At 43.4% G+C, this 57671-nt stretch carries 50 protein-coding genes (2 of these 50 running past the window's edge); 34 read left to right on the forward strand and 16 right to left on the reverse strand.

What is annotated here, in order from left to right:
- The 3 genes from KJS57_RS03070 to KJS57_RS03080 form a co-directional block, all read left to right on the forward strand.
- Positions 1-23: the 3' portion of an alpha/beta-type small acid-soluble spore protein gene (locus KJS57_RS03070; protein ID WP_213653714.1), read on the forward strand. 250 nt of this gene lie to the left of the window's left edge; only the last 23 of its 273 coding nucleotides appear in the window; its start codon lies off the left edge, out of view; the stop codon is at positions 21-23.
- Positions 24-206: 183 nt separating this feature from the next.
- Positions 207-1409, forward strand: a complete 1203-nt coding sequence (metK, locus tag KJS57_RS03075) for a methionine adenosyltransferase (protein ID WP_211022646.1) — start codon at positions 207-209, stop codon at positions 1407-1409.
- 196 nt (positions 1410-1605) lie between these two features.
- Entirely contained in the window at positions 1606-4905 is a 3300-nt protein-coding gene (locus KJS57_RS03080; protein ID WP_213653715.1) for a SwmB domain-containing protein, read from the forward strand.
- On the opposite strand, the gene KJS57_RS03085 is transcribed toward KJS57_RS03080, so the two are convergent.
- Positions 4902-5663 (reverse strand): hypothetical protein, encoded by a 762-nt coding sequence (locus KJS57_RS03085; RefSeq protein ID WP_213653716.1) that lies wholly within the window; start codon positions 5661-5663, stop codon positions 4902-4904. The genes KJS57_RS03080 and KJS57_RS03085 overlap by 4 nt on opposite strands.
- 266 nt (positions 5664-5929) lie before the next feature.
- Between KJS57_RS03085 and KJS57_RS03090 the strand changes: the two genes are divergently transcribed.
- The 3 genes from KJS57_RS03090 to KJS57_RS03100 are packed head-to-tail and all read left to right on the forward strand — an operon-like array spanning position 5930 to position 10598.
- Positions 5930-8653 (forward strand): stalk domain-containing protein, encoded by a 2724-nt coding sequence (locus KJS57_RS03090; RefSeq protein ID WP_213653717.1) that lies wholly within the window; start codon positions 5930-5932, stop codon positions 8651-8653.
- Between the two features lie 48 nt (positions 8654-8701).
- Entirely contained in the window at positions 8702-9877 is a 1176-nt protein-coding gene (locus KJS57_RS03095; RefSeq protein WP_280520351.1) for a sensor histidine kinase, read from the forward strand.
- A complete protein-coding gene (locus tag KJS57_RS03100; protein WP_211022641.1) occupies positions 9870-10598 on the forward strand; it encodes a response regulator in 729 nt (242 codons plus the stop codon). The genes KJS57_RS03095 and KJS57_RS03100 overlap by 8 nt, the downstream gene beginning before the upstream one ends.
- A gap of 215 nt (positions 10599-10813) precedes the next feature.
- Here the strand turns inward: KJS57_RS03100 and KJS57_RS03105 are convergent, their stop codons facing one another.
- Positions 10814-10975: a hypothetical protein gene (locus tag KJS57_RS03105; RefSeq protein WP_213653718.1), complete on the reverse strand. Its 162-nt coding sequence runs from the start codon at positions 10973-10975 to the stop codon at positions 10814-10816.
- A gap of 14 nt (positions 10976-10989) precedes the next feature.
- Here KJS57_RS03105 and KJS57_RS03110 point away from each other — a divergent pair, with 14 nt between their 5' ends.
- The 17 genes from KJS57_RS03110 (at position 10990) to KJS57_RS03190 (ending at position 26454) form a co-directional block, all read left to right on the forward strand.
- Complete coding sequence (locus tag KJS57_RS03110; protein ID WP_213653719.1) at positions 10990-11415, forward strand: vWA domain-containing protein; 426 nt, start codon at positions 10990-10992, stop codon at positions 11413-11415.
- A gap of 369 nt (positions 11416-11784) precedes the next feature.
- Positions 11785-13929: an ATP-dependent helicase ComFA gene (locus KJS57_RS03115; RefSeq protein WP_213653720.1), complete on the forward strand. Its 2145-nt coding sequence runs from the start codon at positions 11785-11787 to the stop codon at positions 13927-13929.
- The gene (locus KJS57_RS03120) at positions 13926-14966 is read left to right on the forward strand and encodes a ComFC family protein (protein ID WP_213653721.1); all 1041 of its coding nucleotides are present in this window, start codon (positions 13926-13928) and stop codon (positions 14964-14966) included. Before KJS57_RS03115 ends, KJS57_RS03120 begins: the two co-directional genes overlap by 4 nt.
- A 96-nt stretch (positions 14967-15062) precedes the next feature.
- Positions 15063-15488 (forward strand): TIGR03826 family flagellar region protein, encoded by a 426-nt coding sequence (locus KJS57_RS03125; protein ID WP_213653786.1) that lies wholly within the window; start codon positions 15063-15065, stop codon positions 15486-15488.
- A 127-nt stretch (positions 15489-15615) separates the two neighbouring features.
- Positions 15616-15900: a flagellar biosynthesis anti-sigma factor FlgM gene (gene flgM, locus KJS57_RS03130; RefSeq protein WP_213653722.1), complete on the forward strand. Its 285-nt coding sequence runs from the start codon at positions 15616-15618 to the stop codon at positions 15898-15900.
- A gap of 8 nt (positions 15901-15908) precedes the next feature.
- A complete protein-coding gene (locus KJS57_RS03135) occupies positions 15909-16409 on the forward strand; it encodes a flagellar protein FlgN (RefSeq protein WP_213653723.1) in 501 nt (166 codons plus the stop codon).
- A gap of 18 nt (positions 16410-16427) precedes the next feature.
- Entirely contained in the window at positions 16428-17981 is a 1554-nt protein-coding gene (flgK, locus tag KJS57_RS03140) for a flagellar hook-associated protein FlgK (RefSeq protein WP_213653724.1), read from the forward strand.
- A gap of 22 nt (positions 17982-18003) precedes the next feature.
- Positions 18004-18900, forward strand: coding sequence for a flagellar hook-associated protein FlgL (flgL, locus tag KJS57_RS03145; RefSeq protein ID WP_213653725.1), 897 nt, complete (start codon positions 18004-18006; stop codon positions 18898-18900).
- A 94-nt stretch (positions 18901-18994) separates the two neighbouring features.
- Entirely contained in the window at positions 18995-19456 is a 462-nt protein-coding gene (gene fliW / locus KJS57_RS03150) for a flagellar assembly protein FliW (protein WP_213653726.1), read from the forward strand.
- Positions 19437-19664, forward strand: coding sequence for a carbon storage regulator CsrA (gene csrA / locus KJS57_RS03155; RefSeq protein ID WP_213653727.1), 228 nt, complete (start codon positions 19437-19439; stop codon positions 19662-19664). Before fliW ends, csrA begins: the two co-directional genes overlap by 20 nt.
- A gap of 5 nt (positions 19665-19669) precedes the next feature.
- Positions 19670-20512, forward strand: a complete 843-nt coding sequence (locus KJS57_RS03160) for a beta-1,6-N-acetylglucosaminyltransferase (protein ID WP_213653728.1) — start codon at positions 19670-19672, stop codon at positions 20510-20512.
- A 163-nt stretch (positions 20513-20675) separates the two neighbouring features.
- Positions 20676-21446, forward strand: a complete 771-nt coding sequence (locus KJS57_RS03165) for a flagellin N-terminal helical domain-containing protein (RefSeq protein WP_213653729.1) — start codon at positions 20676-20678, stop codon at positions 21444-21446.
- Between the two features lie 151 nt (positions 21447-21597).
- Entirely contained in the window at positions 21598-21969 is a 372-nt protein-coding gene (locus KJS57_RS03170; protein WP_244861363.1) for a flagellar protein FlaG, read from the forward strand.
- A 12-nt stretch (positions 21970-21981) separates the two neighbouring features.
- The gene (gene fliD, locus KJS57_RS03175) at positions 21982-23715 is read left to right on the forward strand and encodes a flagellar filament capping protein FliD (protein WP_213653731.1); all 1734 of its coding nucleotides are present in this window, start codon (positions 21982-21984) and stop codon (positions 23713-23715) included.
- A gap of 20 nt (positions 23716-23735) precedes the next feature.
- Entirely contained in the window at positions 23736-24125 is a 390-nt protein-coding gene (gene fliS / locus KJS57_RS03180; RefSeq protein ID WP_213653732.1) for a flagellar export chaperone FliS, read from the forward strand.
- Positions 24122-24460, forward strand: a complete 339-nt coding sequence (fliT, locus tag KJS57_RS03185) for a flagellar protein FliT (protein WP_213653733.1) — start codon at positions 24122-24124, stop codon at positions 24458-24460. Before fliS ends, fliT begins: the two co-directional genes overlap by 4 nt.
- A gap of 20 nt (positions 24461-24480) precedes the next feature.
- Positions 24481-26454, forward strand: coding sequence for a tetratricopeptide repeat-containing glycosyltransferase family 2 protein (locus KJS57_RS03190; RefSeq protein ID WP_213653734.1), 1974 nt, complete (start codon positions 24481-24483; stop codon positions 26452-26454).
- 42 nt (positions 26455-26496) lie between these two features.
- On the opposite strand, the gene tagD is transcribed toward KJS57_RS03190, so the two are convergent.
- Both tagD and KJS57_RS03200 read right to left on the reverse strand, forming a co-directional pair.
- A complete protein-coding gene (gene tagD / locus KJS57_RS03195; RefSeq protein ID WP_213653735.1) occupies positions 26497-26883 on the reverse strand; it encodes a glycerol-3-phosphate cytidylyltransferase in 387 nt (128 codons plus the stop codon).
- Positions 26884-26895: 12 nt separating this feature from the next.
- Positions 26896-28398: a CDP-glycerol glycerophosphotransferase family protein gene (locus KJS57_RS03200; protein ID WP_213653736.1), complete on the reverse strand. Its 1503-nt coding sequence runs from the start codon at positions 28396-28398 to the stop codon at positions 26896-26898.
- A 197-nt stretch (positions 28399-28595) separates the two neighbouring features.
- On the opposite strand from KJS57_RS03200, the gene KJS57_RS03205 reads away from it, so the two are divergent.
- Genes KJS57_RS03205 through KJS57_RS03215 form a run of 3 tightly spaced genes read left to right on the forward strand, consistent with a single transcriptional unit; the run spans position 28596 to position 33843 of the window.
- Entirely contained in the window at positions 28596-29663 is a 1068-nt protein-coding gene (locus KJS57_RS03205) for a glycosyltransferase family 2 protein (protein WP_213653737.1), read from the forward strand.
- A gap of 24 nt (positions 29664-29687) precedes the next feature.
- A complete protein-coding gene (locus KJS57_RS03210) occupies positions 29688-31751 on the forward strand; it encodes a glycosyltransferase (protein WP_213653738.1) in 2064 nt (687 codons plus the stop codon).
- A gap of 46 nt (positions 31752-31797) precedes the next feature.
- Positions 31798-33843, forward strand: a complete 2046-nt coding sequence (locus KJS57_RS03215; protein WP_213653739.1) for a glycosyltransferase family 2 protein — start codon at positions 31798-31800, stop codon at positions 33841-33843.
- 128 nt (positions 33844-33971) lie between these two features.
- Here KJS57_RS03215 and KJS57_RS03220 read toward each other — a convergent pair whose 3' ends face one another.
- The 10 genes from KJS57_RS03220 to rfbF are packed head-to-tail and all read right to left on the reverse strand — an operon-like array spanning position 33972 to position 44815.
- A complete protein-coding gene (locus tag KJS57_RS03220) occupies positions 33972-35279 on the reverse strand; it encodes a glycosyltransferase family 2 protein (protein ID WP_213653740.1) in 1308 nt (435 codons plus the stop codon).
- Between the two features lie 9 nt (positions 35280-35288).
- A complete protein-coding gene (locus KJS57_RS03225) occupies positions 35289-36545 on the reverse strand; it encodes a UDP-glucose dehydrogenase family protein (protein WP_244861364.1) in 1257 nt (418 codons plus the stop codon).
- A 33-nt stretch (positions 36546-36578) separates the two neighbouring features.
- Positions 36579-37754, reverse strand: a complete 1176-nt coding sequence (locus tag KJS57_RS03230; protein ID WP_213653741.1) for a glycosyltransferase — start codon at positions 37752-37754, stop codon at positions 36579-36581.
- Positions 37755-37782: 28 nt separating this feature from the next.
- Entirely contained in the window at positions 37783-38649 is an 867-nt protein-coding gene (locus KJS57_RS03235) for a dTDP-4-dehydrorhamnose reductase family protein (protein WP_244861365.1), read from the reverse strand.
- Entirely contained in the window at positions 38646-39770 is a 1125-nt protein-coding gene (wecB, locus tag KJS57_RS03240; RefSeq protein WP_244861366.1) for a non-hydrolyzing UDP-N-acetylglucosamine 2-epimerase, read from the reverse strand. Before wecB ends, KJS57_RS03235 begins: the two co-directional genes overlap by 4 nt.
- A 1-nt stretch (position 39771) precedes the next feature.
- Positions 39772-40803, reverse strand: coding sequence for a polysaccharide biosynthesis protein (locus KJS57_RS03245; RefSeq protein ID WP_213653742.1), 1032 nt, complete (start codon positions 40801-40803; stop codon positions 39772-39774).
- Positions 40804-40841: 38 nt separating this feature from the next.
- Positions 40842-41771, reverse strand: coding sequence for a glycosyltransferase (locus tag KJS57_RS03250; protein WP_213653743.1), 930 nt, complete (start codon positions 41769-41771; stop codon positions 40842-40844).
- A 24-nt stretch (positions 41772-41795) separates the two neighbouring features.
- Positions 41796-42923 carry an FkbM family methyltransferase gene (locus tag KJS57_RS03255; protein WP_213653744.1) on the reverse strand — a complete coding sequence of 376 codons (1128 nt, stop codon included), beginning with the start codon at positions 42921-42923 and terminating at the stop codon, positions 41796-41798.
- Positions 42917-43999 carry an NAD-dependent epimerase/dehydratase family protein gene (locus KJS57_RS03260; RefSeq protein ID WP_213653745.1) on the reverse strand — a complete coding sequence of 361 codons (1083 nt, stop codon included), beginning with the start codon at positions 43997-43999 and terminating at the stop codon, positions 42917-42919. Before KJS57_RS03260 ends, KJS57_RS03255 begins: the two co-directional genes overlap by 7 nt.
- A gap of 36 nt (positions 44000-44035) precedes the next feature.
- Complete coding sequence (gene rfbF, locus KJS57_RS03265; RefSeq protein WP_213653746.1) at positions 44036-44815, reverse strand: glucose-1-phosphate cytidylyltransferase; 780 nt, start codon at positions 44813-44815, stop codon at positions 44036-44038.
- 421 nt (positions 44816-45236) lie between these two features.
- On the opposite strand from rfbF, the gene KJS57_RS03270 reads away from it, so the two are divergent.
- From KJS57_RS03270 to KJS57_RS03300, 7 genes are all read left to right on the forward strand, one after another.
- Positions 45237-46163, forward strand: a complete 927-nt coding sequence (locus KJS57_RS03270; protein WP_244861367.1) for a glycosyltransferase family 2 protein — start codon at positions 45237-45239, stop codon at positions 46161-46163.
- A gap of 1726 nt (positions 46164-47889) precedes the next feature.
- Complete coding sequence (locus tag KJS57_RS03275) at positions 47890-48087, forward strand: cold-shock protein (protein WP_007132290.1); 198 nt, start codon at positions 47890-47892, stop codon at positions 48085-48087.
- Positions 48088-48292: 205 nt separating this feature from the next.
- A complete protein-coding gene (locus tag KJS57_RS03280; RefSeq protein ID WP_213653747.1) occupies positions 48293-48796 on the forward strand; it encodes a VanZ family protein in 504 nt (167 codons plus the stop codon).
- Positions 48797-49032: 236 nt separating this feature from the next.
- The gene (gene hpf, locus KJS57_RS03285) at positions 49033-49593 is read left to right on the forward strand and encodes a ribosome hibernation-promoting factor, HPF/YfiA family (protein ID WP_211022619.1); all 561 of its coding nucleotides are present in this window, start codon (positions 49033-49035) and stop codon (positions 49591-49593) included.
- Positions 49594-49861: 268 nt separating this feature from the next.
- Entirely contained in the window at positions 49862-52369 is a 2508-nt protein-coding gene (secA, locus tag KJS57_RS03290) for a preprotein translocase subunit SecA (RefSeq protein ID WP_213653748.1), read from the forward strand.
- Between the two features lie 110 nt (positions 52370-52479).
- Positions 52480-53593, forward strand: a protein-coding gene (prfB, locus tag KJS57_RS03295) for a peptide chain release factor 2 (RefSeq protein ID WP_211022617.1) whose coding sequence is annotated in 2 segments (ribosomal slippage) — positions 52480-52551 and positions 52553-53593 — 1113 coding nt in all. Because the reading frame shifts where the segments join, the coding sequence is not laid out codon by codon here.
- A gap of 185 nt (positions 53594-53778) precedes the next feature.
- Entirely contained in the window at positions 53779-54666 is an 888-nt protein-coding gene (locus KJS57_RS03300; RefSeq protein ID WP_211022616.1) for a YitT family protein, read from the forward strand.
- Positions 54667-54741: 75 nt separating this feature from the next.
- Here the strand turns inward: KJS57_RS03300 and KJS57_RS03305 are convergent, their stop codons facing one another.
- Positions 54742-56286 (reverse strand): zinc ribbon domain-containing protein, encoded by a 1545-nt coding sequence (locus KJS57_RS03305; protein ID WP_213653749.1) that lies wholly within the window; start codon positions 56284-56286, stop codon positions 54742-54744.
- Between the two features lie 30 nt (positions 56287-56316).
- A complete protein-coding gene (locus KJS57_RS03310; RefSeq protein WP_213653750.1) occupies positions 56317-57279 on the reverse strand; it encodes a hypothetical protein in 963 nt (320 codons plus the stop codon).
- Between the two features lie 230 nt (positions 57280-57509).
- On the opposite strand from KJS57_RS03310, the gene argC reads away from it, so the two are divergent.
- Positions 57510-57671 carry the beginning of an N-acetyl-gamma-glutamyl-phosphate reductase gene (argC, locus tag KJS57_RS03315; protein WP_213653751.1) on the forward strand. Its footprint extends 891 nt past the window's final position, so 162 of the gene's 1053 nt are visible here — the first part of the coding sequence; its start codon is at positions 57510-57512; the stop codon falls past the right edge of the window.

The following is a 57671-nucleotide window of genomic DNA, read 5'->3' on the forward strand; positions in this document are numbered from 1 at the left end:
CCCAAAGAGATATGTTATTATAGGATTTTAATGAACTTGTCCTAATTATTTTGACATGACTTGGCAAATACGTTAATATGACTTTTGAGGATTAACCTTTTCCGCTAAGGAAAAGGTTCATTTTTTATGGGTCCTCAATCACGCCATTATTTTTAGTATTGGATACTTCGGCAATTGCCATACTATCCATAGGGGAGGTTGATTTCATGTCCATACAAGGGCGACACTTATTTACTTCCGAGTCCGTAACGGAAGGACACCCGGATAAAATTTGCGACCAAATCTCCGATGCGGTTCTTGACGCATTTTTGGCCAACGATCCGTATGCACGTGTAGCTTGCGAAGTTTCCGTAGCTACCGGACTGGTTCTAGTGATCGGTGAGATCAGTACAAAGTCGGAATATGTAGATATTCCTGCCATCGTTAGGAAAACGGTAAAAGAGATCGGTTATACACGTGCCAAATACGGCTTTGATTCCAATACATGCGCTGTTCTGACCTCGCTGAATGAACAGTCTGCCGATATTGCTCAAGGCGTAAATGCAGCGCTGGAAAACCGCGATCCGGAACAAATGGATAAAGAAACTGAAAATATCGGTGCAGGTGACCAAGGATTGATGTTTGGTTTTGCGACGAACGAAACGCCTGAATTAATGCCGCTTCCTATAGCATTATCTCACCGTATCGCACGCCGACTTTCTGAAGTTCGCAAGGACGGAACCCTGGAATATCTTCGTCCCGATGGGAAAACTCAAGTTACCATTGAGTATGTGGATGGTAAGCCTAATCGCGTCGATACCATCGTTGTATCCACGCAGCATGCCGAAGAAATTACACTGGAGCAAATCCAGAGAGATATCAAAGAACAAGTCATTCTTCCTGTCGTTCCGGCAGAATTGTTGGACGAGCAGACCAAATATTTCATCAACCCTACCGGGCGTTTTGTTATCGGTGGACCGCAAGGGGATGCCGGATTAACCGGGCGAAAAATTATTGTCGATACTTACGGCGGATATGCTCGCCATGGCGGCGGTGCCTTCTCTGGTAAAGATCCGACAAAGGTCGACCGTTCCGCTGCTTATGCAGCCCGTTATGTAGCGAAAAACCTTGTAGCCGCAGGCTTGGCTGACAAAGTAGAAATCCAGCTCGCTTATGCTATCGGTGTAGCAACTCCTGTCTCCATCAATGTGGATACTTACGGAACAGGAAAAGTATCTGAGGAGAAGCTGGTCGAATTGGTTCGTGAGAACTTCGATCTCCGCCCAGCGGGAATTATCCGGATGTTGGATCTCCGGCGTCCAATTTACCGTCAGACAGCCGCTTACGGCCATTTTGGACGTACGGACCTGGATTTACCTTGGGAACGTGTGGACAAGGCTGAGGCGCTTAAAGCTCAAGCTGGATTGTAATGTAATCATTGAAGATAAAGAACAGGGTACCTCAGCAGAGGTATCCTGTTCTTTTCTTTTCTAACAATTGAAAAACCATCTTACATAACTTCCTAAACTTCGCTTGCGTTTTTGCCGTTAATAATTATAAGTGTGGATTTAATGTCCTATTGGGCTGAATACATAAGGTTTATGATCGAAAGGGGAATTTTTAAGGATGAAACGAACCATATCGGTAATGATTCTGATTTTCATTATGGTGAGCTTGTTTAACATAGGGGGAGTATCGGCCGCTGACGATTCCGTGATCTTGGTTCCTCCTACGAAAATGGTAAGTTCCAGTCCCGGTATTGGAGAGACCAATATGCCAATCAATAAGAAGATTAATCTGAAGTTTAATCAAAAGGTTACATCAAACGGGTATGTCTGGATTACGAAAACAGGAATATCTACATTTGATAAAATCAACCCATCCGTAACTACAGCTACCTATGATGTGGAACTTACACCGTCAATGCCGTTTGAATATAACACATTGTACACGATTGAAATTCCCAAGGGAACCTTTATTGGGGAGGACGGAACAGTGAATGCAGCTGAATACTGGTCATTTAGAACTGTCCCGGATAATAATGTACCGATTACGGTGACTTCTTTTAGCCCAGCAAGTGGTAGTACAAATGTTAGCGTAAATATCCAGCCTACTGTTCAATTCAATCGAAACGTTAAGCTGAACAGCTCTGTAGGCGGTTTTACATTACGAAAGTCAGGAAATGCCTCTTCCGTACCCATCACAGTAAACGCAACAGGCAATAGTAAAGTAACGATTATACCTAAGAATAGCCTTGATCCAGGAGCTACCTACTATATTGAGGCTGACCGGTACGGGTTGGTGGATGCCGATAATAGTTCCAATTATTTCGAAGGATTTTCGGGGAGCGGCCGCTGGAATTTTACAACCGCCCAGGCAAATGATAAAACAGCCCCGGTACTTCAGAGCGCGACGATGCACAGCAATACCGTTATACGTTTGCTGTATAATGAGAATCTCAATACTTCCGCATTCGTAGCGGACTCTAGTTTTGCAGTGACCGTAAATGGGGAAAGCCGTAGGGTTAGTTATATTTCCATTTCGGGGCAAAATGTATATGTGAACTTGGAAATAGGAGTAGCCGTAGGACAAGACGTCAAAATTAGTTACACGGGCCAATCGATCAAAGATGAATATGGAAACGCAGCCGCCACTTTCTCGAACAAGGTGGTTACTAATGGCATAGATTCGGTAAGTCCAAAACCAAAAGACGGTTACGCCAGCAGCAATGCGGTAACCTTGTATTTTAGCGAAACCATAAAAAGTCCATCCAGTTACGCTTATCAGCAATTTACAGTAACCGCAGATGGAACAACAAAACCAATCAGCAGTTATTCTCATAATGGTTCTACGATTACGTTACATTTATCCAATTCCATTTCAAACGGTGAAGTGGTTAAAGTATCTTATACCCCGGGCTCTTATCCGTTACAAGATTATAGAGGTATCCAGATAGCCGGATTTAGCGATTACTTTGTTAGAAATACTAATGATACAGTTGCACCGGTATTTAAGGGGGCAGAGGGCTCGGGGAGAACGGTTATTTTAAACTATAATGAACTCTTGAGAACTACCCTGCTTCCTCTCAAAAGCCAGTTCTCTGTGCTTGTAAATAACGCTCCGGTCTATGTAGAAGCCGTTGAGATCGCAGACAATCGTGTGGTTCTTACCCTAGCTTCTTCGTTTACTCAGGCACAGAGCGTAACCGTGTCCTACGTTCCGGGAACCAGCGGGATTGCCGATGCGAACGGTAACTTTGCAGGCTATATTAATTTGCAGCCGGTGAATTATACTTCAGTGGCTGAAGGGGTTCGCTCCGCATCCATTACGGGTGACACTTTAACGGTCACGTTTAACAGTTCTTTAAGAATCATGACGTATCTTCCGGTAAACCAGTTTAGCGTTTTCTATGACAAAATCAGCATAGGTATTCAATCCGCTACGGTCAACGGGAATACGGTAACATTAAAACTTTCGACACCGGTAACGGCCGGCCAGGTCGTAACACTCTCTTACTTAACCGGTGCCTCGCCGTTGTATGATACGCTCGGTAACCAATTGAAGAGCTTTAACAACATGGCTGTACAAAATACTGCAGGCAGCCAAGTCGGTCAGACAACAACACCGAACGGGACTCAACCGGATTACCTGACTACGATGTCCAACGTCGATTTCGGAGTAGGCGGTTACTTGCTTAATATCAATACTGCTCAAGCTTCCGACAGCCGTTCCCGCTTCGGGCAAGGAATTAAGAAATACACGATCGACAACGCTAAACTGCAAACTGCATTCAAATACTTGACATCAAGTAACGCTACTACAAAGCGGATCGTCTTTGAGGTTCCTTCGACCGAAAAGGCCGTGGAAGTTGTCGTTCCGTTCACTGCTTTAATGGATATGTACAGCAGCGGTAAAACAGGTACCTTCGCAGTGAAGTATAAATCTGTTCTGTACGAGCTTCCGATTGAAAAGATTCCTTATATGGAGATCGCAAGATCGCTGAATGTAAGTGCTTTAACTTCGGCCAACATTACAGTTCAAATGGAGTCTGTTACCAAGGTGCAAATGCCTACGCTTAATTACAATAACGGGGTAACTACAACACCGTTGCTGGATCCGATCCAGGTGTATGTGTCCGCCTTTAATGGCACCGCGGCACAAGCAGCGGTTGAAGTCACCACTGCAGGGCAAGTTTATTTTAAAGCGGCTAATACAACATCAAGTACCCAGACGTCTTTGATGAAATATGACTTGACCACCAGAACCGCATCTTATCTTCCTTCGACTGTAAAAGGAAGCGGAAGTAGTCTTCTATTTAATGGAAAATTTAACGGAAATGCAGCAATCGGACCTGCTGCCGGTTACAGTTACTTTACTGACACTTTAAAACACTGGGCCGCAAAGGATATTTCCGAGCTTGCAAGCAAATTGATCATCGATTCCCGATCCGGAGCGAAGTTTGAACCGGATAAAAATATCACTCGAGCCGAATTTGCCGTATTTATGGCGAAAGGACTAGGATTGTCAGGAGACGAGTCGAATGCAAGGCGCTTCTCCGACATTTCTTCTGGAAGTTCCGTTTCGGCGTATATCGGAGCCGCGGCAAAAGCGGGAATTATTAACGGCTATACTGACGGTTCATTCAAACCCGGCAACCTTATCACGCGGGAACAAATGGCCCTTATGATGGTTCGCGCGATGGAATATTCGGGGTATAATACATACCCTGGAAATTCTTCAGCGCAGACACTGGCCCGATTCAAAGACGGCGCCAAAATCCAGGCCAAGGACACGGTCGCAATAGCGGTAAAAGAGGGGATTATTCAAGGTGTATCCGCGAATTTGTTCCAACCGGGCGGTAACGCAACCCGTGCCCAAGCCGCTGTCATGCTTAAACGCGTGCTGGATAAACTGAATAATATTTAATTACAAATGCCTTCCGGTGCCCTTTGGGTCACTGGGAGGTTTGTTTTTGTGTACAATGCCTCCACACGCCTATTGAGCACCGCTTCATCCATCATTTCATCCTTTCCTCGGATCATTTCATAATAGTGGATTCCTTCACTTGCTTTGGTGCATAGGGGGCGGAGCCAACCTGTTTGACATAAAGACTGCAGCATTCTAATGGCGGTTTGATGATCGGTATTAAAGTGCTCTGCGACATTTTGGGAGCAGATCGGAAGAGGTGAGTTTAGCGCGAGGCGAATCATTTCCATTTCCGCTAATAATGGACGATCTGTAGAGTGTAGGCCCGGCTGGTAACGGATGAGCAGCATCTGGAGCAAGTATTTACATAATTCGGGCCGTTGCTCCACATCGTCATAGGCAAAAGAAATGATCCGGTAGCCCGACGCTTGAAGGAATAGCTCGCGGTTCAACCCGTCGGCATAGTCCTCGCGATTTGCTACTCTTTCATAGGCGTTATCTTTGATTTCGATCAGCAACTTCAGGTGACCCGGCAAATAAGCAAAATCTGCGAAATGGGTCTTTCCGCTCCAATCGCTAACCTCGTATTCCGGATGCAGATGATTCAAGTTGCCGAACAAAGGCCACCATACATTTTTGAGGAATTGCATTTCTTCGTAACCGTGGTTTATGGCAAGCAGCTCCTCTCGATCCTTGGATTTGGAATCCATGTGAGACTTCAAAAAGACTTCATATGCCAATTCAAACTTTTCTGTCATAGCACTTACCGACCCCCAAATTGATTTATAAGCACAAAAAAGCCCCAACCCTCTGAATCAATCAGATTGTCAGGACGTTCTTCGTCACTTTATAGGGTAATTATAGCAATTATGTATATAGTAGTCCAACTGTAATTCCATGAAATTTGCTTTTTTTTCGTAACTTTTCCGGCATTTTGTAGTCTATTATTTATGTACTAGATTCCCGCGGGTGGACAGAGCCCGGGATAACAGATTGCAATAAGATGGGAGAGTAGCTTACAAAAATGGTTGTTAAAAGAGAGGAAGCCGGGAAAAGGGCTAAAATAGTGCGGATGGCGGCTGGCCAAGGTAAAAAACTGATTCTAGTCTCATTAGCGGGCTTGATCTGGATTCAGCCGATGGTTTTAATGGAGCCGTTTGGGAGAACAACGTCTACCGTATATGCGGCGGAAAGTCAGGCGACCAAATTAGGAACTGAAGACATTACGTCCGGCGCGAAGCTGGTAAAATATCAATATACAACTACGCGCTCAGGTAAACAGGTTAAAGTACTAGCCGATGTAATTGAAGTGGATCTGAGCAATCCTTATGTCCAATTGGATGTGATGACAGGCAAAGGGGGCCAAGTGACGACTAGACAATCCGTGGAAGGCATGGCGCAAGAAACCGGTGCGGTAGCCGGCGTGAACGGCGACTTCTTTGCCACGGGAGGACAAGGCGTGCCGATGGGTGCGGCCGTATCTCAAGGAACGCTGGTAACCAGCCCGGCGAAGCTTCAGGGGATGTTTACATTTGGCGTGAGAAGCGACAATACGCCGGTGATTGACCGTTATAATTTTACGGGTACCGTGATGGCGGAAGACGGGTCTACATTCCCGCTTACGGGGATTAACCAGGAGTCTTATACGACGGAACCGGACAAAGCGTACAGCCACGTGAATAATATGTTCATCTATACAAGCGCTTGGAAATCCGAGGAACGCCCGAAAGCGAGCGGAACGACTCCGACCGAAGTGCTGGTGCAGGGAGGCGTTATTCAACAAATTTCCTATCAAGCTGCGATTCCCGGACAGGTACCTTCGGACGGCTATATTTTGCGTGCGCATGGACAAGCTGCAGACTTTATCGCCACGCATATGACGGTGGGCCAGCGGGTGGATGCTTCCTACCAACTCGTTTCTCAAACTAGCGGCCAGCAATTGAATCCGTCGGAATTCAAGATGATGATCGGCGGGCACACCCTCTTGGTAGATGGAGGTAAGGCATCGGCTTTTACTCGTTCCACCACGTCGATTAGCGGCGGCAGCGCTGTTGCCCGTACTGCGGTCGGATATTCGCAAGACGGGAAGAAAGTATACATTATCACGGTTGAAAAGAATGGTTCCAGCTCCGGTCTGACATTGGCTGAGCTGCAGAAATTCATGGTTTCGATCGGCGTCTGGAAAGGTGTCAATCTGGACGGCGGCGGGTCTACGACGATGGTTACCCGCCCTCTAGCGGAGACGGAGGCGAAACTGACCTTTACAACCTCAAACGGCTCGGCTGGGCAACGTGCAGTGGCCAACGGGCTTGGGGTGTATACGACAGCGCCTCAAGGAGCGCTGAAAGGATTGAAGGTTAGCGGGGCTTCTACCTTGCTGATCGGTCAAACCGCTGCATATTCGTTAAAAGGCTACGACATCTACTATAACCCGGTGGATGCGGCGGGCATTCAGGCGACCTGGAAATCGGACAACGGCAATGTTGCCTGGACCGGCGAAGGGTTTAAGGGTATAAAAGCAGGAACCTCGAAAATTACGGCGGTCAGCGGTGACGGCAAGGACAGCATGGAAGTAACCGTGCTTGGCGGGGCGGACCTAAGCAGTCTGACGCCTGTAACGACCTTTGCTTCCCTGGAAGCCGGGGTTTCGGTATCCGTACCGGTTACTGCCAAACTTAAAAACGGAAACACCGTGAACGTTCCGGATGAGTCCGTGAAGTGGGAATTCACAGGGATGAAGGCAAGCGTCCAGAATGGAGTGCTTAGCGTTCAATCCGTAAACAATGGAGCAAAAGTAGCTTACGCTACGCCAAAATATGATGGATTTAGCGGTACGCCGATCGTATTCTCGGCTTCTTCGGAGCAGGTTTGGGAGAATTTTGAGAATGCCACCTACCCTGTATCGTTTACAGGATTGCCGACTGAAGCCAAAGGAACGGCTGCTATTGTTCAGGGTACCGGAGAACGCGAGAAATCCAAGGTATTGAAATTGGATTACGATCTTACCGGCGGCAGTGGCAACAAGTTCGCTTACGCCCAAATCAATGGCACGACAGGCAAAACCATTCCGGAAGGCGCCACTTCAATGGCGATTGACGTATTAGGCGACGCCAGTCTGAACTGGCTGCGGGCCGAGTTTGCCGCTGCGGACGGCAAGAGCATTTACGTGGATCTCGCGCGGCCGCTTGATTTCACCGGCTGGAAAACAATCACCGTGGACCTGACCGCGAGCGCCATCAAACATCCGGCCAAGCTGAAACGGCTGTATGTCGTCAATCTGGAAGAGGGACAAGATGAACGCGCCTTGACCGGCAGCGTATCTTTTGACAACATCCGTTTTACAGCCCCTGTTACGGGTGGGGATACCGGAATGCCTAGCGCAACTGTGACAATGGTAGCGGGTCAGAGCAGCATGACGGTTGACGGTAAGAAGCAGACGCTGGATGTTGCTCCGCTGATCAAGGACGGAACGACGTATGTTCCGATCAAATATGTGCTGGATGCTTTTGGCGGACAAGCGGCCTGGAATGCAAAGGCGAAGAAAATTACCGTAACGCGTGGTACCACAGTCCTTGAATTAACGGTCGGCAAGAAGGAATATATGTTGAACGGGGCTGCGAAACAGTCCGCAGTTACTCCGATCATAGCCAATAATAGGACTTTAGTACCTCTGAGATTGGTGTCTGAACAACTAGGAATTAACGTAAATTGGGAAAAGAAAACCAAAACGATTACCCTTCAATCGTGATATGATAAGTTTTGGATAAATGGAAACTTGGAAATGGAGAAGGTTGAAGTGGCAGATTATCAAGCTGATGCAATTGACCGTGTTATAAAGAACGCCGTTGGCGTCATGGAAAACAGCAAGCTGCAAATCCTTGAGATCCTGGATGCTGCGCGCAATGAGCTCAAAACGCTCAACAATGAGCTGCAGCAAGTGGTAAAGGAAACGGCAGAGACCGTGGAAAAGGTCGATCAACTTGAAATTAATTACCGGCGTTCCCGCATCCGGCTGACGGAAGTCAGCCGGGATTTTGTGCGGTACAAGGAAGAGGACATCAAGCAAGCCTATGAGAAAGCTACCCAGCTTCAACTGGATCTTTTGATTTTTCGTGAAAAAGAAATGTATTTGAAAGCCCGCCGCGATGAATTGCAAAAAAGGGCGCGCAATGTCGAGCAATCAGTGGAACGCGCGGAAACCGTCAGTTCGCAAATGGGCGTCGTTTTGGAGTATTTGTCCGGTGAATTGGGACAGGTCTCCCGGATTCTGGAGTCGGCGAAGAATCGGCAGATGATTGGCTTGAAGATTATTTTGGCGCAGGAAGAAGAACGAAAGCGGATTTCGCGGGAAATTCACGATGGTCCCGCACAATTGCTCGCAAATCTAGTTCTTAGGACGGAAATTGTAGAAAGAATGCTTGCAAAGCAGGAATTTAAGATGGTGCAGGACGAAATAATAGATTTGAAGAGTCAAGTCCGCTCCAGTCTGGAAGAAATGCGGAAAGTCATCTTTAATTTAAGGCCGATGGCTTTGGATGATCTCGGCTTAATTCCGACATTGCGCAAATATGTACATGATTTTGAGGAAAAAACGAAAATCCGGACGACCTTCGAAACAAGAGGCAAGGAACACCGGATGTCTTCTCCAATGGAAGCAGCGGTATTCAGACTGGTTCAGGAGGCTCTCACCAATGCAGCCAAGCATGCCTTCCCAACTTACGTAGGAGTGGACATCACCTATCAGGCTCAAATGGTCAAAATCGTAGTCCAGGATAACGGACTAGGTTTCAAAGTGGACCAATTGGAGAAGAAGACGAAGGAGCATACCCATTTCGGTCTGATCGGGATGAGAGAACGGGTGGAATTGCTAGAAGGAAGAATGGAAATCGAGTCAACAGCGAATTTGGGCACTAAAGTCATTATCCACATTCCGACTAACGCAGAGAAGAGAAAGGAGTACCAGGATGGATAACCTCATTTCTAACAGTAGACAAACTATTAAAGTACTCTTGGCTGACGACCACCAATTGTTTCGCGAGGGATTAAAACGGATCTTGAATATGGAGGAAGACATCGAAGTGGTCGGAGAGTGCGGCGATGGCATCCAAGTACTGGAATGCTGCCAGCAGTTTCATCCGGAGATTGTCCTTATGGATATTAACATGCCGTTATTAAACGGGGTGGATGCAACAGCCGAGCTCCGCGAGGCGCTTCCGGAAGTTAAAGTTATTATTTTATCGATTCATGATGATGAAAGTTACGTCTTTGAGACGCTTCGTAAAGGAGCTACCGGCTATCTGTTGAAGGACATGGAAGCCGAGTCTCTGATTAATGCGATACGCACCGTTGCCGAGGGCAATGCCTTTATTCATCCGAAAGTAACGGGCAAACTGATTCAGCAGCTTCGCCGTATGGAGTATTTAAGCGAGACTGGCGCTATCGCCGAAGACAACGCGATTCGCGAAGCTGGCGTTAAATTTGTGGCAGGCGAAGATAATCCGCTTACCCGCCGTGAAGCCGAAGTGCTCCGTTTGATGGCGGAAGGCCGCAGCAACAAAATGATCGGCGAACATCTTTTTATTAGCGAGAAGACGGTTAAAAACCATGTCAGCAGCATTTTGCAAAAAATGGACGTGGATGACCGGACGCAAGCGGTAATTAATGCGATCAAATTTGGATGGGTTACCCTGTAACCTGATAACCGACATGAAGACCGGCTATCGCACCAACCGCCTATAGGCGGCGATACAGGAATAGCGGGAGACTGCGTCCTGAATCCGTTGCGAGAAGGCCTTTTGCGTGCTAGGCTGCCATTTTTTACTGGATCATGAAATATGAGGACTAAATGTTTATTTCTCAGTTTCAGTAACATATTTAGGCTGCTTCCTTTTCCCTCAGAATCATGGATTCATTCCATCTGCAGGGCTGCGTACATATTTCTCCGGCGGGTAGCCGGATGGTTGGGAACCACAGCCCAGGAACCGACTCCATCATAGCGGCATATATTGTCGTTATAATAGGAGCGTTCAATTAGCGGATCAATCAACCGCTGCGATTGAACGGCCCCCACAAAGGAGGGGTTCCATGGTTTCTTACATGGGTTGGATTGTACTTAGCTATGGATTAGCGGCGGTCCTGGTGCATTTCCTACACGGAGTACTCCTGAGGGAAAAGCCCAAGGATGGCAAAAGACTGCATTATATTTTAGTAACCCATAATCATGGGAATCAGATGGAATGGTATTTAAGAGCGTTATCATGGTATGCGCGGCTTCGCGGTGAATCCGTTAAAGTGACGGTGCTGGACGAAGCGTCGCAGGATGATACGGTAGCGATCATTCAACGCCTTCGGGACCAGGCTGGAATCGAGCTGACTACGATCGGCCTGATGAATGCAGATGCTGATGAGATCAGCCGGCAGGCGACCGCATGGACGGAAGAGGAAATTCAAGTATATGTGGATCTCCGTGTCCCGCAGGAGGCGGCTAAAATCCCATATGTCCATGTGTAAAATGCGTTTGCAACGAAAACAAATAAATATCAGGAAACAATGTAAAGTGTGAAGCACACTCTTTGATGGCCGAAGGCCCAGGAGTGTGCTTTTTTGTGTTGTGGCGAGGTAGTTGGGTCCGAAGAAGCGTAGGCGTCTCTCGACGGATGGAAACTACCATTATCGCCTCGACCTGGAACATAGGAGCCAAAAAGGACGCTATATTTGCAAAACCTGTTATGTTCGTAGTAAAGCCAAGGATTTTGTATATAGTTGCAAATGTTACAGATAGACCATGGGTTTTCAGATAATGTTAAAAAAGGAATATATTGAATTCCTAATAGTCTAGTAAAGCTTAATAGAGCTTAGTAAAAATTAGGGAGGGTTAGGATGAAGGCGAGTCTATATGCAATCAGACTGGAACAAGGGTGGGAATTAGGGGTGAGTTTGGATTGCAGGGTGGATTTATGGTGGTGGGTCAAAGGGAAAGAGAAGTGTGAGGTCGATAGCATAAGGGGGGATTTTGAAGAGAAGGTTGCGGGGGAGGGGGAACAGATTGCTTCGCCCAGGGTTCTCGTGTTCGTGCTACTCTCCGGGTTGATGCCGTTAGGCTGGGCGGTTTTACTTAGAGATGGCTTCCGGAGTTCCAGGGAGATGGATTATTGGGAGCCAAAAGAATGGATGAGTTACATAGCGTCTAACTTGAAGTTCTTTTTGGAAGGCGATAGAGATCCGGGAAATTCCCCTCGGCTGGAAACTCCCTGTTTGCTATGGACTAATGAAGAGAAAGGTAGTCCGCAGGCGGAAAGGGAGCAAGTGATGGACGCAGCGATGAACTGGGAAGAGCTGCAGCTAGAGGCGGCGCGGATCGCAGACGCGCTGGAGGACAGGTCGCTGCTGGAGGCGGAGCTGCAGCAGCTTCTTACGGAGCGCCTGCCGGAGCTGAGCCGAGGCTGGCGCTCTGCGGTGCAGCTCGCGCACCTGCAGGGGCGCGTGCAGCTCACGTCGGGCGTCGCGCTCGCTGACGCCCGGCCCGCACGGGGCCGCCGCCTCGGCCGGCGGGCCCCCGAGCTCCGCTGCCGGCGCTGCGGCAGCGGGGTGCACCGCCGCACACCCTGCGGGTCGTGCGGCTGCAGCGGCTGCGCCTACTGCGAGGCCTGCCTCGCGCTGGGGCGCAGCCGGTCTTGTGCGCTGCTGCTGCGCGGCAGCAGCGCCATTGCCGTGCCGCCGCCGGCTCCTGCGGGCGTAGGCGGCACGGCGGGGCCCCCCACCGCGTCCCAGTTGGACCGGTGGGGGCTGAGCCCCGCGCAGCGCGAGGCGGCGGGCGCCGCGCTGCAGTTTTTGGCGCAGCAGCTGCCTAAGGCAGCTGCTCCAGAGGCCAGGACCGCGCCGGTTGTACCGCAGCGCGGCTGGGCCCGGCTGCTGCCTCGGCGCGCCGCTCCCCAGGCAGCTCCCGCTCCCGCTTCCCCGCTGGCGACCAGGCCCGCAGTCATGCTCGCTTTCGGATCCGCACCACCCGTGCGCCGGCCGCCGCGGTTTCTACTATGGGCGGTTACCGGAGCAGGGAAAACCGAGATGATCTTTCCGTTGCTGGGCTATGTGCTGGATCGAGGAGGAAAAGTGCTCGTTGCGACTCCGCGCCGGGATGTCGTTCTGGAGCTGGCCCCGAGGCTGGCTAAAGCCTTTCCGAATGAAAAGATGGCCGTTCTGTACGGCGGAAGTCCGCAGCGATGGGAGGAAGGCCGGCTCTTTTTATCGACAACCCATCAACTTCTGCGTTTTAGCCATGCCTTTGATCTCGTCGTTATCGATGAGCTGGATGCTTTTCCATATCATAACGATCCGATGCTTGCTTATGCCGCTGAGAACTCTTGCAAGGTGGAAGGCCGATTCATATATCTTTCTGCTACGCCTCCAGCCAATCTGCAGCGGGAAGTTCGGGCAGGCCGTTTACCGCATGCGAAAGTGCCGGCGCGTTTTCATGGCCATCCGCTTCCTGTGCCGCGTCGTATCCACATGGAATCCGTAGAGGCCTGCCTCCGCAGGCGGATATTTCGAAAGGAACTGATTTCCTCCCTAGAGACATCAATCCGCAGAGGAGCGCAAGTTTTTGTATTTGTCTCCCGGATTCGTCATATCGAGCCCGTTGTCGCGTTGCTTCGCAGTCATTTTCCGGGGCTGCCGATCGAAGGAACCTCGTCGCAGGATAAGAGTAGAAGTGATCATGTCTTAGACTTTCGCGCGGCGAACACGAGGCTTCTGGTGACCACGACGATTCTGGAACGGGGAGTAACCGTGCCTAAAAGTGATGTATACATATTGGATGCAGACAGCGAGCTGTTTGATGAAGCCTCATTGGTGCAGATGTCGGGCCGCGCGGGGAGGTCTAAGGACGATCCTCGGGGAACGGTCGTTTTCGTCTCCAAAGAGTGGACTAAGTCTCAAAAGAATGCAATGCGACAGATTCGGTCGATGAATGTCATCGCAGGAAAAAACGGATTCCTCAAGGAAAAGAAGGAGGCAGTAAGCGGATGATGAATATTCCCTGTAACTGTGCGAAAACCAAGAGAGCGCCTCGAGAACGAAAGCGGGTTTGGAACCAGGCGAAAGGTAGAGATCTTAGCGGATATGGAGGCGAACCCGGTTATCCGGGAGAAATCGTTAATGAAACGACTACGGCTAATTACGCAATGATCGATTGGAGCAACGCTAAGGAGGCCGTATTGTCCCCGTTGCATAATCTGCTTGCTCCGCCAGGTCTTCCTTGTCTCACTTGCGGTAAAACGATCTCCGATAAAGTGACGGGTTACCCGGAGATATGCTCCTCCTGCTATGCTTCAATACCATGGATTACTTCCGTACGATGCGATATATGCGGCCGGCCAGTCGGGTGCCCGGATTGTAGTCGGGCCGGAAAGGAAGACAGACGTTTTGTGTTAAATCGGAGTGTCGTTTCCTATAATGGCATGATGCGGGAGTGGTTGGCACAATACAAATTCAGAGGTAATGAAGCCCTTGGCTCCGTTCTGGCAAGGATGACGGGTGCAGCCGCGAAACGCTTGGCAAAAGAGTTGGGCGAGAGAACGGGAACCGGCCGTTTCTACTTTGATGCGGTTACCTATGTGCCCGTAAGTACGGACCGGATGATGGAGCGTGGCTTTAATCAGGCAAGGAATCTGGCATTGGAAGCGGCTAACGTGCTTGGTGCACCTCTCATGGAGCTGCTTATTCGTTCGAAGCATACCGAAAAACAAAGCTTCAAAAGCCGCTGGCAGCGCCTGCGTGATTTGAACGGGGTGTTCCTTCCGGCTACCGATGTGGAGGGCCTGCTATATGCGGTTTTAAGTCGCCGGACAAGCCGGGGGCGTGGCAAGTTTCCTCTCTCTATTTTTGCATCGGATAAAAATGAATTTGGAAATGCCTACTCTTATGCCCCCATAAAGCTGCTGCTGATTGATGATGTTTATACTACGGGAAGTACGGTGGATACCTGTGCCGCCATCCTTCATGAGACATGCGCTTTGTTGGGCCGGCCGGCGGAAATCTACAGCTTGACCTGGGCTCGTTCCTAATGATGAACTCGGTTATAAAACATTGGACGAATATCCTCAAATAAGGTAATCTATCAGCAGAATATGTAAATTGAAAGGACGCGGCATCAAATGGAGATGAATCTAGGGAATTGCCCGCGATGTGGGAAACTGTTTGCCAAGAATTTCAGAGACATCTGTCCAGCCTGTATGAAAGATATCGAACAGGAGTATGAGAAATGCCTTAAATATTTGCGCGAAGAGAAAACCGCAACGATTCAGGAGGTTTCTGACGCTACAGGAGTTTCAATACGCCAAATCACCAAGTTTATTAGAGAGGGACGGATCTCAATCGCCAACAATCCGAATATGATGTATCCGTGTGAAGTGTGCGGTGTTCTTATTCGCGACGGTAACCTGTGCGATTCTTGCCGGAGCCGCCTTGCTAAGGACTTAACGGCTGCAGCGAGGGAAGGAACCCAGGATAGCAATAAGACGGGCGAGGACAATCGAGGCGGAGGTGCCTACGGGGTAATCGACAAATTTCGAGGACCTGTGCGTTAAAACTGTAGATATCTTGGCATAATATTCTTTATAAACCAATGGTTCGCTATTAAATATGATTCATCACACGCCGATAAACTTAGTAAAGAATATCGGCTTTTTTATTTTGGAAGGAAAGGTGGAGCCCATGAAAATTAATGAGACCGGACGAATCGGAGCCATAAATAACTATCAACGGCAAATCGAATCGCAGCGTAAGGAATCGGATAATAAAGCCCGCCGTAAGGATGAAGTGTCAATCTCGACGGAGGCCATGGAGCTTCTTAAGGCTCAGGCAAGCGCCCAGGAACCGGGCCGGGCTGAGCGCATCGAGGAGCTGAAATCCCAGGTTTCCTCCGGAACCTATCAGGTTGACGCTGGCAAGCTGGCGGATAAGCTTCTTCCATACTTCAAGTCTTTTACTGATAAATAGGGGGCACTATGGCTATACAGCAATTGATTGACTCGTTAAACGAGCTGAATGAAGCCCATCTGAGTATGCTGAAATGGGGAGAGTCGAAGAAAGAAGCCATTATGGCGAACGATATTGAGACCTTGATTTCGATCATGAATCAGGAGTCGAAGCTCATGAAGCAGATTTCCGCGCTGGAAGAAAAGCGCTTGGCTGCCTGCCAGGCGTTTTTGCAGGAAAAAGGCATTAAGTCCATGCTCCAATTGAACATCACGGAATTGACCCGGCTTGTCTTTGACCCTGCGGAGAAGGAAGCCTTGAAGAATATGCAATCCGCTCTATCTTGGACGCTTCATGAACTGAAGAGGCTTAACGATCTCAATCAGAAGCTGATCGAACAGTCCCTGGCTTTTGTAAACTATTCCGTTGAATTGCTGGGAGCGCCTCCCGAGCAGGAGGCTACGTATAAACCACCGACCGACAAGCCATCGGGCTTTAAAGGACCGGGGTATTTTGACGCCCGGGCTTAACCCGACAAGGAGGATTTTATGACATCAACATTCCATTCGCTGGAGACGGCAAAGCGCAGCTTGTTCACGCAATCCATCGCTTTGAATACGACCGGCCACAATATTGCAAACGCCAATACGGACGGATACTCCCGCCAAACGGTCAAGATGAGCGCGGCTCGTCCGCTGGAAGCGTACGGAATTAACCGTTCCGTGAATCCTGGGCAGCTCGGCACCGGGGTTGAGGTGAAATCAATTGAACGAATCCGGGAACAATTTCTCGACGAGCAGTTCCGTAACGAAAATAAGTCACTGGGTGCGTGGAATATCCAGTATGATACGCTAGATAAGCTCCAGGCCATTATCAATGAGCCTTCCGATACCGGAATTAGCTCGCTGATCAATAAATTTTGGAGTGCTTGGTCGGATCTCAGTAAAGATCCGGAGAACATCACGAACCGGAAAATCGTGAAAGAAACGACGCTCGCTCTGACGGATGCGTTAAACCATACGAGCAAGCAGTTAAGCGATCTGAACGGGGATTTGACGAGAAACGTGGAAGTTAATGCATCCAGTATGAACTCGATGCTGTCCTCGATCGCGGACTTGAATAATCAGATTACCCGGATCGAAAGTCTGGGCGACAACGCGAACGATCTTCGGGATCAACGCGATCTTTTGACCGATCAGCTATCTAAGCTTGTAAATATCGAAGTTACTAATCTTCCAGAGGGTTATCAGATTTCTATGGGCGGCCAGGTTCTTGTGGCAGGCTCGACTCCGACCCCAATAACCGGAGATCTTCTGCAGAACGCCTATGCCGCCGGCACCCTTAACAACGGGGAAGTATTCGGCATGATTCTTTCCCGTGACAAGTATGTCGCGGATTATCAGTCGCAGCTCGATCAATTTGCGAATTCCTTGGTTAATGGAGATATTCAGGTAACGATTCCTAAGGGGACGATTTTACCGGAAGGAACGGTGCTTGACGGGGTTACTTATTCGGGGAATACGCGAACGCTCGGCGCGGATTTGCCTGTTACGATAAAGGGCATCAACGGCCTTCATAAACTCGGGTATAATGCGAATGACGGAACGCCGGTTGCTGGCGGGGATTTCTTCGCCGCAGCCGGCGGAGGTACCTTAACTGCAGGCAACATTACGTTGAGCCAAGCGATTATTGATGATCCGAGCCTGATTGCTACCTCGTTTAAAACGACCGGGACGGGGCCCTCAGAGACCGTAGTTAAAGGAAATAACGGCTTAGCTCTGCTAATGGCCGACCTGAAGGACGTGAAATTCACCTTCGGCACCGGCACTACGGCAACATCGACTATAGATGATTACTTTAAAGCCATCGTCGGACAAGTAGGGGTTCAAGCCAATGAGGCCAAACGCCAGGCGGACAATGCCCTGGTTTTGACCGACCAAGTGAACTCCAATCGTCTATCGGTTAGCGGAGTTTCCCTTGACGAGGAAATGTCGAACATGCTCATGTTCCAGCATGCCTACTCCGCCGCCGCCCGTTTTATGACTACATTTGACGAAATGCTGGACAAACTCATCAACGGAACCGGCACGGTAGGTCGTTGATCCTTAGGAGGTTAGAATTCTCATGGCATTACGCGTAACTTCAAATATGATGAGCAACCAGGTTCTGCGCAATCTGAACAAGAACCTGAACAAAATGTCGGATCTGCAAAATCAAGAATCTACCGGCCGCAAATTAAACAAGCCGTCCGACGATCCGGTCGGCGTGACTTATGCTTTGCGTTACCGTTCTGAGTTGTCTGCCAATAGCCAGTATCAGCGCAATGTCGACACGGCGTTGGGGTGGTTGGATACTACGGATTCGGTGATGTCTCAGGCTGAAGATGTTATGAATCGTCTTAAGCAATTATCAGTGCAGGCGAGCAGTGGAACAAATCCTCAGTCGGCCTTGGACAGCATTGGAGCCGAATTGCAGGAACTGAAGAAACAATTGTCCGATCTTGGGAATACTCAGATCAACGGAAAGTTTATTTTTAACGGTGAGACCTACAACATTAAGCCCTATGATGCTGCTGACCCAGCAGCGGCTATTACGGACACAGGTGCTGTTGAATATACAGTAGGACAAGGTGTTACCTTCCAAATTAACACCTCCGGAAATGACTTCTTTGGTCCGAAGGGCGGGGCGGATAATGTATTTAATATTATCGATAAGATTTCCACGGCTATAAGCACCGGTAGCTTTACCGGGATCGCCGCCGAAGTTTCCCATATCGATTCTCGCTTAAATAAGATGGTATCTGTCCATGCGGAGACAGGGGCTCGTACCAATCGCGTCGAGTTAATGCAGAACCGTTTGGAAAATGAAGATTTTAGTTTGACTAAACTTCAATCCAAAACCGAGGATGCCGATATTGCTGAGGTGATGATCCAGACGAACATCGCATCAAATATATACCAGGCTTCTTTATCCGCAGGAGCGAAAATTATTTCTCCAACATTGGTAGACTTTATTCGTTGAGCTAGTTTTGGTGAATCTAAATTGCAGGCATATAATTAAGCTATGAACTTTGAATGTTCGTAGCTTTTTTAATACAAGGAGGGCGACCAAATCCATGGTTACCAGAACACAAAAAGAATGGGATTTTAGTGAAGATGAAGTGTTTCATTTCGGGAAAGGAATTCCCGGATTTGAACATTGCACGAAATATGTTTTTTATAAACATGATGAAGACTTCTCCTTGTTGCAGTCCATTGAAAACAAAGACTTGGCGTTTATCGTAACCAACCCTTTTTCTTTTTTTCAAGATTATGAATTTGAATTGCCTATTCAAGACCGGGACGAGCTTAATATTAACGACAAAAGTGAAGTTGGTATTTGTACGATCGTAACTTGGGGAGATGATTTGTCTAATGTAACGGCAAATTTGATGGCCCCTTTAGTTTTAAATGTGAAGGAACGTTTGGGAAAGCAGGTAGTATTGAACAATAGCAGGTATACGACCAAGCATCCTCTTCTCAAGAAGAAGGCGGGCCAAGCGAAGGACGGTGAGATCAATGCTAGTATTGAGCCGTAAAAAAGGAGAGTCTATCATAATCTCCGACGATATAGAAATCATTGTTCTTGAGTCCGAAGGAGACACAGTAAAACTAGGGATTAAAGCGCCAAAAGATGTGGAGATCCATCGGAAGGAGATCTATTTGGCAATCCAGGAGAGCAATAAGGAGGCTTCCAATGATCGGATGGCACTGATCCGGAAATTGTCAGATTGGAAAGGGATTTAAGAAACATGAAGATTGCTTATTTTATTATGGCTCATCATAAGCCAGCTATGTTCTTAAGATTATTGAACGCCATATACGCTGAAAATCATATTTATCTTATCCATATCGACTCCAGTGCTGATGCAGAAATTCACGAGCTTGCCAATAATTTAAGTCAAAGCAACTCCAATATAAGAATTCTCCCGTCCCGCTTTCTGTCTTGGGGAGGATGGTCTCTGATACAGGTTGAATTGGATGCCCTCACTTATTTACTCAATTGGGATTCGGATTGGTCATATTACATCAATTTAAGCGGGCAGGACTTCCCATTAGTAAGACAAATACAGCTGGAGCAATTCCTATTAGGCAAAAATTCAAATTATTTGACGGCAAAACCTATTAACTTGGAACCGAATCAAAAGAAACAGATGCAGGCTTATTATCGTATAGAAGATTGCGGAAAGATAGTGAATTTGGGGGAAAGGAGGCCGTTTGAGGATTACTTTTCTCCTGAAATTGAGCCATACTATGGGTCACAATGGAAGATGATTACCCGGGCGTTTGCTGAATATGCTGCTACTTCGCATTTGTCGTTTGAAATGCAGGATTATTACAGATACACATTTATTCCCGATGAAGCGTTCTTTCAAACCTTATTATTAAATGGTGATTTTAAAGAAACACACGTCAATGGGAATTATCGATTTATTAATATGCAGCAGTTTGCAACAGCTTTTCAGCGGCCTGTTGTAATAACGATGGATTATTTGCAGACAATCTTTCAAAGTGATGCGTTGTTCGCAAGGAAATTTGATGAGGATGTAGACTCGTCGATCCTCGATATTATCGAAAGATCGCTTGGATTATAGAGATTATAATAACAAAGTTTTTTTTAGAATATAATATTTTTCTATAAACAAATGAACTGGGACTTCCGATATATTCATTAGAAAGGTTTGAAACGGGCGGCCGACCTTCAGACCAATCACCACAAGGACGTGGGACAATTCAAATTCAGGGAGGAAATCTCATATGATTATCAATCACAACGTACCAGCTTTGAACACGCACCGTAACATGGGCCTGAACACTTCAGCTACTAGCAAGAACATGGAAAAGCTGTCTTCCGGTCTTCGCATCAACCGTGCTGCTGACGATGCTGCCGGTTTGTCCATCTCCGAATCGATGCGCGGTCAAATTCGCGGTCTGGAGCAAGCTCAACGCAACGCTCAAGACGGTATCTCTTTCGTGCAAACAGCTGAAGGTGCAATGAACGAAGTAAGCTCCATGCTGACTCGTATGAAAGAATTGAACGTTCAGAAGTCGAGTGGAACATACAGCTCGAATGACAAGAGCAACATTAACGAAGAGCTTAGCGAACTCGGTAAACAAATCGATAACATCATGACCAAAACAACATTCAACGGTATCAGCATTACTAAAGGCGCTACCATTACCGTTAACGACAAGGCAACGGGCTCGATTACAATCGGTACTATCTCCACTACTGGTTTCAGCAGCTTGGGATCTACTAGTGGATTGTCAGCAATCGAAACAGCTATTAATAGTGTTTCCACTCAACGCGCTAAACTGGGTGCTGTTCAAAACCGTTTGGAGTACACTTCCAACAACATTGGTACAACTGTTGAGAACTTGACAGCTGCCGAATCCCGTATCCGTGATACTGATATGGCGAAGGAAATGGTTCAATTGTCGAAGAACAACATTCTTCTTCAAGCTTCCCAATCGATGTTGGCACAAGCGAACTCCGCACCACAAGGCGTTCTGTCCGTACTTCGTTAATACTGACTTTTCAGCAGAAAGAGACCTTGAACAACAAGGTCTCTTTTTTGTATTTCTCTAAATAAACATGTAGAAAATTCCGATATATACAGTAACAACAGAGAAGAAATCCAGCATAGACCGTTCCAATTTTATGGAGGAGGGGCAGCTAGTGGATAGTAGAATCACAGGGAGCGGACCTGTTATTGGCATTAACAACCCTAGTCGATCAAACAACAATACCAGTGATCCTGAATTTACAGGCAAAGTAAATATAGTAACTAACCCACCAATTGCAATACCTAAAACTAGCGAGTCGGATCAGCAAGAAATACGGCGGCAGTTGGAAAAAACGATCCTTGCCATGCAAGGGCCGGAAAAAAAGTTGGAGTTTTCAGTCCATCAAGAAACTCACACCATTATGGTGAAGGTATTCAATAAGGAAACAGGAGATTTAATTCGGGAGATACCTCAGGAGAAGCTGTTGGATGTGGCAGCTAATATGATGGAACTAAACGGCTTGTTTATTGATAAAAAGGCATAAAGGAGGAGAATTATGAGAATCAGTGGTCTGGCATCCGGCATGGATATCGATGCAATGGTTAAGCAATTAATGACAGCCCAAAGAGTTCCGCTGGATAAATTGAACCAGCAGAAACAACAAACGGAATGGAAACGTGACGGGTATCGTCAAGTCAGTACAAAATTAGTGGGGTTTAACGAAAAACTATCAAACTTCAGTTTGAGTAGTTCGATTGATTCAAAAAAGGCCAATATTAGCGGTGCCTCGAATGTCAGTGCAACGGCTACTGGGGCTGCAACGAATTCTGTCTTGAATATTAGTGTCAATAGCATGGCTACCGCGACAAACGTAGTCTTCAAAGGAACTGTAAACGCAACAAAAATTTCGGATATTTATAGCGGTTCAGAAACAAGTGTAAAAATTGGGGATGCCACTATTAATTTTACTGCAGATGAAACGATCGATTCCTTGGTGAATAAGATTAACAGCAATAAAGACACAGGAGTTACTGCTGTGTTCGATTCTGCTTCAGGGAGTTTATCTTTAACGAATAAAAAGACGGGTAGCAGTCCTATTGCCTTAGAAGGTGAGCTATTCAATAGTAATTCAAAATTTGTGGCGGATCCTAGTGAATTAACCTTTAAAGGAATTAAAGGTGCGACAAAAATGTCGGATATTTATAGCGGTTCGAACTCTAGTGTTAAAATTGGTTCGGCCACCATTTCCTTTACACCGGACGAAACTATTGAAACCTTCATATCAAAAATTAATCAAGCTAGCGGCACAGGAGTTACGGCTTCGTATGATTCATCTAGCGGAAAAGTATCCTTGTCCAAGACTGGAAGCGCCCCAATTAGTATAGAGGGAGATTTGTTTAATAGTAATGCCAACCTGACAACAACAGGCCAGAATGAAGGAAAGGATGCTGTAGTGATCATCAACGGGATTACTACGACTCAAGCGTCCAACCGGTTTCTGATCAATGGTGTTGAGATTACCATAAACGGAACTACACCTTCAGGTCAATCCACGCAAATTGAAGTGACCCAGGATACCGATAAAATGATTAGTACGATCAAATCATTTGTTGAGTCTTATAACGAGTCGTTGGCCCTATTGAATCAAAAGCTTGGTGAGGAAAAGTATAGAAAATATCTCCCGCTAACCAGTGAGCAAAGATCGGCAATGAAAGAAGACGAGATAAAGCTTTGGGAAGAGAAAGCTAAAAGCGGTATGCTCAAGAATGACTCGATTTTGAGTCAGACCGTGAGCGATATGAGATCGGCTCTTATTTCTGATGTGGTACTTCCTAATGGAGAAAAAATCAATCTCGCTCAATTCGGTATTACTACTGGAAGTTACAGCGAGAGAGGAAAACTATACATTGATGAAACTAAGCTGAGAACAGCACTTGAGGCTAATCCGGAACAAGCTACAGCTTTGTTTGGACAGACCAATTACTCTTCAACTGTGCAAAATAATTCAGCTGACGGTATTTTTAATAGGATTAAGAAAATTAACCAAGCCTCATTGCAAAATCTATCGGACCGGGCAGGCACTTCGAAATATAGCAGTGATATTACTACTGCATTTCTGCCTCAAAGCCAAATAGGAGACCAATTATCCGACCTGGATGATCGAATTTCCGAAATGAATAGAAAATTGACTATGATTGAGACCCGATACTATAAGCAATTTACGGCGATGGAAACGGCTATGAACAAATACAATAGTACCTCTTCCAGTCTGTTTAGCATGTTATCTTAAGTAAAAAGGAGAGACTTGGTTTGATTAATTCGCCTTATCAGAAATATCAACAAACTCAACTGCAAACTGCTCCGCCAGCCCAACTACTCCTAATGCTGTATGATGGAGGGATCCGATTTATTCGGAATGGTATCTTAGGGATTGAAGAGAAGGATTATGAAAAGACAAACACCTTCTTGTGCAAAGCACAGGCAGTTATTCATGAACTGATTGCTTCTTTAAATCAAGCGTACCCGATTGCAAAGAATCTGTTACAGATCTATGAATACATGATTCGCCAGTTAATTATGGCAAATATGAAGAAAGATAAAGCCCCGGCCGAAGAGGTGCTAACTTATATGCTGGAATTAAGGGAAGCATGGGAAATAGCTGCGAAAACGGCAAATGCAACTATGGACCAGAATAAATGATGATAGTCCGAGAGTATATTTCCCAATTGGAGGATGCAACGCTAAGTCTCGTTAGTCGAATCAACGAGGTTGACTTTGAGGAACTGTTAGCTTTTGCGGAGCAACGTGAAGAATTGGTGGAGAAGATCCTGCCTTTAAAGGAATCTTTTGCGGATCAGGATCGCAAACGGCTGAAGGACCTGAGTAAATACGATTCTATGATTTTGGATCGAATGGAGCATTTCAAAAGCGAAGCTAGTCAGTGGTTATTGAACCGCGGCACAATCAAGGATCAAAGATCGGCATATAACTCAAGTTATACGCCGGAGAGTATGTTTTTTGACCGCAAGAATTAAACTAAAGGGCTGGATATTATATGAAGCGACTTAGCGTGTGCATGATCGTCAAGGATGAAGAAGAACTATTACCCCGCTGTCTGGACAGCTTAAAGGGCTTAGCTGACGAAATCGTTATTGTAGATACAGGGTCTATAGATCGTACCAAGGAAATTGCTGGTCAATATACGGATTTGATTTTCAATTACACTTGGATCGATGACTTTGCGGCTGCTCGTAATGAATCGCTTCGTCATGCAACAGGAAAGTGGATTCTGGTGATGGATGCAGATGAGTATTTGTCTGCTGAGGATTACCCGAAGTGGAATGAATTCCTTGATAATGAGCAGCCGGTCCATCATTTAGCCTATACCTTACCGATTATTAACTTTACAGGGGACAAAGAATATCAGGATGAGATCACAACGTCTCCGGTAACCAGATTGTTTCCTAATTATAAGGGGATTCACTTTGAACGACCGATTCATGAACAATTAACTCTAGGTTCCGAAGGGGAATTGTTTCATAAGAAACTCGATTTGAACATCTATCATACGGGTTATCAGAATCAGAGGGTTAGCGAGAAGAATAAGCATGAACGCAATATGCTTATTTTTAATCAAATGAAGAGTCAAAGTAAGATGAGCGAATATGACTGGTTTACTCTAGGAAATCAATACCGGTATGCTAAGGATGAGCAACAGGCTTTGGAATGTTACGAAAAAGCTCTAAAAGGTGCTAGTTCCAAAGTTGTCTGGTACCCGCATTGCTTAGTCGGTCTTATCACTCTTTACTATAAACAGAACCAACTACATGAGTCATGGCAATGGACAGAGAGTAAACTCTCAAAGTACAAGGAATATTCAGAGTATTATTCTATTAAAGGTGTACACTACGAAACGCTGGGTTTTTTTGAAGAAGCTATAGCGTGCTATACAACAGCGATTGAAATAGCAGAGACTAGGGCAAGAAAGAATCAGGAAATATGGTTGGTTGACCCAATGTATAGCTTTGACATGCCTGTGCAGCAGTTAATTGAGATTTACTTCAGAATGAACAATAATCAACAGGCTATTTATTGGCTTTCAAAAATGCTGAATAAAAACAACAAGAATCCGAGGATTCTTTTAAAGCTTGCAGAATGGTTGAGTTTTAATGATACCCCTGAATCAGTGCATCACTTACTAAATCAGATTTACGATCAAAAGAACGATACAGAAATGCTGCTATTATATAAAGTTGCGTTAGCTTTAGGGAAAAAAGAATTAATAAAGGCATATTCGCCATTTATGCGGGACGAGAAACAATATACCAACTCTGATCAGGTACGATTGGCTGTAATCCAACAAAATAAGGAGAAGTGGGAAAGCTATACGAGCTTATCATTTCAAAAAGATGAGGACAGCCAATTATATAGATGGGTTCAAACTCTATTGGGCGCGTTAATTTGGGGGGATTGTCAACCGCTTGAAAAAATAGAGAGATTGCTAGAGAATGGACAGCTTTCCGGACTAAATGATCTCATGATTCAATTCATTTCCAAAGATTGTATTCCTGAGGACCGCCTTGTGTTAGAGAACTATTCCCATGAGTTGTTTCTTATCTCCAAGCAACTATTTATATTAGAACAATACGAGTTGTTTGATAAATTCGTTAAAATATTCGAAACAAGTAGCCTTGTAAATCAGCTAGCTAATTATTTTTATAGTGTTAATCTACTGGACTTGGCCATGAATTATTATTCTATTTTGTTGTCCCGGCAAGAGCTGGATTTTAACAGTCTTGAGAATTTAGGCTTTTATCACGCTGTTCAAAATTTTGAAGAGGAAGCCGTCGAATTCATGACCGCTGCAATCCAGAAAGAGCCTGGGGCCAGACACCTTTATCGATTTTTAATTCAATACTCTAAACCCGAGAATAAGACGTACTACGTTGAAAGGTTCAAAGAGGAATTTCCTCAATTTTCGTCGATATCATTCGTAAAGCAATTTATCGACGAGAAAATAATAACATAAACTTAAAAGCCACCTGTTAAAGGTGGCTTTTGTTTATCCTGTTTAGCTTTTAAGGTTTGTTTTGATGGAAGTTGTTGAAATGTCTGGGGTTCTCGTTAAATAAATAACATCACAAAAATCTCTCAATTCATCGAACTTGCCTTCCCAGTCATTCCCCATAACAAATACGTCAATGTCTAACTTAATGATATCCAAAGGCTTCTGCTCCCAGTTGCATTCCGGAATAACCTGATCCACATAGCGAATTGCCTCCAGCATCATTTTTCGTTCTTCATAGGAGAAGTAGGCACCCTTTCCTTTGATGGCGTTGAATTCGTCCGTTGAAAGAGCGACGGTAAGATGGTCTCCAAGTTCTTTGGCCCTTTTGAGGAGGAGAATATGTCCATAATGAAGGAGATCAAAGGTACCGTAGGTAATTACTTTTTTCAAAATTGAAACCTCCTAGTACTCGTTTGATAGCGCTGCGAGTCTCTCTTGTAGTAGGTCGTTCATTTCTGGCCGGGAAGTCTTTTGTTGAGCCTTCAGATAATATTTAATTGCATTATTATTGTCATTCATCATTTCATAAACATAGCCCAGGTTATAGAGCAGGTCTTCATCCCAAGGGAAATGGTTGTGGCCCTTCTCAAAAGAATTGATGGCTTCTATGGGATTTCCGGTCAGTAAATGAAGCATGCCATTCATAGCGAAAATATCAGGATCAGCAGAATTTGCTTCGAGATATCGGTTAATAGCCTCATTTGCCTGAGCGAGCTGTTCTTGCTCTATCATTTTTTGAATTCTCTGCTTAATTTGATTTTGTAATTGTTTATGAGAATTGAAAGTATCTCTTCGTTCCAGAATTACTGCCATGTTGTCCTTAATATACTCGTCGATGAGCCTCCAGATGCGTTCTGACGCTTTATTGTCTTGATAATAATGACATAGATTTCGGATGATTGTTCTTTCTGCAGCAAATGACTCGGGTTCGGAGATAAACTGGGCAATAGCCTGATGGAGAGCATCTTGGGAATATATCTTAGGGCCAGGAGTCCAGAGCTCATAAGGCTCAAATAGCAGTCCTCGATTTTCTCTGTATTCATCTAAATCCGTAGGAATGAATAGAACGGGCCGATCCAGTAACAAGTAGTCAATATAAACAGAAGAATAATCTGTAATCAACATATCAGCTGCGCCGAGAACGTCATATAAATCCATTTGTGCCGTGCTTAAATGAGAATCATTTAAGACAAGAATCCTTTGTGAACCAAATTCTTTTAATTCTTTGGCAAAGAAGCTTTCCTCAAACGGATGAAGCTTGACTACCAGTGTGATGCCATGTTCATCAAGAAAAGAAATCAGCGCTTGTTTATCGAAACTGGATAGACCGAAGAAATTCTGGGTGTTTTTCCCGCCTTCCAATTTTCCAGGAGTCATAATGGATTGGCGGAATGTCGGCATAAAAAAGATGATTTTATCTTGATCGATATTTAAGTCGGGAAATATCCTGTTGAAATTAGCTTTGCTGTTCGGAGAGAAAAGAGCATCATTCCGAGGAAGTCCCGTAATTTTGTATTGAGCTATATTCCCGCCATTACAGGCATTCATTGCTGTATTGTAAAGAGCGGAGTATGACATAATCATATCCTTTTTTGCCCAGTGCTGAACAATATGTTCATCAGGAGTCGATTCCTGCTTGTCCATCTTGGCCATTCCTTTTAACGGAAATCCATGCCATAAATCAATATTAACTTTATCGTAATCAGATAAATATTCTCCATGAGTAGTGATATAAACGTCGCTATGATCAATATAGCGGCTATTTTTTGCCTGTTCCATCGTCAAGAGTTCGATATCGTACTTGGCACGTAGCTCATCGGATGCAGCTTGGAACAGATAATAGTTGTTTGAGCCTGATGAGGACAAGTGAAACATGGTTATTTTAATTTTTTCATGACTATGCATCTCTTAGGGTCCTTTCTTAGTGACAAGTTATGTAGACCTACAATTATATTATCGGATAATTCTCCTTTACCATAAAGTAATAACACAAGGGAAGTAAATGGAAAACAATTCTTTCGGTATATTTGATGCAATCCCTCTTGGAAATCGACAAAAAAACCGATAATAAAATTAAATGTAATTATTTAAAGAGGTAAATTATGAAACCAACCATTTCTTTAGTGATGATAGTAAAAAATGAGGAACGCACTTTGTTGCGCTGCCTTGAGAGTGCTTCGAAATACGTTGATGAAATTATCATAGTAGATACGGGTTCCAAAGATCAAACCATTGAAATTGCTAGAGACTTTGGAGCCAGAATATACCATTTCCAATGGGTTGATGACTTTTCTGCGGCTCGCAATTATGCCTTGGATCAGACAAGCTGCGATTGGTGCCTGGTCTTAGATGCGGATGAGTATATATCAAATGATAGTTATGATACGATTCGGACCTTTATTTCAAAAGGACCAGCCATCGGAAAAGTAAAGCGAATCGATGATTTTTCAGGTTCCGACGGCATCAATCATGAAATAACATATATATCCAGGTTATTCCCAGCCAGCTGTAGATATGTGGGAATGATACATGAACAAATTGTATCTGAGCTTCCAAGAATCCAAGTCAATGTGGAGATTCAACACGACGGTTACTTACAGCAAACAAAAAGCGACCGAAATATTCCGATTCTACTCAAGGCAATTGATCTGAATCCCGGCGATTCTTATTATCATTATCAAATTGCCAAAGAGTACCGAGGGATCGAGGATCACGAGCATTCCTTTCATTATTTTAAATCAGCTTATCAAGCAATGAACAGAATGGAAGGATATGCAGCAAGTATAATAATAAACTATCTTTATTCAATTATCGCCTCGAGGCATTTGGAAGAGGGGATAGCTGTTATCCAAAACGAACAGGAGTTTATGTTCGATTATCCCGATTTTTATTTTGTTTCGGCTCTTTATTTGCTGGAGTTAATTTTAAGTGACCCGGATCAATATGGTCATATGATTTCGACTATAGAACAGTTCTACATGAAAGCACTTGAAATTGGGGAAACAGAGAAAGAAGGAAGCGTGGTTGGAACTGGAAGCTTTGCAGCGCATTATAATTTGGGTGTTTATTATGAAGTTACTGGCGATTTAGTAAAAGCGAATGAACAATATGAATTGGCAGCGGTATATGATTATAGACCGGCTTTGGATAGATTAGAATTGTATAAATAATCAAAAGTTATAGGAGATTAGTACATGGAAAAAGCAAGTATTATAATGGCATGTTCATCCGATTATTTTGAATATACACAGGATGCAGTGAACAGTATACGGAGATCTACCGATCCAGGTAATTATGAATTGATTATTGTGGAACATGGAAACTCTCCCTTGAGGAATTGGCTCAAGGAGCAGTCGGATATACTCACACTGTTTCATGAAGAGCAATTGACCCAAGGGCAGGCTTGGAATATCGGGTTGCAAGTTGCTACCGGAGAGAGTTTCTTGTTTTTGCATAGTGATACGTTAGTAACAGAGTATTGGCTGGAATATTTGATGCAGTCCTTATATCAAGATGAGAGCATTGCTGCCGTTGGTCCAATTACAAATTTTGCTGAGGGAGACCAGGCTGTTGAGGTTGAGTACAATTCTATTGAAGATATGATTAGTTACGGACATTATTGCAACCGCAGTTTCGGACAAGTAGAAAAGCTCATCATCTCGGATTTTTGCTTGTTCATAAAAAAGAGCATTATTCAAGAAATTGGTCCATTCGATGAGAAGTTAGACGGAAATCTGATGGCAAACGACTACTGTTTACGAATCTCAGAGGCGAGTTACAAACTCATGATTTGCAAGCATGTATTTGTTCATCATTATGGAGAAGAGAATACTAATTCTTCGGAAATGGAAAGAGCATTTAAGACTAAGTGGGGCTTTGATTCAGAATTAACGAAAACTCGAATGGAACTATATGCGCAACTAACTATTGATGTTGCGGAGCCCCTTCGTATTTTAGAGGTAGGGTGCGGCTGTGGGGCATCACTTCTTACTCTTAAAGAATTATATCCGGAGGCAGAAATATATGGTATTGAGTCTAACAGCAATGCAAGATTAGTACAGAAGAGAATGCAGCATCAATTAATGAGTAGTATTTCGGATCCTAGACTGCATGACGAATCGTTCGATTATATTATCCTAAATACCACACATAATCTACAGGAAATGCTGGATGAATGTTATTCATTGTTAAAAAATGATGGCATGTTTATAGTCGACTTTCCTAATATCCCTAATTATTCTACTGTCAGAGATTTGGTTAATGGTGGGGGATTAGGAGTACGGCAACTGACATGTTGGAGCTTAGAAGAACTTAAAGATATGTTGATTAAATCAAATTTTGCTGTTCTTAGTGTTGAATATGTAGAAATTGATCTAAAACAAGAGGAACAATTATTTGTGAAGGGTCTTAAGCGTTTAATTCAATCAGAACTGCCTAGATACTTCAATGTGAGTAGCTTTTTTGTAAAAGCTCAAAAAGAACTTGATCCAGATAAGTTGCATGAACTGTTTAATCAATTGTTTCAAAATCCGAGTGAAAATATAGTTAATAAGATATTGACCAGCTCTCCATCTAAAATTTTGTCTGCGATTGAATCATATAACGGACCCATTATTCCACTGTTGAATTACTTGGCCATATCTTCTTTTGAGAAAAAAGATATGGAACGGGTGTATCCACTTCTCTCAAAGGCTCATCAATTAGATCCTATTGATTCAACAACGTTACTTAATCTAGGGACAGTGTATTACGGAATAGGTGATGATGATACAGCGCTTTATTGGCTTAAGAAAATTCCGGAGAAAAGTGAGCAGATAGAGGATTGGATTGCTCGGCTATTGGATATTGTTCGGGCTAGGGGAGAGAGGAAAAGGAAATTAAAACTAAACATTTTAAGAGTCGAACATAACGTCCAACGGAAAGGTGCTATGGGTGAATTGGTAGAATTACTGCAGAAGGAACCTAGATTAATGGGGGATCTAGAAGATATTATTGAAGAAGACATTATAAATAAAATAAGTAGTCTTAAATTTATGATTGAATATTCTTATGATAATGAAATGTGGGAGTTTGCTATAGTGATTGGAAACATCTTATTAAAGTACGAAAAAAATGATGAAATCCTTTCATTCTTAGGATTTTTAATGGTGAAGGCGGAAAGGTTTGAAGATTCATTGCACTATTTAAAGCAAATTAAATCTCCAAATTCACAAGTGCAATCATTAATTGACAAAATTGAAGTGGATTTATTTTCATAAAATAAGATAGATTTGAATAAACCTAAGATAGATTTGAGGGATAACTTTGGAGACAGATATAAAGATCAGCATTATTATGCCAATGTTTAATGTTGAAGAATATATTTTTGAAACAATTGAATCAGTTTTAGTACAAACTATGGAGAATTTTGAGCTAATTGTTGTTGATGATAATTCCTCAGATCGTAGTTGTGAAATTGTCTCACGCTATACCGAAAGAGATGACAGGCTAGTACTAGTTAGGCAATTAGGTAAGGGCGTGTCTTCCGCTAGAAATATAGGTTTAGGTTTGGCACAGGGTGACTATATAACCTTTCTAGATGCGGATGATTTATTGATGCCAGACTCGTTAGAAATCCTATATGAAAATGCCATTAAAAGTAAAGCGGATATTGTTGTAGGCCATCATAATATGTTTAATGCTAAATCCAGGGAACTTTCTTGGGTATTTAATGCCTATCCTAGTCTGAATATTAGCGGAGAAAAAACTATTTATGCTAATCGGGAACTTTTGCAACTCCCCTATTGTTGGGGCAAATTGTATACAAGGAAACTTATAAAAAATATTCAGTTTCCCGAACATATTAGTTTTGGTGAGGACCAAGTTTTTATATCACATGCTTATCTTAAAGCAAATAAAATATTATTGATCGATGCTATAATATATGATTACAGGAAAAGGGAGGGACAAGTCACACAATCCGGTTATTTAACCCCAGAGAAATATGTTAGTGATGTGATTACTGTATTTAATAATGTAAAAGAAAATATTGAAATTTATGGAAGTGAATTTCGTAAAAAGGAAACATACATCTATTATTTAAACAGCTATCTCATCCGCAATTTATTTAGTTGCTTGACCAATGGATTGCTAAGTGATGATACTTCCATTCAGCGTGTGGTTCTCAATCAATATAAAGAATGGATAATAACATTAGACTCCGAAATATTCAAGGGAATATATAAGAATCTTGAGGATGTTAACTATAGCATTGAGAAAATGCAATCAATTTTTGATGTTGAAATCAAAAAAATATATAAGGAATTATTTGATCTGGTGAATCAAAAGTGGAATGAAACCATTTCATTAAAGTTCAATGATAAGCCTGTAATTACAATTCGAACTCTTGCCTACAACGTTGAGCAATACATTTCGGAATGTATTGAAAGTGTTTTGAATCAGAGCCTCTCAAACTTCAAGTGGGTAATTCTAGACAATGGATCTACAGACAGAACGGGGGACATCATAGAGCAATATGCTTTACGTGATGAGCGAATTAAGTTTTATAGAAATGAAAAGAATAGTATAATTTATGGTCAACCTAATCCTCCTGAGTTTGATGCTCATTTTGAAAATCTGGAAACCGAGTATTGGTGTTTGTTGGATAGCGATGATTATTTGCATCCTGACTTTTTACAAGAGCTTTATGTAGCTGCAAAAAAGACCAATGCAGATATTGCAGTTGGAGGGACAGAGAAGTTTTATGAAGGAAATAGACAACCACGAGAAGAGCGATTGTGCCCAGGATTATTTATGGATGATATAACCCGAATGGGTGAATTGTTTCCATCTTTCTATTTCATGTTTAGCGTTTATTGGGGGAAACTTATAAAATCTTCAGTATTAACGGAACTCCACGAATATAGAGTGAAAAACTCCAGATTTCTTAAGCATGCGGATGATACTCTATTTTGCTTAGATTTGTTGAAGATTGCAAAGTCTGTAGTATCTATAGATAAAGCACTTCATTTCTATAGAATTAGAGCTACTTCTTATTATCATTCAAAAATTGATAAGGAGAGATATCTGGATTACGTTCGTCTTTATGAAGAAAGCAGTGAGTTGTTGAGAAACTGGAATCAGTTAAGTAAGCAAAATAGTAATTTTCTAGTAGAAAAGATGTACTTTTCAGTGGTAAACTGCTTGGAAATTATCTCTAAGTCTAGGGAAATGTCCATGGATGAGAAAGTTCAGAATATTCAGCTCATGTGGGCTAACGAAACAATGATCAATGCATTTCAAGAAAAGGGAATTACTAATCACTTTTATCAAGAAACCCAGAAGGTTTTAGACGAGATTAATACAGGATAATTAACTTCTATCTGAAATTCATAAATATAGCTGGAAATGTGAAATTGCTCCTAAACTTTGAAGGAATGGTGTACAAGGAATCTTTCTTCCAAAAATTAGGAGCAATACTTTATCTCACTGTGCGCAATTTAGTAGAATCTAGTCACAAACTGAGTATTACTTAAACCAAGTTCTCTTAGCTGGTTCATTAATAGAAGTGCCGTGTCCTCTCTTTGAATTGACACGATAACAAACGTTTGTCTTAACCTATCTGACGGATAACTTTTGAGTATCGTAGGATAATTAACAGGTAAATCATCCACAAGACAGCCATTCTTAACGGGACTGTTATCAAGAAATCCTTTTATGTTATACCCGGAGCTTTTTAACATCCTAGCTGTACCTTCTCCACTATACCCGGTCGGAAAAACATATATATCTTGAGCTTCTTGTTTTTCCTGCACGAGTTCAAGCGTACTATTCAATACATGTTTGCAATACGTGTTTAGGCCCATGTATGAACCGTAAAGGTTGACGAAATCAAATAAATTATTTGATTGTGAAAGTTCGCTATAATTGAAAAAGATATCTTTATTACTCTCAATGATTGAAGCCAGTTCACACATTTCATTCTCATTAAAGGTATCGCAGCGAGTCGCAAAAAGTCCTAGTAGATATTTTATACGAGTACAAATGAACTCTTTTCGAGTACCTTGATATTTTTTCTCAAATAAGAACTTCAATAAATTCATGGCAACTACAAGATGGGATCTGGTATGCAAATATGTTTTAGTTGAGGTATAGGAGCCATTTGATCGGGGCCGATAGCAATAAAATGGTTCTGAACACAAAGCAAAGGAATCCGCACTGCATAAAACCCTAGGAATCCATTCCTCATCTTCTGCAAAATAGCCCTCTATAAAGTAAAGATTCTGTGAGACTAAAAAATTGCGTTTTAAAATAACTCTCCATGGTGTTGCGAGTAAGTTGGGAATGCTAAGTAAATACTGTACAATTTGGTCAGCGTTGCACTGTTTGAACATTTCCTGAGAAAGAGGCACATCATTGGTGAAAAATGCCCCTTTCTCTGGTTTACAGATAAATTGCCCCATTAGAACGGACGGTGAAAACGAAATTAGAGTATCAGCAATTTTAGATAGACTTTTGGTTAAATAGTAATCGTCGCTATCGCAAAAATGGATATACTCCCCTGTTGCGTACTTCAATCCTACATTACGTGCTCCCCCTGGGAGTGCGTTCACCTCAAGATGAATTACCTTAATATGAGGGTATTTCAGAGCATACTTATCACAAATAACGCCACTATTATCCTGTGATGCATTATTTATCAGAATAATCTCATAGTCTTTAAAGTCCTGACTTATTATACTTAACAAACATTCGTCCAGATAATTCTGAACATTATAAACTGGTATAATGATGCTTAATAGTGGCATTTTATCACCTCATAAGAAATACCTGCAATCTATAATGGGTTTTCCAGAGTATACATCTTCGATTCCTTTAAACTCTTCCCATGCAGTTACAAGTACAAGAATATCGGACTGCTCAACAATGCTACTTAAATCTTTACAGTATTTAATATCATTGAAGCTATATTTTTCATTAAAGGCATCATTTGCGATTGGATCATAAGCTAATAGGTTTGTATATCCAGCTTTCAATAATATTTCGATTATTTTTGCAGAAGAACTATCTCGAACATCATCTGATCCTGGCTTGAATGAAAGTCCCAATATCCCTAAATTGTCGGACGGCCTTGCGATATTCATAATCCTATCCGCCATAAACTGAGGCATCGAGTCATTAACTTTTATTACTTCCCTCAATATTTTAGGTTCATAGCCTTTCAAGCGACCGGTAGCATACATGGCCATTGTATCCTTTGGCAAACAATAACCCCCGTAGCCACAACCAGGATAAACATAAGAGGCCATATTTCCGCTTTCCCAGCGACGGTCTAAGTGTAATATCTTAAATGCTTCTTTAACTTGAATATCTCCTACTACATGAGCAACTTTAGACATTTCATTTGAATAGCTTATCATCGTAGCCAATAAAGTATTTGATAGATACTTAATATATTCACCTGTGTTAAGTGATACAGCGAAAAATGGAGTGTTAAAACTACTGTATAATGAACGAAGCATAGTTTCTGCAATGTGATCTGCTACACCACAAACGATTCGATCTGCGTTCATCGCATCTTCCCAACACTTACCTTCTCTCAAAAATTCAGGATTATTAGCTACACTAAACATGTCACCGGGATATAAACCAATTTCCTCCATATAAGGAATTATCCTTTCTGACGTTGTTGAGGGGGGAATTGTTGATTTCACAACAATAACACGATGTTTACCATCGTGTAAGACGGAGGAAAACATACGAACAGCATCGTAAATATAGCTTAGATCAGCTTCTCCGTTTCCTTCTGCAGGTGTTCCAACACATAAAAAGACAAAGTCACTGCTTCTAACTGCAGATTCCGCATCTTCAACTATATTAAACTTCTGACCAAGATGACGAGTTAGCGCCTGATCAAGCCCTGGTTCGGAAAAAGGAAGAATTCCTTGTCTAAGTAAGTCCATTCGTCTTGTGTCAATATCGTAACCATAAACTTGATGATTTTTCTCAGCAAAAGTCAATGCAGTTGTCATCCCAACAAAGCCTAGCCCCAATACTGTAATTGTATAATTCAAATTCACAACCCCCTCTATTGTTATTACTGGTTTCTAGATAATAGAATATTTGTCCCCGGTAAGGTAGACATGTTGCATTCGAGGCACTACATAAGAAGTTTCAAATTTGACAAGGTGCTTTTTATCAATCTGCCTTTCACTAGTGCTTTCATTTTCAACTTGGTACAAAATATAATTTGCCCAGTACTGCGCCCCTTTTTCAAGAGGAAGATATTCAATAAGCCCCATGTTGGATTCCGGTTGACATGCGTCAGATGCAAAACAAAGAATGCCGGATGCTTGAGCTTCAAGAAGGGCAATACCTAATCCTTCTGAGATAGAGGGTAAAATAAAAAAGTCAGACGCGGCAAGTGCAAGAGGAATGTAGGTTCTAGCATCAAGCATTATGAGTTGATTCTCGATACCATATTCTCTGGCGTGCCGTCTGATTTCGTTATCCAAGGGCCCGGAGCCTACTAGAATTAATTGAAGATCTGCTCGAATCTTCGTCATTTCTGCAAAACACTCTACAAGGAACAACTGATTTTTTTGTTTGACATATCTTCCTACACATAGAAAATTAATCTTATTCATGGAAATACCTAGTTCCTTGCATGCTTCTTCTTTATTCAAGGAGCTTGACATGAATTTTTTTAAATTTACTGGACAGGGAACAACCTCTCTTCGAATGTCCCTTGAATCCTTTCCAAATTGGAACTCCATCGCGGCTGCTGAACAACCCCACAGATGAGTAGCAAGTCTCTTACAGAAAAGTAATCTTAACTTTCTTGTTAACTTCCTCCTCAAATTTGGGCCATTCTTATCTTCCACTTCAACATAATTACTGTGTGCGATCCGGACTGGAATACCTGCCAATTTAGCTGCTATTATAACAAATCCATCAAGTATAGGATGAGCTATATGCACAGCGCAAAAGGGTCCTTTGTTCTTTAATAATTTATAGAGACTTATAACTGAGTAAATATCCATTGAAAAGTTCCACTTTTTATTACCTTTATGTTTAGTATGTTCAAATAGATTGAACACTCTTCCACCATAACTTTCAATTTCATCATGGAAATACCCCTTCTGAGGCTTCCTTACAGCAAAATCAATTAAAAGTCGCTTATGATCAACCCCTCTGTATACCTCCATGATTGCTGATTCAACGCCACCCTTATCAACGGGTACTCCATTTACAAACAGAACTCTTTGCAGTATTTCACTCATTTGGACACCTCAAATAGTCTCGCATAAATTAATAATTATATAGTTCTTTGTGATCTTGGATCCATTTGGACATATCAGAAATCATTTGGGGATAGGAGGGGATACTAAAAATAAAGTCAGATCTTGTATTAATGAGAGTTTTATTAGAAATGAAACCCTCATAGGGAATAATTTCAACATTAATTTTATTGAACTCGTGTTTGAAAAGATTAATCAGGTCGTATTTATTGATGTATTGATCAGGAACTAATTGATAGAGCCCGGTCAAATTTTGTTGGATCGCTGCATCAATCGCCTTAGAAAGTTCAAGCGTTGTGACTCCATTCCAAATGGCTTTTGTAAATCCATGGATTTTTCCTTGTTGTTTCATAAACCAATGAAATAAACCTGAAGCATTTTGGGCAATATCAGGACCAATAATAGACATTCTAAAGGTAAGGTCTTTGGAATTTATTACTTCGCCAAGTGCTTTAGAACGATCATAAATTGTCATTCCATCTGGAAATGAATTTTCTGTATACCCTCCGGTTTTCCCTGAAAACACACAATCTGTACTTAAATGAATCAAACGTGTTGTCGTTTTACTGAAATGATGTTCGAGCAAATGCGGTAAGTAAGAGTTAAGTAATATCGCTTGGTGGGGTTGAGCATTACTCTCATTTTGAAGTAATCCAATTGCGTTAATAATAATTGAAGGCTCAACCTGATCAAGCCAATGAAGGAGAGCTGGGAAATCAGTTGCATCAATTTGCTTCGCAGTCTTTGAAGGAGTTATACTACGAGACATACGGTAAACCTGATATCCATTTTCTTCTAGAAACAATGAAATTAAATGACCAGCCATGCCGGTAGCTCCTAAAACTACAATACGCATTACTTCTTTACCACCAATCATTTCCCAATTTTCCAAACGGTTTGATTAATATAGTCGGTATAACTCATGATAATACGTACAACTTTCTTTGACACAGAGTTTGTATCAAAATCGTTAATCACATGTGGAAAGTTTATATCATCATTGTGTTGCGAAACTACTACATCTATTGCTAATAGTACGTTTTCAAGACACAACCCACTCATTACTAGGGTTCCTTCATCCATGCCTTCAGGCCGTTCATGCGCTTCTCGAATGGTTATTGCAGGAAAACGTAATAATGAAGCTTCTTCTGTAATCGTACCACTATCCGAAACTACACAGTATGCATTCCGTTGTAATTGAATATAGTCTGCAAAACCTAGTGGCTTCACAAACTCAACTTGCTTGTTAAACTCAATTTCAAGTTGCTCAAGACGTTTTCTCGTTCTTGGATGTGTGGAAACAATAACGCGTTTATGGTGTGTTTCAGCAATACCATTTAACGTTTTAATCAAATTATTAATGTTATTGGTTGATTCGACATTTTCTTCACGATGTGCACTTACAACAAAATAATCTTTATGCTTTAATTTTAATCTATCCAGTACTTTACTTTGATGAATTTTTTCTGAGTGATGGTTTAACACTTCTTTCATACTTGATCCTGTCTTGAAAATCAACTCCGGTGGGAGGCCTTCTGAAATTAAATACCTTCGGGCATGTTCTGTTAGTGTCATATTAACGTCACTGAGATGATCGACAATTTTCCTGTTAACTTCTTCAGGAACGCGTTGATCAAAGCATCTATTTCCTGCTTCCATATGGAATATCGGAATTTTATTTCTCTTTGCTGAAATAACGGATAGGCAAGAATTAGTATCACCATATAGCAATAAAGCATCTGGACGATATTGCTTAAATAGCTCATCGGACTTAATAATTACATTTCCTATAGTTTCGGAGGAAGTAACCCCGGCGGCTTCCAAAAATACATCAGGCTGCCTAATGTTCATTTCTTCAAAAAAAATCTCGTTTAATTCGTAGTCGTAGTTTTGGCCCGTATGAACGAGGATATGATCAGTAAACTTATCCAGTTCAGCAATTACACAACTTAGTTTTATAATTTCTGGGCGGGTCCCCACAATCGTCATGACCTTCATATTAAATACCCTCGCTATAATTTGAAGACTTTAATTCACCTTGGATGTAGGGCAATGAAAGCAACATCTTCTCTATTTCTACAGTACTTAATCTATAAGTATTTAAAGAATTGTAATCTTCCGCCTCAGAGACCTGCTGCTGGCCTTGGACGAAATACTTTCCATAATTTAAATCGCGAACATCTAAAGGTACCATATAAAAATCTTCTAAGTTGACCGCCTTGACCCACTCTTCTCTCGTCAATAAAGTTTCATGGAGCTTTTCGCCATGCCGAGTTCCAATAAATTCAATTGGAATATTTGCTTTAAATATATTATTCAGAGCTACTCCAAGGTCACCAATTGTCGCAGCTGGAGATTTTTGAACAAATAGTTCTCCTCCTTTTGCACGATTAAATGCAAATAGGACAAGATCAACCGCTTCATCAAGTGACATCATAAATCGAGTCATTTTCGGATCAGTGATTGTTATGGGGAGACCACTTTTAATCTGTTTAACAAACAATGGGATTACCGAACCACGGGATGCCATGACGTTACCGTATCGAGTTACAGATATTACTGTCTTTCCACTTCCATGTAATCTTGATTTCGAAAATGCTAACTTCTCCATTAGTGCTTTAGACATTCCCATCGCATTTATTGGATAAACAGCCTTATCGGTAGACAAGCAAATTACTTTTTCAACCTCATTGGCTATGGCAACCTCAAGTACATTCTCTGTACCTAATACGTTCGTTCGAACAGCCTCTAATGGGAAAAATTCACACGAAGGAACCTGCTTTAAGGCTGCCGCGTGAAAAATATAATTCACCCCAACCATGGCTGACTGAAGACTTGACCGCTCTCTTACATCGCCAACGTAGAACTTGATTTTTGAACTTTTAAATTCATTACGCATATCATCTTGCTTTTTTTCATCACGGGAGAATATTCTTATTTCTTTTATTTCAGTGTCTAAAAATCGCCGAAGTACTGCATTGCCAAAAGATCCAGTACCGCCCGTAATTAATAACGTTTTATCCTTAAACAAATAATCACCTCAAATAGCTAGATCATGATACTATAATTTCAAGATTCAAAGGTAGACAAGAAATGTGCTTCTTCACTATTAAGTGCACCATCACCATGAAGCATTTGATATTGTCGTGCTTCCTTAATAGCACGGGATTTGGCATAGTCAACTGCTTTAGTATAATAGGGTCTTTCTGTCTTTAAGAATACCCAAGTATCTTTGTAGAATAAAAACGCTGAACCACTCATTTTTATCTTTTCCTCATGTGACGTATTATCCAGGAATCCAATCCATAGTTGGTTGCATTCATTAACATGAGATTTTATACGTTTACTTCCCTGTTCTTCGTGCTCTCTTGATAGAACATAGAGTCCTTCTTGAAAGATAATTCTTTCTCCGCGAAGTAATCGAAAAAAGAAGTCGTAGTCTTGTGTAGTTGGCAAATCAGTGCGAAAAACACCTACTTTTTGAAAGTGACTTTTATGAATTAAGGTTGAACATCCATGAATAGCCCCCCGCATTAAAGCGAAAAGGGGAGAACCCTCTAGCTTCTCTTTGCTATATTTGGAAATTGGGTTTACATCATATTGATAATTCTTAAACTTATCAATTACCTTATACCCCCCCGTCACAATAAGTGTTTTGTCTTCATGATTTTTGAGTATGCTCATCTGAGATTCAACTTTTTGAGGGGTATATAAGTCATCATGGCTCAACCAAGAAAAATAGTCGCCTTTCATTTTATTAATTCCAAAATTCAGAGCACTTCCTACGCCGCCATTTTCTTTATAGTAGTATTGGATTCGGTTCTTGTAACTCAAGGCAATTTTTTCAGTTAGTTGATTATCGTTTGAACCATCATTGACAACAATTATCTCAATGTTAGGATATGTCTGATTTAAAGCACTATCAATTGCCTCCTGTAGAAAGTTAGATCCATTAAATACAGGGATAATAATAGAAACTAAAGGATCTGAATATGTCATATATTTTAAACCTTTCCAAAAAAGTTATTCAGTAACTGCATAACAAACTGTCTCATACATACCTACGCTATAATGTCTAAAGTAGATTTTATATTCTGGCACCAGTTCGGTTAGATATAATGGTATATCCACAATATCAAGCGGTTTATGATAAACGCAGATTGCTAATTTAGGTTTGTATTTTCTAATTGATCCCTCCGCTCCTTTTAACGCCTCAAGTTCTGCCCCCTCAATATCCATCTTGATAAATGTAACAGGTGCTCCATTCAGAACCTCATCTATTGAAATTACAGGTATCTCAGCATTCCCAACTTCATTTAATCCGCTGGCATAATTCCCTTGCGAATTAAATCGAAGAATCTCTCGCTTACTCCATAAGCCGTATGGCATAAGTTGAATCCGTTCGTCCCCTCCTGCAACCTCCCTGAAACTGTTGTGCTTGTTCTCTTCAGGTTCAAAGGAATAAACCTTTTTGAACATTCCTTCAGTAGCCTTAAGAAACTCCTCTACAGTGTCACCGATATAGGCACCGCCGTCTATAAAAACTTCTTGATCAGAAAGTTTGATAATATCAGGATCAAAATACTGTGGAAAACTACTTTTTAAAGGAGAAAGGTATTTTGAGCTTATGGTATTACAGTAATTAATTCTATCGCAAAATATTTTTTTTGATAGCTCGTCAGATAGTATGTCATATGCTTTTTGAAATTGGACCAATTTTTTTTCGATTAAGGAAGAATACCCTTGAAATGATTCAAGAGTATTTTCGGTATCTAACAGAGCGAGATGTACTCCTGGGTCCATAATGTAAGATAAATTATTGTCTTTTAATTGAAGAGCAATTTCATCGAAATAGTCTAAAGAAGATACAATAATATAACTATTTTTATATTTATTTATAAGCTCGTTAAAGCTAATAACTGGTACGTCCTCTATAAGAGTTCCCCACATTGCATTATTGTTATCACAGAAATAAATATCGCTCATAAAATTATTTTTTCTGAGAAATTGCAGATATAACCTACCAATTGTCCCAGAACCAAATAAGATAACTGGTTTGTCTGAGTTCATCGAATTCGAACAAAGTTCCGTCAAATATTGTAATTGATTTGGTTCTTTTGCCAAAAGATCAATAGAGAATTTATTTACCACTCAATTTCACCCCGTTCGCACTCATTAATGTACTTTAAGTATCGTTTAATACCTTCCTCGATATGAATTTGAGGTTCGTATTTGAGAAAGTTTCTAGCCTTTGTTATATCTGGGCAACGTCGGTTGGGGTTATCAATTAAATATTCTTTATCTAAGTGGTCTTTGAAAACTATTTCTCCTTCGTAACTAAAGAGCTCTTTTCCTACCTTTTTATATAACTCCGCCAATTCATAGATAGAAAGCTCAGGTCCGTCAGAGCCAATGTTAAAAACCTCAAACTCCCCAAAAAGGGCGCATTTAATGTAACCAATGATAGCATCAGGGATATAATCGAATGTGCGAGTTGGCTTCCCATCGGAGTATATAACAATATCCTGATTATCTATAACTGCTTTTGCAAAATCCGCCACTACTCTTTGGTCATTTATTCTCATACCTGGACCATAATTGTTAAATGGTCGGACGATCGTAATAGGCATATCATAGTTTCGTGCAAAGTTATAACATAAAGTTTCTCCAAATCGTTTTGACTCATCATAACATGCTCTGGGACCGCAGGTATTAACATTGCCCCAGTAGCTTTCTGGAGTTGGAATTTGAGAAGCATGCGGATCTCCATAAATTTCACTACTAGAGAAGAATAGGAGGCCGTTAATTTTCTTATCTTTGTAAAAGTCAAGTAACCTACGGAGTCCAGTAACATCAGCATCAATTGTTTCAATTGGAAACTGGCGATAATAAACAGGAGATGCAAGGGAGGCCATATGAAAAATCAGATCGGCGCTACCTGCAAATTCAAGGTCACATTGAATAATGTCGGCTTCACGCAAATCAAATAAAGTGTTTTTTGAAAATCGTTCGATCCACTGCGGCTTTCCAAACATATAGTTATCGATACCAAATACTTTTTTTATTCCCAGTAAGTCTCCATACTCTTTAAAAAAATGCATTAATGAATATCCAAGCGATCCTGCAAAACCGGTTACTAGAATGGTTTTACCATCCAGTGCATTTTTATTATCTTCGCTTAATGAGTCAAAAATAAATTTCATATCTTCCAAGGTTATTTTAGACATCAATCTCAGCCTTTCTTCATATAATTAGTCGTATTTCTACTTCCATAATTTCCAGGGAGCTTCCTTAGTTACCCAAAGTCTGTCTAATATATTTTTATCTCGCATTGTGTCCATGCAATACCAAAACCCAGGATGCTTAAATGCACTCAATTTCCCCCTATTTACCACTTTCTCCATAGGAAGGATTTCAAACACAGTATCATCGCCCTCTATATAATCTAAAACTTGGGGGTCAACCACCATGAACCCACCATTAATCCAACCGCCGTCCTCTTTAGACTTTTCAACAAATCTTTCAACCCGATTTGTTGTGTCGTTGATATCTAATACTCCGAAGCGACCACCAGGTTGAACCGCTGTCATTGTGATTAGAGCATCAGAATTTAAATGATACTTTTCTAGATCATTAATATTTACGTCAGAAACTCCATCTCCATAGGTCAACATAAATGGTTCATTACCCAGATACTTTTGTATTCTCTTTATCCTTCCGCCCGTCATTGTATCTAATCCTGTATCAACCAATGTTACACGCCATGGTTCTGAGACATTATTATGAATAGTTAATTTGTTATTATTTGCAAAGTCAAAGGTTACATCTGATGCATGAAGAAAGTAATTGGCGAAGAATTCCCTTATAGCGTAGCCTTTATAGCCTAGACATATTATAAAATCGTTGTATCCAAAATGACTGTATATCTTCATAATGTGCCATAAGATGGGTTTCTCTCCTATCTCAACCATAGGTTTTGGCTTTAAATGACTTTCTTCACTTATTCTAGTACCATAACCACCTGCTAGAATAACTACTTTCATAACTAATTTCACACCCCAACTACAATTTTTGGATTACACAACGCTCTCTCATTATAACAAAGCGTTTGTATACATTTGTGCTCAACGTCAATATCCCTTTCATTACCCTTTTTTCTGTTAAACAATAGACTTTTTGGTCGTGTTATCCGTGTGCTAGTTTAGTACTCTTTCTTCATTTCTCACACTATCTAGTATTCATTATATCGGTGTCATCCTAATTAAATATTAGTACATTGAGAGATTGTTATCGCTAGACTGGACAGATTTTATAAGGACAATTATAATGCTCCATAGATTGAATCACGGGATTTCATATGGACGAATTATTCTAATTAATTGAGTGCGTAATATTTTATATAAGAGAACCTACTGGATGATGAAAATATCGTAAACTGTGAATCTCTTTGGAGGGAATAATAAATTGGCCCTGCTTAGTGTTATTATGTCGACTTATAATCGTAAAGAATTTTTACCATCTTCAATTGAAAGTGTGCTCTCTCAAACATTTGAGGATTTTGAATTTGTTATAGTCAATAATGGTTCTACAGATGGCAGTAAAGCGATTTGCCAATATTATGCTGCTAAAGATAAACGAATTAAGCTTATAGATATTGAAGAGAATCGAGGAGCACCTATAGGAAGAAACCAGGGGCTTTCTTTTGCAACGACAGACTATATAACCTTTGTTGACGATGATGATTACTGTGAGCCGGAGATGCTCGAATTATTATGGAGCCTTAGTCAAAAATATAATGCTGATATTTCACTTTGTGGAAGTTGGAATAATATTAACGGAATATTGGTTCCATATTTCATTTTTGATGAGACATTGTTGCTTGATAAGGTTCGAGGTCTCCATGAGTTATTGCTTAGAGAAAAATACAACGTAGCCCCACCTACCAAACTCTTTCGTAAATCATTATTTGACGGAATAAGTTATGTTGAGAATGTTTTGGTAGATGACATTCATGTGATTTATAAACTTTTTGCTAAGGCAAATATGACTGCGGCACACGGTAAACCTCTATATAGGTTTACTAAACATGAAGGAAATATGACGAATTTTATTCAAACAGATAAAATCTCTTACGAGATATTAACCGAGTACCTTAGCGCTTTTCGCGAGCGTACTATATATTTATCAAATGCTGTACCTGAAATCGCATCAAGGGCCTTATACTCCGAACTTTCTTACATGTTGTTTATGTGTGATAAAATTAAGGACCAAGATGAACTGCAAGGTTTATTTAACTACATGAAAAACACATTGGAGCGAAACTATAGCGAATTGATAAATAGTCCATTTTTAACAAGTAGAGATAAAATACTGTTAGAAAAAATGGTGTGAAATAGCACAGAGATAGTAGAGATAGACTGAATGGGAGTAGCCGTTGCGACGATAATCAGGGACTCAGAACGCTCCATAGAACACTGCCTGGACAGACGAAGTTGTTGTGGTGGATACCGGCCCAGCAGTAGAACTGATGTAAATTCATATTGCGAGGAACATGAGTAAATGAAATTGTATCTTTTTGAGTGAATTAATGATTTTTTCTGTTGCTAGGAACTTTCCTCTTTCAAAGAGTGTTTGTTGTGGACTCTGATGACTATTTACTTGTCAATGATCGCGGGAAAATAATAAGTTAGACTAGTCAGATGGAGCAGCAGAGGAGGAAATGCGTCTTTGATATCGGTTACGATAATTCAGTAGATGGTAAGGTAGTGGAGACTATTGCCGATTGTTATGTTCGATTGTTTCCTAGCTCATTAAGATATGAAGATATGATACATGAACAGATTGTTTACGCACCTTTGGATGGGGTTCGTAACGATTATTCATCTTGAGCACGATGGGATGATATGAATCAGGTAGATATAAAAGCTAAAAAGAAACGAGATAATGAGTTGCTTATTCTTAATCTACAGCAAGACCAAGAGAATGCACGATTAAACATAGCCGAGTCGAAGAGGACAAATACCGAATTGTTAGGTTGAGGGGTCCAACAGGATTTAGTTGAAGGATACATCGGAAAGTGAATTATAGAGTTTGCATATCCATGCGATCCATGAGGCTCCGATGTTGTTGTGGTCAAATCAAGAATATTCGCCATTCTATATTAATGAGTGTGTAATAGTTTTGCATCTTTCCGAGAAACACTGAAATGCCCGAGCAGATTGATCCGGATATCGCCAACAATTTGTAGATACGGAAGAGGTATGATTAATCCATACAGCTATCCCACTAAATGGGGGATATTATGTATCTTCATAAATTTAACCTTAGGTACACCTGCTCTCTGGTTAATTTTGATTATCTTATTCTGCGCGATAGTCGTAAAAGATGCAGAATGGATGGACGCCGATCATTTGGAAAAATGGTTTGACGCCAACAGAAACCTCAGAGAAGTTCCTTTAATCATATTGAAATAGACCACCGCAAAGGAGTTAAATGGTACTTAAATCTTCCGGAAGATTTGGAGTTCCTGATTCCAAGAATATTTTCATACGTCCTTAATGATGCAAGTCCATCCATTTCAATGAGTACTATGGTTATCAGACTCTCGCGGACTTTCGTTCATGGTAATTTAGAATTGGCCAATGGAACAATATTTTGACTGATCTGAATCTCTTATCATTTAATGATATTTTTATAGGTAACAACATCAATTATTCAAATGCGATTTCATTTATTGAAGGGACCTTATTTTTAAGTATGGTGCCTTGCATCAAGATTCACCTCAACGGCAGGTAACTATGTTATTGAATGGATTGGAATTAATAACTGATCTTGTTTCCAAAATGGAGCGAACGGGAAAAAATTATAAGATTCAAGTTTAATATTTTATTTTTATAGTTTCAATTACTCCTACTCTGGTTAAATATAAATGGGATCCTTATCTGCCTCTTGCTTACTAACTCCCCGCCAGTTTTCTTTCGACAAGAATTTACAATACTTTTACAGGAAAACCTAATCCTTGGTAATTGACACTGGTGAAGTTTGGGTGGTATAGTCAGAAATGTGGGCTTGGTCACAGGGTCACACTCTTATTTGATAATGAAGGGAATGTTAGTGCATGCAAGGTAAAGTGAAATGGTTCAACGCAGAGAAAGGTTATGGCTTCATCGAGACTGAAGAGGGCGGCGACGTATTCGTACATTTCTCCGCAATCCAATCGGAAGGTTTCAAAACTCTGGAAGAAGGACAATCCGTCGAGTTCGAAATCGTTGAAGGCGCTCGTGGACCGCAAGCCGCTAACGTAATCAAATTATAATCATCCCGGCACAGCCGCGACCTACATATAACGGTATGATGGTTAAGAATTGAAGATTCGCTAGCAACAGACCCTGGGAACTTACCCGGGGTCTTATTTTGTTTTTTCGGTGAGGTTGCTGGAAATGGCGCAAGTACCTTCACGTCCATGTCTTTTGAACCCGCACCAATGCTTCAACATAGCAGATTCGAAACGAGGTGAGTTCATGAATTTCCGTAAGCTTCTCAAATGGATCCCAACATTGGCTATCATGATACTGTTATTCGCTCTTTCGGCCCAATCATATGAGGAGCAGAACCTGCAGCCCGAAATCGAGAGGAAGGTCACTCATACCTCGGCCTCTGAATGGTTGGATGGAATCTCCTTTACTTATGCAGGACGGGAGATTAGTGCCGAGAGCTTGGGAACGGCAGGATTTATCGAATTTTTTATTCGCAAGGGCGCCCATTTTTCGGTGTATGGATTGCTAGGGTTATTTGTGGCATTTGCCTTGAATTCCGGACGAAGGGGAAGGGACTTTGGCTGGACTGTGGTGATCTCCTTTCTCTATGCCTGCTCGGATGAGCTGCATCAGACCTTTATGCCGGATCGGACCGGACTGGTGGAGGATGTGATGCTGGATACGACGGGCGCAGCATTCGGTGCTCTTGTTATGCTCCTGATCTGGAGGATCGTGGAACGAAGAAAAGCCAAAGCCCGGTGCGATTAGCGTTAAGTGCAAAAGTACAATTTGAACTAAAGAATGGGATGCAGGATCATTGCTCAACTTATGGTCATAAAACATTCAAAATTACCGCAGTTCCCGCAACCGGGCGCTCTGCGGTTTTTTTACGCTGCAACAGCGCTATTAGCCTAGTTAGCAGCACTTTATGCTGGATTTACAATTTTTACTTTGGGCTAACATCTGTGGTATAATGAAGGTGCAAAGCAAAGGAGGAGTGCCCAATGAATTATAGTATTCGTGGACAACAAATTGAAGTGACTGAGGCCTTGAGAGACTATGTTGACAAGAAGCTCAGCCGGCTTGACAAGTACTTTGATGCACCCCTTGCTTCCGAAGGTCACGTCACTTTAAGTGTCGTGCGCGGCTTGCACGTGGTTGAGGTAACGATACCACTTTCCGGCGGCGTTGTGCTTCGTGCAGAGGATCGCAGCGATGATATGTATGCATCGATGGATGCGGTTGCGGACAAGCTCGAACGCCAGATTCGCAAGCACAAAACGAAGATTAACCGTAAGTTCCGCCAAGAGGGCAGTCTGAAGACGTTGTTCGTTGAGAATACGGCCGGTAACGGCAACGTAGCTACGATGGAAGACATTGACGACGATTTGGAACTGGTCCGCACCAAGCGCTTTAATCTGAAGCCGATGGATGTGGAAGAAGCAATTTTGCAAATGAACATGGTTGGCCACAATTTCTTTGTTTTCTCCAACATTGATACGCAGGAAATTAACGTGGTTTACAAACGGAATGACGGGAAATACGGGCTGATCGAGAAAGAATAGATACCTATTTTTTGTTAATCTCGTGATCCATCATTTATTTTTAGAATAATTATTAACGTATCCAATCATGACGATTGTTTGAATGAGAGTGGTAATTCTTGCAATTGAAGTAAAAGGAACGAGCCTTTACCCGCGCGCGGGTAGGGCTCTTTATTCGTATAGATGGGGTTTTGACAGTGCCCCTGCGGTGATGCCGTGTGTTGCGGCATGCCTTACAAACTGTTACAATTTAGGCAAATCATCTGTTTATGCATGAAAGGGGTAAACCATGCTGGGATTAATGAAGAAGATTTTTGGCGACACGAACGAACGTGATGTCAAACGTCTTATGAAGACGGTAGATTATATTAATACATTGGAACCACAATTTGAGGCTCTTTCGGACGAGCAGCTGCAAGCGAAAACCGCCGAGTTCCGGGAACGGATCGAAAAAGGCGAAACGCTGGATGAGCTTTTGCCGGAAGCTTTTGCGACAGTCAGGGAGGCGTCCAAGAGAACGCTGGGCATGCGCCATTTTAACGTACAGCTGGTGGGCGGGATGGCCCTTCATGAAGGCCGGATCGCTGAGATGAAGACCGGTGAAGGTAAAACCCTGGTCGGGACCCTGCCGGTTTATTTGAATGCACTCCTGGGCAAGGGTGTACACGTCGTTACCGTCAACGATTACTTGGCCCAGCGCGACAGCCAGCAAATGGGACAAATTTATAATTTCCTCGGAATGACCGTAGGGGTCAATCTGAACGGCATGGAGCATCATGAGAAGCAAGAAGCTTATGCCTGCGACATTACTTATGGAACGAACAATGAGTTCGGTTTTGACTATCTCCGCGATAATATGGTGCTGTACAAGGAACAAATGGTACAACGCCCGCTCTACTTCTGTATCATTGACGAAGTGGACTCCATCCTGATTGACGAAGCACGGACCCCGCTGATTATTTCCGGACAAGCCCAGAAGTCGACGGAGCTGTACTATGCCGCTGACCGTTTTGTGAAGCGCCTGGTTGCCGAAGAAGATTATACGGTGGATATTAAGGTAAAAGCGGTATCCCTTACCGAAAAAGGGGTAGCGAAGGCTGAGAAAGCGTTCGGCATCGAGAACCTTTACGATCACAGCCACATTACGCTGAATCACCATGTCGTGCAGGCGCTTAAAGCGAACGTAATCATGCGTCGTGACGTAGACTACGTGGTGACGGAAGATGAAGTTCTGATCGTCGATGAGTTTACGGGCCGGATTATGCAAGGCCGCCGCTACAGCGACGGGTTGCACCAAGCGATCGAAGCGAAGGAAGGCATCGAGGTTCAAAACGAATCCATGACGCTCGCTACGATTACGTTCCAGAACTACTTCCGTATGTATCGCAAACTGGGCGGGATGACCGGTACGGCCAAGACAGAGGAAGAGGAGTTCAAGAAAATTTACGGCCTCGAAGTGCTGCAGGTGCCGACGAACCGGCCGAACCAGCGTCAAGATTTGCCGGATGTCGTATATAAGAGCGAAAGCGGCAAATTCAAAGCGGTGGTTGACGAAATCGTCAACCGTCATAAGCTGAACCAGCCGGTGCTCGTAGGTACGATCTCGATCGAGAACTCCGAACTGGTCTCCGAAATGCTGAAGCGCAAGGGTGTACCTCATAAAGTCCTGAACGCGAAGTATCATGCCGAAGAGGCTGAGATTATTTCCCGTGCCGGTGAGCCGGGCTCCGTGACGATCGCCACCAACATGGCGGGACGCGGGACCGACATTTTGCTGGGTAACGGCGTATCCGAGGTTGGCGGCCTGCATATCATTGGTACGGAGCGTCATGAATCGCGCCGGATCGATAATCAGCTGCGCGGCCGTGCCGGTCGTCAGGGCGACCCGGGTTCGACTCAGTTCTATCTGTCCCTTGGCGATGAACTGATGAAGCGTTTTGGTGCCGACAACGTTCTGAACATGATGGATCGTTTGGGCTTTGAAGAAGATCAGCCGATCGAGAGCAAAATGATCACCCGTGCCATCGAATCCGCACAAAAACGGGTAGAAGGCAATAACTTTGACGTTCGTAAAGTCGTTCTTCAATATGACGATGTCATGAATCAGCAACGCGAAATTATTTATAAACAGCGCCGCGAGCTGCTGGAATCCGAGAATATCAAGCAGATTATCGTAGAGATGATTAAACCGGTTATCGAGCGGGTCGTTGAAGCACACACCAGCGATGATATTCCGGAGAACTGGGAGCTGCAGGAAATCGCCGATTATGTCAACAGCAAGCTGTTGGATGAAGGCGCAGTTACCAAGGATGAGCTCTGGGGTAAAGAATCGAACGAAATGGTGGATTATATTTTTGACCGTGTCATGGTAAAATATGATGCACGCGAACAAGCGCTGGGCGAGGAAATGGTCCGCGAGTTCGAAAAAGTAATCGCACTCCGCTCGGTTGACAGCAAGTGGATGGATCACATCGATGCCATGGACCAATTGCGCCAAGGGATTCACCTTCGCGCCTACGGCGGTACGGATCCACTGCGTGAGTACCAGTTCGAAGGCTACGAGATGTTCAATCAGATGGTTGCCAGCATCCAGGAAGAAGTGGCCATGTATATCATGAAGGCCCAAGTGGAAACGAACCAGGAGCGTCAAGCTGTCGTGGATGAGGATAAGATCTCTACCAGCGGAGAACCGGCCGAGAAGCGTCCGGTACAACGCGGGGAAGAAATCGGGCGTAATGACCTTTGCCCTTGCGGCAGCGGCAAGAAGTACAAACATTGCCACGGGCAGAACGCATAAGAGAGCCGAGAGATCAGGAAGCTCTGAAAGAAAGCGGGGGGCCGTCCGTGTCGGATGGCATCCCGTTTTTCGCTTGCATATTATTAATTTGTGAAAGGTGGTATTACAGCATGATCGATCCGAGCGTAAAACAGGACATGCGGGAAATAACCAAGAAATTATCCAACCTTAGGGGGTCTCTTTGACTTAGACCTCAAGCAGGAAATGATCGCGAACTATGAGGAAAAGATGGCGGCTCCCGATTTTTGGGACGACAACGATAAGGCGCAAAGCTTAATTGCTGAGCTCAACGCTGTCAAATCTTCCGTAGATCAATACAGCGCGCTTCAGCAAGAGTACGACGATGCTGAAATGATGGCGGAGCTGGCAGAGGAAGAGGGCGATGAGTCGCTCGCCGCTGAGATCGGCGCATCGGTAGCATCGCTGGTGAAGAAGCTGGAGGAATTCGAGCTGCAGCTGCTGCTGAACCAGCCGTACGATAAGATGAACGCGATCCTGGAGCTGCATCCGGGCGCCGGCGGCACCGAGTCCCAGGACTGGGGCCAAATGCTGCTGCGGATGTACACCCGCTGGGCGGAGAAGCGCGGCTTCAAAGTGGAGACGCTCGACTATCTGCCGGGCGACGAAGCGGGCATCAAGAGCGTAACCCTGCTGATCAAAGGGTATAACGCTTACGGTTATCTGAAGGCGGAAAAAGGCGTGCACCGCCTGGTGCGCATCTCCCCGTTCGACTCTTCCGGCCGCAGACATACTTCTTTCGTCTCCTGCGACGTCGTGCCGGAAATTACGGAGGACGTGGAAGTCGATATCCGGACGGAGGATCTCAAGATCGATACGTACCGGGCCAGCGGCGCGGGCGGCCAGCACATTAACACCACGGATTCGGCGGTGCGGATTACGCACTTGCCGACGGGCGTTGTGGTGACGTGCCAGAACGAACGCTCGCAGATCAAGAACCGGGAGCGCGCGATGACGATGCTCCGTTCCAAGCTGTACGAGCGCAAGCTCGAGGAGCAGCGGAAGGAGCTGGATGAGATCCGCGGCGAGCAATCCGATATCGCCTGGGGCAGCCAGATCCGTTCCTATGTCTTCCACCCGTACAGCATGGTCAAGGACCATCGCACTTCGGTGGAGACGGGCAACGTTGGCGCCGTCATGGACGGCGATCTCGATGCCTTTATCGATGGATACCTGCGGAGTCAGATTCAGAGCGAAGCGCAATAATGCAATACTCCCGGCATTTGTCACTAGGCAAGCCGGTAGAAAAAGGATAGAACCGATTCCTGCACCGCGGAAGTCCGGTCAGGAAGGGACGCTGTCTTCCCCCTAGGAAGCAAGTATCTCTTCCAGTGCCGGTCGCATCCGCCAAGGTGCGGGAATTTTTTTGGATCAGTGAGGAGGGGCAAGCGGTGCCGCCGAAAACCCGCAAACGCAGAATTAACGAATACATTCCATTAACCGGACCCGCCCGGCATACGATCGACACCCTGATGATTATCGTGGGGTCTTTCATCACCGCGTTGGCCTTTAATTTATTTTTGGTGCCGAATCACATCGCTTCCGGCGGGGTGTCCGGCTTGTCCGTCATCGCGCAGTCGCTGTTCGGCATTGAACCCGCCTACACACAGTGGGCTCTGAATATTCCGCTCTTTATTGCGGGATTTATGCTGCTAGGCCGGGATTACGCGATCCGTTCCCTGCTTGGAACGGTGGTACTTCCGTTGTTTGTCTTTTTAACCAAGGATTTTCCCGTGCCGACTACAGATCCGCTGCTGGCTTCTTTATATGGCGGGATCGGCGTTGGCCTCGGTCTGGGCATCGTGTTCCGGGGCAGAGGCTCTACCGGCGGATTGTCTACGCTGGCTCAGATTATTCAGAAGTACAGCGGCCTGAGCCTTTCCGTATGCGTAGTGCTTATGGATGGCATGGTGATCGCTCTTGCCGGCTTCATTCTTTCACCTGAAAAAGCGCTGTACGCGCTGATCGGCCTGTACATTACAGGCAAGATTATCGATGCCATTGAGCTAGGCTTCAATTATACAAAGGTGGCTTATATCATCGCGGATAATACCGAAGCGATCTCTAAGGCGGTGCTATCCGAGCTCGACCGCGGGCTGACCAAGCTGAATGCGCAAGGCGGCTACACGGGGGACAATCGGACCGTGCTTATGGTCGTCGTCGGCCAGAGCGAAGTGACCCGGCTTAAGACGCTGGTGCAGACCTTGGAGCCGACGGCTTTTGTCATCATCACGAACGCCCATGAAGTATTGGGCGAAGGCTTCAAGCGGACACCGTGACGCTTCTACCATCTACCGAGTAATAAAAAAGCAACAAGGGCGAGCTCCGTATCCGGGAGTCTCGCCCTTGTTTTTTTACATCATCATTTCTTCCGTATCGGCATCATTAAAATAATATTCGTCATAGAAGTCTGTTACGATCCATTGTCCATCCTTATACGTCAGCTCGCAGGCCTGATTAAAGATGGTGTCTTCGGAGGCGGAGGCATTCGGATCCTCAGAAAGACTGAAGGATTGGCTGAAATGAGCTTGAACGCTGACATTAGCGCGTAAATCCTCGCCCCATTCCAACAGCTCAATACTGCTCATATCGAAGACGACTTTGTTTACTTTTCCATCATATACAATATTCTGTGCTTGCATTTCCTGAATCAAGTAATCCACGGCCTGCTTAACTTCACCCGACATATGGGACGCTGATGAGGTATCCTGCGAACTCAGTGCAGTCGCCAACTCCTGGAAGAAACCCTGGGTCGCGGATTTAACCGATTCCCGGAAAGCCTCGTTTTCCGGTTCGAGATCCGCTTGGATATAATCCGTGTCGATCGGGAAGACCTCACTTTTTACAACGCCCCAAGGGAATTCTTTTTCCGCATAAGCCTCGCTGCTGCCGTCCACAAGAATTGGTCCGATGTCCGCATAGTCCCCATGGGTGAGGCCGGTATCTTTACCATCGATAAAAATAGCCGCATCTTCATAGTTGGAAGCTACCCGTATATAATTGCCGTCCAAATCCAGATCCACGTCATAGTAAGCAATGGGGTCGCTCAAGGTCAATGTCTTTTCGGCTTCCATGGAGGCGTAATCCCCGGTGTATTTTGCTTTAAACGTATGTTTGCCCGGCATTACGGGGCCGACTTTATCTCCGTAGTATTCCTCTTTGGAGGTAACCAGCTCTTTTCCGTTTACCGTAATTTTGGTTCCGGCATAGGTGGTAGTGACATAAGGGTAAAAAGGCGTAACTACCAGTGCGTAATCATTGTAAAAAAGGAGCCGTTTGCCGGTCTTCTTGACTTTGACGATGGAATCGTCATAGCTTCCCATGGCCATCATGGCATCTTTTTTCTGTTTGTACAATTTGACCTGGGCCCGCAAATCTTCAGCGACGGCAGCCCGGTTAAAGGTGTCGTCCTTGAGATAATCCAGCAGCGGTTTCACGCTGTCCTTGTCAATGACCAGACTCTTTTCTCCGGGTTGAAGCATCGACGCGAGGGTTTCGGCATCGCCGTCTTTTAAAGCTTTTTCAAACTTGGCAACGAGCCGGTTTCCGTCGGTCAGATAGGCACCGGTGGCATAAAGGCCGCCAAGGATAACAACGAAGGCAAGCACCCCAATCACAATCCACTTGCGGCGTTTAATCCAGGACAGGAAGGAGCCTGCTCCTTTTTTCCATTCGATTTTGGCCTCTTGCTCGGGAAGGGACTGAGCAGGAACATAAGCCGGAATATTTGCCGGTTCGACTACCGGAGTAGAAGTTTCTGCTGCCGGTTCAACTACCGGACTAGGTGCTGCCGCTGCCGGTGCATTCGCCGGTTCGATCTGTTCGACCGGGGCCCCGCATTCCGGACAGAATTTGACCTGGGCCTCAAGTTTTGTTCCGCATTCAATACAATAACTCATAGATTATTCCTTTACCTCCCAAAAGTGAATTTAGAACAACCCGCCGAAGCCAAAGCCCAAGCTGGAATTTGCAAATTTGACGAGAATGTATCCGAAGGCCAGGTTCGCAATGACGGCTCCATAGAGCGGATCCAGTCCATTCATGCTTTCCTTGCGGAAGCTGAGCACGGTTGCGGTGATGGACCCAAAAATCAAGGCCAGAGAAATCATAAACAGGAAGAGGCTAAATTTGTCTCCCAACTCAAGCACGAAACTAAGTATGCAGAGCAGCAGAGACGCCGTTGCCGGAACGAGCATTGTTCCGAGCTTGGCGGTGACGGCCATAAAGTCGGTAGCAATACGTCCGAGCCGGATGGCTGCAAAAGCAAGCGCGCTGGCCAGAATCAAGGCGATCCATATCAGCAGGAACGGCCGGAGCACTCTTTTTCCGAAATATTCGCCATATCCGTCCAACAGGTTAGGAATATAAAAGACCAGCGGAAGCAATAACGAAGTCAGAATAATGGTCAGCAGTCCGTTTGTGAAATGCGGCTTGCCGACATTTTTGGCCGTCATGAAAGGATGCATTAAAGCCTTGATGTAAAAATTGCCGAACTGCTTGCTGATTTGGGAGCCCTGCTGCACGAACTGGCTCTGTTTCACCTGGTCCCAGCCTTTGGCCATGGAGGGCAGTGCGGGAACTTCCTGGGGTGTATGTGCTGGTGGTGCCGAGGCAGAAGCTGCCGGCTGTATCTGTGGTGGTGCAGAAACTGGTATGTATGCCGGGGTCGGAGCCGGGGCGGACGAATTGGCTGGTGTCATCGTCGGAAACGAAGCCGCCTCGGGCGCTGATGCTGATGCCGATGCAGACGTGAAATCCGGTCCTATGTGGCCTTCCATAGCTGCGGCGGATTCAACCGGGGCCTCCTGCACAGATTGCTCAGTCAGCGGCACTCCGCATTTAACACAAAATTTTCCTTTCTCATAAACCTGACCACACTGCATACAAATCATATGTAATCCAACCTCCTAAAGTTATGTAAAAGCACAGATACTTCCAGAATAGTTGTTAAACAATCACTGCGTCAAACCATAAATTGGTATATAATCAAAAAAGGATGACATAAATCAAAATTATTTCATTGTATATATATAAATGTGAATGTATAATAATACGTAATTGCAACTAGGGATGCATCAGACGGAATTTATAGAGCCGTAAGAGGGGAAAGAGAGGTAAGCTTGTGAGTGGAGAAAAATTAAAAGTCGCTATTGTCGGTTCCACCGGATATGGAGGGGTGGAGCTGATTCGTTTTTTATTGGGGCATCCGGAGGTGGAGATCACATCCGTCATCTCGTCATCAAGCTCGGGTTTACCGATTACGGACGGATTTCCGCATCTGAGC

This window comes from Paenibacillus vini (assembly GCF_018403325.1).
GTDB lineage: Bacteria > Bacillota > Bacilli > Paenibacillales > Paenibacillaceae > Fontibacillus > Fontibacillus vini.

Bases quoted from the DNA above. Each gene is read 5' to 3' on its own strand.
- metK (WP_211022646.1), top strand. From the start codon at position 207: ATGTCCATACAAGGGCGACACTTATTTACTTCCGAGTCCGTAACGGAA.
- KJS57_RS03080 (WP_213653715.1), top strand. From the start codon at position 1,606: ATGAAACGAACCATATCGGTAATGATTCTGATTTTCATTATGGTGAGC.
- KJS57_RS03085 (WP_213653716.1), bottom strand. From the start codon at position 5,663: ATGACAGAAAAGTTTGAATTGGCATATGAAGTCTTTTTGAAGTCTCAC.
- KJS57_RS03090 (WP_213653717.1), top strand. From the start codon at position 5,930: ATGGTTGTTAAAAGAGAGGAAGCCGGGAAAAGGGCTAAAATAGTGCGG.
- KJS57_RS03100 (WP_211022641.1), top strand. From the start codon at position 9,870: ATGGATAACCTCATTTCTAACAGTAGACAAACTATTAAAGTACTCTTG.
- KJS57_RS03110 (WP_213653719.1), top strand. From the start codon at position 10,990: ATGGTTTCTTACATGGGTTGGATTGTACTTAGCTATGGATTAGCGGCG.
- KJS57_RS03115 (WP_213653720.1), top strand. From the start codon at position 11,785: ATGAAGGCGAGTCTATATGCAATCAGACTGGAACAAGGGTGGGAATTA.
- KJS57_RS03120 (WP_213653721.1), top strand. From the start codon at position 13,926: ATGATGAATATTCCCTGTAACTGTGCGAAAACCAAGAGAGCGCCTCGA.
- KJS57_RS03125 (WP_213653786.1), top strand. From the start codon at position 15,063: ATGAATCTAGGGAATTGCCCGCGATGTGGGAAACTGTTTGCCAAGAAT.
- flgM (WP_213653722.1), top strand. From the start codon at position 15,616: ATGAAAATTAATGAGACCGGACGAATCGGAGCCATAAATAACTATCAA.
- KJS57_RS03135 (WP_213653723.1), top strand. From the start codon at position 15,909: ATGGCTATACAGCAATTGATTGACTCGTTAAACGAGCTGAATGAAGCC.
- flgK (WP_213653724.1), top strand. From the start codon at position 16,428: ATGACATCAACATTCCATTCGCTGGAGACGGCAAAGCGCAGCTTGTTC.
- flgL (WP_213653725.1), top strand. From the start codon at position 18,004: ATGGCATTACGCGTAACTTCAAATATGATGAGCAACCAGGTTCTGCGC.
- fliW (WP_213653726.1), top strand. From the start codon at position 18,995: ATGGTTACCAGAACACAAAAAGAATGGGATTTTAGTGAAGATGAAGTG.
- csrA (WP_213653727.1), top strand. From the start codon at position 19,437: ATGCTAGTATTGAGCCGTAAAAAAGGAGAGTCTATCATAATCTCCGAC.
- KJS57_RS03160 (WP_213653728.1), top strand. From the start codon at position 19,670: ATGAAGATTGCTTATTTTATTATGGCTCATCATAAGCCAGCTATGTTC.
- KJS57_RS03165 (WP_213653729.1), top strand. From the start codon at position 20,676: ATGATTATCAATCACAACGTACCAGCTTTGAACACGCACCGTAACATG.
- fliD (WP_213653731.1), top strand. From the start codon at position 21,982: ATGAGAATCAGTGGTCTGGCATCCGGCATGGATATCGATGCAATGGTT.
- fliT (WP_213653733.1), top strand. From the start codon at position 24,122: ATGATGATAGTCCGAGAGTATATTTCCCAATTGGAGGATGCAACGCTA.
- KJS57_RS03190 (WP_213653734.1), top strand. From the start codon at position 24,481: ATGAAGCGACTTAGCGTGTGCATGATCGTCAAGGATGAAGAAGAACTA.
- KJS57_RS03200 (WP_213653736.1), bottom strand. From the start codon at position 28,398: ATGCATAGTCATGAAAAAATTAAAATAACCATGTTTCACTTGTCCTCA.
- KJS57_RS03205 (WP_213653737.1), top strand. From the start codon at position 28,596: ATGAAACCAACCATTTCTTTAGTGATGATAGTAAAAAATGAGGAACGC.
- KJS57_RS03210 (WP_213653738.1), top strand. From the start codon at position 29,688: ATGGAAAAAGCAAGTATTATAATGGCATGTTCATCCGATTATTTTGAA.
- KJS57_RS03220 (WP_213653740.1), bottom strand. From the start codon at position 35,279: ATGCCACTATTAAGCATCATTATACCAGTTTATAATGTTCAGAATTAT.
- KJS57_RS03230 (WP_213653741.1), bottom strand. From the start codon at position 37,754: ATGAGTGAAATACTGCAAAGAGTTCTGTTTGTAAATGGAGTACCCGTT.
- KJS57_RS03235 (WP_244861365.1), bottom strand. From the start codon at position 38,649: ATGATTGGTGGTAAAGAAGTAATGCGTATTGTAGTTTTAGGAGCTACC.
- wecB (WP_244861366.1), bottom strand. From the start codon at position 39,770: ATGAAGGTCATGACGATTGTGGGGACCCGCCCAGAAATTATAAAACTA.
- KJS57_RS03250 (WP_213653743.1), bottom strand. From the start codon at position 41,771: ATGACATATTCAGATCCTTTAGTTTCTATTATTATCCCTGTATTTAAT.
- KJS57_RS03260 (WP_213653745.1), bottom strand. From the start codon at position 43,999: ATGTCTAAAATAACCTTGGAAGATATGAAATTTATTTTTGACTCATTA.
- rfbF (WP_213653746.1), bottom strand. From the start codon at position 44,815: ATGAAAGTAGTTATTCTAGCAGGTGGTTATGGTACTAGAATAAGTGAA.
- KJS57_RS03275 (WP_007132290.1), top strand. From the start codon at position 47,890: ATGCAAGGTAAAGTGAAATGGTTCAACGCAGAGAAAGGTTATGGCTTC.
- KJS57_RS03280 (WP_213653747.1), top strand. From the start codon at position 48,293: ATGAATTTCCGTAAGCTTCTCAAATGGATCCCAACATTGGCTATCATG.
- hpf (WP_211022619.1), top strand. From the start codon at position 49,033: ATGAATTATAGTATTCGTGGACAACAAATTGAAGTGACTGAGGCCTTG.
- secA (WP_213653748.1), top strand. From the start codon at position 49,862: ATGCTGGGATTAATGAAGAAGATTTTTGGCGACACGAACGAACGTGAT.
- KJS57_RS03305 (WP_213653749.1), bottom strand. From the start codon at position 56,286: ATGAGTTATTGTATTGAATGCGGAACAAAACTTGAGGCCCAGGTCAAA.
- KJS57_RS03310 (WP_213653750.1), bottom strand. From the start codon at position 57,279: ATGATTTGTATGCAGTGTGGTCAGGTTTATGAGAAAGGAAAATTTTGT.